Here is a 49021-nt window from a genome sequence, read left to right on the forward strand (position 1 = left end):
TTCTCAAGCCAGCTCATTGTTGCCTCTTAATTTATTTCCTGCGAGATTGTACCTTCTGACCGGGGATACACCAAAAAAGGACATCCGCTCGCCTCTGGTCAGGCCGGCGCGTCGAGTGCGGCGCGAATCCCTGCCATGAAGTTGCGTGCAACATCGACCGCCTGGTCATGCGGTGTGGTTTCCAGCTCCTGGATGATACGACTACCGATCACAACGGCATCAGCGACTTGCGCAATGGCCCGCGCGGTGGCACCGTCACGGATACCGAAACCGACTGCAATCGGCAATTTGACATGCTGACGAATTGCGCCGATGCGCTCTTCGACCTCGCTGATATCGATGTTGGCTGCGCCAGTGACGCCTTTGAGCGAAACGTAGTAACAGAAGCCACGACCGACGGCAGCAACCTGGCGAATCCGCTGATCCGTCGAGGTCGGCGCCAGCAAAAAAATCGAATCGAGATCGCTGGCCTGCATGCCTGCAGCGAACTCTTCGCATTCCTCTGGCGGATAGTCGACCACGATGGTGCCATCGATACCGGCTTCAACAGCGGCCTTGATAAACGCCTGTTGCCCCATCCGTTCGATCGGATTGGCGTAGCCCATCAGTACGACGGGGGTATGTGAATTGGTCTCGCGAAACTCGCGAACAAATTCGAGGACATCACGCAAACCGACCCCATATTTGAGTGCGCGTTCACAGGCGCGCTGGATGACCGGGCCTTCCGCCATCGGATCGGAGAACGGCACCCCGAGCTCAAGAATATCGGCACCTCCGGCAACGAGTGCATGCATCAGTGGCACTGTCAGTTGTGGCGACGGATCGCCGGCGGTGAAGAACGGGATCAATCCGGTTTTGTGATGTGCTGCGAGGGCAGCAAATGTTGCTTGAATTCTGGACATGGCTTCTATTGTGGTGATTGGTGTCAACGACGAGGACCTGCTCAACGCAGGCCGGCGCCGTTATCCGGTCCGGCCTGCGGCATTGCCAGCCTATTTATGCAAGGTCACGACCTGGGTTGCACCAGCAGCAGCGGCAACAGCGGCAGCACCGACGGCACAGGATTCACGGCAATAGAAGTTCATGCCCATGCGCTCGGCGACGGTATGCATATCCTTGTCGCCACGACCAGAAAGGTTGGCCAGGATGATTTTGTCTTTCGGCAGCGTGGCGGCCAGCTTTGCTGCATAGGCCAGTGCATGGGCTGACTCCAGCGCAGGAATGATGCCCTCGATCAGGCAACAGTCGTGGAATGCCTGCAACGCTTCGTCATCGGTAACACCGACATACTGGGCGCGGCCGATATCCTTCAACCAGGCATGCTCGGGACCGACACCCGGATAATCGAGCCCTGCCGAGACCGAATGCGTTTCGGCGATCTGGCCATTGTCGTCTTGCAGCAAGTAGGTACGATTGCCATGCAGGACGCCTGGTGTGCCAAGTTGCAGTGACGCGGAATGCTTGCCACTGTTCATGCCTTCACCTGCGGCTTCGACGCCGATCAACTGAACGTCCGGATAGTCGATGTACGGATAAAAAATGCCCATGGCATTTGATCCGCCACCGACACAGGCAACCACGTAATCGGGTTGACGGCCGGTCATCACCGGCATTTGCTGCAGGCATTCTTCGCCGATCACCGACTGGAAGTCACGCACCATCATCGGATACGGATGCGGTCCGGCAACGGTGCCGATGATGTAGAACGTGTTTTCGATATTCGTGACCCAGTCACGCATGGCCTCGTTCAAGGCGTCTTTCAGCGTCTTCGAACCAGATTCGACGGGGACGACAGTCGCGCCCAGCAATTTCATGCGATAGACATTTTGTGCCTGGCGCTTGATGTCTTCACTGCCCATGTAGACCACGCACTCAAGTCCGAAACGCGCGCAGATCGTGGCGGTGGCAACACCATGCTGGCCGGCGCCGGTCTCGGCAATCACACGCGGCTTGCCCATACGCTTGGCCAGCAAGGCCTGACCGATGACGTTATTGATCTTGTGCGCGCCGGTGTGGTTGAGGTCTTCGCGCTTGAAGTAGATTTGTGCTCCGCCCATTTTTTCGGACCAGCGTTTTGCATGGTAGACCGGACTCGGACGACCAACGAAGTGGGTCAGGTCGTCCCGGAATTCGGCAAGGAATTCGGGGTCCTGGTTGTACCGCGCATAGGCTTCTTTGAGCTCATCGAGCGCATGGGTCAGGGTTTCCGATACGAAGCTGCCGCCATACGGACCAAAGTGGCCGCGGGCGTCCGGCAGGTTATAGGCTTCGGCTTGGGCAACTTGTCGCTCGATGGCGTTGTCGAGTACGTTCAATGTATTCATGGATGATTTCTCTTCAGGTCGTTGATCAGCGCGGGAGCGTGTCGGCTAGGCGCACGGCTCCGATGAAATTCCGTATTGCAGCGGCGTCCTTGATGCCTTTTGCGGATTCGACGCCACTACTGACATCGACGGCAAACGGACGCACCTGCGTCACGGCGTCAGTCGCGTTGAGTACGTTCAAGCCACCACTTAAAACGACCTGAGGCGCGAGTTCTTCTGGAATGAGAGACCAATCGAATACCTTTCCGCCACCACCATAACTGTCGACCAGAGTGTCGAGCAGCAACCCGGCAAACAAGGTGCCGGTAGTGCCATAAGCGCTGCCGTATTCTAGCAAATCTTCGCGAGTTGTTTGCGCGCCGACCCGAACGGCACGAATATAGGGCCGATTGACGGCCGCGGCAATCGCGGCACACTGCTGCGGCGTTTCGTCGCCGTGAAACTGCAGTAGCGATACCGGTGCGACTGCGACCACGCGTGCGACCTCGTCGGGTGTCGCATTGACAAACAAACCAACGGTGGTGACAAAGGCCGGTACGCGCTGCAGCAAGGTTGCCGCGGACTGCGCACTCACGGAACGCGGGCTGGGTGCATAGAACACGAAACCGATCGCATCTGCACCTGCGGCAACCACCTCATCGACATCCGCCGGGCGGGTCAGACCACAAATTTTGATGCGTGTTCGGTGCGTTGGGTTTACTGGGTGAGTCATGAAGAATGCCATCTGGAGTGAAGATCGGCCCGGCAAGTCACTTGCCAGGGCTCATGTTGTCGGTCGGCTCAAGCGCGACCACAGCCAGCCAGAACCAGAATACCCCGGCAATCAGAAGCCGGCGAAAGCGTCCGCTGGTGCTTGCGGCAATTGCCACTTTGGATCGTAATCGATTTTTGCGAGGTACAAGCCATGCGGGCTGAAGGTCGGTGCTGCGAGGTGCCGATTTTTCTGAACCAGCAATTCGGACAACCACGTCACCGATTGACTGCCATTGCCAACATAAATCAGCGAACCGACCAGATTGCGCACCATGTGATGCAAGAAGGCGTTCGCATGCAGCTTGATGACTATCAAATCGCCACGGCGTACGAAGGCGATGTCATGCATCATCTTTACGGGTGATTTGGCCTGGCAATCGGCAGAACGGAACGCCGTAAAGTCATGCGTACCGATCAATCCTTGCGCTGCTTCCTGCATGCGATCCACGTCTAGCGGACGAAACACCCAACCGGCCTTTCCCTCCCATAGCGGCGATCGAACAGGATGGTTGTACAGCAAATAGTGATACACCCGCGAACGTGCACTGAAGCGTGCATGGAATTCATGCTCGAAGTCAGTGCACGCCACTGTCACCCACCGCACCGCAATCGACGGCGGCAAGTGCGTGTTGAGGCCTCTCACCCAGGATGCGGTTGGGCGGTCGATGATGGTATCAAAATGCACCACCTGCTCGATGGCATGGACACCCGTATCGGTACGACCCGCACAGCTAGTCTTGATGTCCGTCTGCGTGAATTTTTTGAGTGCCAGTTCAAGCTGATCCTGCACCGTCAGACCGCTCAACTGGGTCTGCCATCCATGCCACGGCGTGCCGTCATACTGGATTCCAAGAATCAGTCGCTTCACATTAATTCCCAACATGCGCCGGTTCGGCAATGATTCCGTGTTCCAAACAAAACGGGCGCAACCACGAAGCGTTGCGCCCGCCATCAACCAGTCGGAGTAATCAGGCGAGTTTGTCCATCATGGTACGCGCCTGCGCTACCTGCTCGTTGGAGCCACCCTTAATCACTTCATCCAGCAACTCGCGTGCACCTTCTTTGTCACCGATTTCTTCGTAAGCAATCGCCAGATCGAGCTTGGTCGCCATTTCAGGTGCGTTTGACAGATCATCATCAAGCACCAGCGTATCGCCACCTTCCAGCGACAGCGAAAGATCATCACTTCGTCGATCTCGGGCAACCGCCTCCGGTTCGAGATCAAGACTGATACCGGACAAATCAAAGTCCAGTGGATCAGAGGTCGAAGCCGCAACTTTCTTGCCAGACGTCGCTTCAGGCGAAGCAGTCAGCTCTTCTGCTGAAGAATGCTCGGGAGGGCCATCAAGTGCGATATCACTGACATCACGGCCGGCGTGATTGCTCCCGACAGCCGAAGGCGTACCAAGATCACGTTGATCGATATCGAGTTCCGGCACCATTTCTGCCCCACTGTCGGTTGTCGCCAGCGGTGACTCGTCAAAATCAAGCGAGAACTCGTCATCGGTTTTCAGTTCCGGCAAGTCGGGCTCTCCGGGTGCGGCAAGAACGACTGCTTTGATTTCCTGCGCTCCCATTCCATCCAGATCGAAATCCAGACCATCGTCCTCGATGCTGTTGATGGTATCCATGACGGATTTACCTGTTGCCGTATTCGGCTCGGATGGCGTATCCAGTGCAGTCTTGACGGTCGGTAACTCCGGCTCACTACCGATTGCTTCCGGTGTCGTTTCGGGTTCGTACATCGCCGTCGGCTGGGTCATCGACAATAGGCCTTCCAGATCCAGATCGTCCATCGGTCGGGTCTGTGCCGTCAGACCGGTCGCAAGGAGTGCCGACACGTCGGGCGCCTTGCCTCCGGCATACAACGGATTGTTCGGATCCAGTGCAATCCCCATGGATGCCGCTTCTTCCCACTCCCGACCCTCGCCTTTGGTCATCCCGTAAAGCTCACTGGCCATCAGCTCAAATGCAGCGAGGTCCTTACGGCTGGCATAAATTTCGAGTAACTTCAAACGGACCGCATTGTGCTCTGGCTGGGTACGCAGTGCTTCCTTCAGAATTTCCTCGGCCTGTGCGTCGCGTCCGTAAGCAATATACACATCGGCCTCGGCGATCGGATCAACCTCGTTAGCATTGAGCTGGCTGGCCGACGGCGCAAAGTTGGAGTTGAACACGCTGTTATTCGTATCGACGCTTTGTCCGCCGGTCGACCCGAATAACGAATTTGCTTTCAGGTTGGAGTCAGTCAGGATGCTGTCTTCGAACTGCTGAGTTTTTTTCTTGCGGCGCGAACTGAATATGCTGAACGCGCCTAATCCGACCAGCACCAGGCCCAGACCGGGTAACAAAAGCGAACTATTGACCAGACTATCAATGAAACCGGGTTCGGCGGTAGCAGGCACAGCGGCGGGAGCTGGCGGTTTGATTGCAGGGCTACCTGGCGCCGGCACGGAAGGTACGACCTTCGCGGCCTCAGGAACAACAGCGGCAATGACCGGAGGTACGACGACCACTGGCGGCTCAACTTTTTTGGGTTCGCTGACCGGAGCGGCAGTCGCAGCGGGTACGGCAGGCAATGGTGCTTTCGCCGCACTGTCTGCTTTCCTCTGTTGTTCCGCCAGATCCTTGTTTTTCAACTCCAGCAGCTTCTGGAGATCGTTAACATTCTTCTCAAGTTCCTTGACTCGGCTGTTTGCCTCGGCAATTGCCTTGTCTTTGGCAATATTGTCCTCAGCCTGAGCAGCATTTGCAGTCATGGCAGCCGATGCCGTCGGCTCCGAGGCTTTTGACAATTTCAGCTTGTCTTTCGACTCGGTAGCAGCCGACTTCGGCTCTTCGACTTTAGAGGTAATCGCCCCGCCCGCATTGCGCTTTGCGTCGCTGGTTCTGGCCGCGGCTGTAGCAGCAACCTGACCAGCGAGCTTGTTGCGATAGCTGCTGAAATCCAGTGCCTGAGCCACCACGATACCCTTGGCTTCCGATGCGCTGATGCCGAGGGCGGCATCGGCTGTCGGAATAGTCAAAATCTGGCCGGCACGCATGCGGTTCATGTTGTCATCAGTGAATGCTGACGGATTCGCCCGGTACAGCGCGACCAGCATCTGATCAAGAGACACACCTGCCGGACGCACCTGATTGGCAATCCTGGCGAGTGAGTCACCCGACTTGACCAGGTAGGATTTATCACTGGCTGGCGATGCGGTACCGGATGATTTGTCTTTTGGTGCCCGCCCTGCGGCCTGGACAGGTGTAGCGATCGACGGCTTGGGCTCCTGCTCAACGCGTACGGGCGCCGGGCTTGTGACCGGCTTTGCAACTTGTGCAGCATTGGCCGACGCTGCTGCCGCCGCCGCCGCTGCCACCTGTGCATTGCGGACTTCTACAGGATCAAGCAAAAATGTGTACTCACGGACCAGCCGACCATTGCTGCTACCCAGTTCCAGCAACATGTCGACATAGGGTTCGTTGATCGGCTGTGCCGAAGTGACGCGAATGAATTGCCTGCCTCCACGTTGCTCGATGCCGAAACGGACATTGAACAATGCGGGATTGAAGTCGATGTTGGCCTGTTTGAATGCGTCGGCGGGAGCCAGCTTGGCAACCAGTGAATCGGCTTCGTCCTTGGTGACCGATGTCAGTTCGATCTCAGCGTTGAGTGGTTGACCGAGTGACGAAAAAATCGTCAACCGCCCTAATCCTGCTCCCCAGGAACTTGACACCAGAGTGGTCGCAAGCACCGCAGCACTAAGTGCTTTCAAGCTGAACGTGGTCAACTGCGAAGAAGTACGTGGACGCATTTTAAGTGGCATAAGTTAACATTCCGTTGGCGCAATCCGTGCAGTGCACAAACCGTCACTATTTATCATTGTCCTGAGGAACTTTTAACATAGCATCAGGTAGTTGCCCGTGCAAGAACAACTACCTGATGCACTCCTGTAAAAGCCTCGCCCCAATCAACATCTCCGCAGCAACTGCCAAATGCTGCCAAAAGGCAACAAACAGCCAACCGAACCGGGTAGCCCTCAGCGATCCAGAATGATCCGCAACATTCTCCGAAGCGGCTCCGCTGCACCCCACAACAATTGGTCGCCAACAGTAAATGCCGACAGATATTCAGGCCCCATTTCCAGCTTGCGCAAGCGTCCGACCGGAATTGTCATGCTGCCGGTCACGGCCGCCGGAGTCAGATCCTGCATGGATGCTTCGCGCGTGTTGGGAACCACTTTCACCCACTGGTTACTACTCGCGATGATCTGGCTAATCTCATCCAGTGGCACATCTTTCTTGAGTTTGATCGTCAGCGCCTGAGAATGACAACGCATCGCACCCACCCGGACGCACAACCCGTCCATAGGGATGACCGGTTGGGCATCGCTGCCAAACCCTGGTCCGCGACCGAGTATCTTGTTGGTCTCCGCGCCGGCTTTCCATTCTTCTTTCGACATGCCGTTGCCAAGATCCTTATCGATCCAGGGAATCAGGTTGCCTGCCAGCGGCACGCCGAATTGTTTCGTTTCATCCGCATTCATCGCATGCTGTCTTGCCAGTACCTTGCGGTCGATTTCCAGAATTGCCGATGCAGGGTCATCGAGCAAGGCCTTGACGTCGGCATTGATCGATCCGAACTGGGTCAGCAACTCACGCATGTGCTGCGCCCCGCCACCCGATGCTGCCTGGTACGTCATCGAGCTGACCCAGTCAATCAGGTTATGCTCGAACAGGCCACCCAGCCCCATCAACATGCATGACACAGTGCAGTTTCCACCAATGTAGTTCTTAATCCCACGTTGCAAGCTGTCCTTGATCACATTCAGGTTGACTGGATCAAGCACGATGATGGCATCGTCATTCATGCGCAAGGTCGACGCAGCGTCGATCCAGTAGCCGTTCCATCCGGCTGCGCGCAACTTCGGGAATACGTCACTGGTGTAGTCGCCACCCTGGCAAGTAATGATGATGTCGCATTTTTTTAATGCCGCGATATCGGTGGCGTCTTTCAGCGTTGTCTCGTTACGTGCGAGCGCAGGCGCGGCGCCACCGGAATTGGACGTCGAAAAGAATACCGGCTCGATATGGTCAAAGTCACCCTCCTGCTGCATGCGTTGCATCAGTACGGAACCCACCATGCCACGCCATCCCACCAAGCCTACAAGTTTCATCATCATTTCCTAAACGTAAGGCGGAACATCCCCGCGATATTTGACATAAATCAATTAAGTGCTTCAACGACAGCGTCGCCCATCGCTCGCGTGCCTACTAAGGTAGTGCCAGCCTCGTAAATGTCGGCTGTACGCAACCCTCGGGCAAGGACTGACTTGACTGCGGCATCGATGCGATCGGCTTGCTCGGGCTTGTTCAGCGAGAACCGCAGCATCATTGCTGCCGACAGAATAGTGGCTAGCGGATTGGCAATGCCCTTGCCGGCAATGTCGGGAGCGGAGCCGTGTGACGGTTCGTACAAGCCCTTGTTATTGGCATCCAATGAAGCCGATGGCAGCATGCCGATCGATCCGGTCAGCATTGCGGCTGCGTCGGACAAGATGTCACCGAACATGTTTCCGGTAACGATGACATCGAATTTTTTGGGAGCACGCACCAGTTGCATCGCCGCGTTGTCGACGTACATGTGATCAAGTGCGACATCCGGATATTCCTGATGGACCTCGGTGACGATGTCTTTCCAGAACTGGAACGTTTCCAGCACATTGGCCTTGTCGACACTGGTGAGTCGCTTGCTGCGTTTCCGCGCGGCCTGGAATGCAACATGGGCAATCCGGCGGATTTCGGTTTCGGCGTAGCGCATGGTGTCGAACCCTTCGCGCTCGCCCTTGAACGGTCCGTCCGGCGCCAGTCGCACGCCGCGTGGATGGCCGAAATAAATATCCCCGGTCAGTTCACGGATGATCAGGATATCCAGCCCGGACACCACTTCCGGCTTCAGCGTCGAGGCACCAGCCAATTCCGGGTACAGGATCGCCGGACGGAAATTGGCAAACAGGTTCAGGTTCTTGCGCAAGCCGAGTATGGCCTGCTCGGGACGCAGCGGGCGCTCCAGCGTATCGTATTTCCAGTCGCCGACGGCACCGAACAGGATGGCATCGGCATCTTTGGCCAACTGCAGTGTCGCGTCCGGCAACGGGTGACCGGATGCCTCGTAACCGGCGCCGCCGACCGGCGCGGTTTCCATCTCGAACTGTTCGCCCAATGCTTGCAGAACGCGAACGGCTTCGGCGACGATTTCCGGGCCAATGCCATCACCGGGGAGAATTGCGATTTTCATAATATCCTGGAAAAAATTGCGACCGGGCTCAAGCCGGTCGCAGGAAAAAACACATCAAATCCCGTTGGCAAGCCACGGATTGTTCGCCAGATGACGCTCTTCAAAGGCGTGAATCTTGTCTGCTTGCTGCAACGTCAGGCCAATGTCATCAAGACCGTTGAGCAAACAATACTTGCGGAAAGTGTCGACCTCGAACGGGTAGGACGCGCTGCCGTTGATCGTACTGACCAGTTGCTTGTCGAGGTCGATCACCAGACGAAATCCGGGAAAGGCACGCACTTCATCGAACAGATGGTCGATCTGCGACTCGGTCAGCACGATCGGCAACAAGCCGTTCTTGAAGCAGTTATTGAAAAAAATATCCGCAAAACTGGGCGCAATGATCGCTCTGAATCCATATTGATCCAGCGCCCAGGGGGCATGCTCGCGCGACGAGCCACAACCAAAGTTTTTCCGGGTTAGGAGAATGGATGCGCCCTTGTACCGCGGCTGGTTCAGGACGAATTCCGGATTCAGGGGCCGATGGCTATTGTCGCGGCCAGGTTCGCCGTGATCGAGATAGCGCCATTCGTCGAACAGATTCGGGCCAAAGCCGGTACGCTGTATCGATTTCAGGAATTGCTTGGGAATGATCGCGTCGGTATCGACGTTGGCCCGGTCCAGTGGTGCAACCAGTCCGTCATGCAGGTTAAATTTATTCATGCGAAGTCAACTTGAAATCACGTTCGTTGATAGTCAGGAACGTGGCTGCTGCCGGCGCTGCGATGAACGGCAGCGATCGGTAGCCGGTGAAAGAACATCCGGAGATTAGCGGGAGGCACCTTGAACTTTTTCGCCAACGCGCTCGACATCCTTGCCGATACCGTTGATGGTATTGCAACCAGTGAGCAGAAAACCTGCGATAACCAGCAACAGCGCGACAGTTTTTTTCATTGAAGTTTCCCTGTTTTCAAAGTCGATTTATAAAGTACGGACGTCAACGAAGTGTCCTGCAATGCCTGCTGCTGCGGCCATCGCAGGGCTGACAAGATGGGTACGTCCACCCGCGCCTTGTCGTCCTTCAAAATTACGGTTCGAGGTCGACGCACAACGCTCGCCCGGCTCCAGCCGGTCGGCATTCATGGCCAGGCACATCGAACAGCCCGGTTCGCGCCATTCGAAACCGGCGTCACGGAAAATCTTGTCGAGGCCTTCGCGTTCCGCCTGTTCCTTGACCAGCCCCGAACCGGGAACCACCATCGCCAATCGCACATTCGAGGCGCGGAACTTGCCACGCACCACCGACGCCGCCGCACGCAAATCTTCGATGCGGGAATTGGTGCATGAACCAATGAAGACCTTGTCAATCCGGATGTCAGCGATTGCGGTATTGGGTGTGAGCGCCATGTAGGCCAGCGCCTTCTCCATCGAGTCGCGCTTGGTCGGGTCCTTTTCCTTGTCGGGGTCCGGTACCCGGTCATCGATGGCCACGACCATTTCCGGTGAAGTACCCCAGGTGACTTGCGGCTTGACCTGACTGGCATCAAGTGTGACCACCAGATCGAAACGCGCACCGGCATCCGAATGCAGCGCACGCCAGGACGTCACGGCACGATCCCAATGGGGACCGGCTGGCGAGTAAGGCCGGCCTTTGACGTAGTCGATGGTGGTGTCGTCGACGGCAATCATGCCGGCGCGAGCCCCCGCTTCGATGGCCATATTGCACACGGTCATCCGGCCTTCCATCGACAGCGAGCGTATGGTACTGCCGGCAAATTCAATCGCGTAGCCATTGCCGCCAGCAGTACCGATCTTGCCGATCACGGCCAGCACGATGTCCTTGGCGGTGACACCTTTTGGCAAGGCACCGTCGATCTGCACCAGCATCGCCTTGGATTTTTTGGTCAGCAGGGTCTGGGTCGCGAGCACATGTTCGACTTCCGATGTACCGATACCATGAGCGAGGCAACCAAAGGCGCCATGAGTAGAGGTATGAGAGTCACCACACACCACGGTCATGCCGGGCAGCGTGGCACCTTGTTCGGGACCGATCACGTGGACGATGCCCTGGCGCCGATCGCTCATGCCGAAATAGGTCAGGCCATAGGTTTTTGCATTCGCATCGAGCGTCTCGACCTGCAGTCGCGAGGTCGGATCAGCGATGCCGTTGGCGCGATCGGTGGTCGGCACATTGTGGTCGGCGACAGCCAGGTTGGCCGATAGGCGCCAAGGCTGGCGTCCGGCCAGCTTCAGACCTTCGAACGCCTGCGGACTGGTGACTTCGTGGACCAGATGGCGGTCGATATACAGGATGGTCGTGCCGTCGCTGGCGGTATCGACCACATGCGATTCCCAGAGTTTGTCGTAGAGTGTTTGAGCCATGGCCAGCGCGAACCGTTTTTCGGTGCCGCGTCGTCTAAAAAATCGGACTTCGATTATGCCATAGTTGCGTAGTGCAACCCGGGCAAAACCGGCCCCGGCTGCGCCCGCTCAGGGACGCTGGCGCGCTTGCTGATATAGCGGTGCCACCCGTTGCGCGTAATCACCGAGATCGCGCATCCGGTCGCTGCGCGAGGGATGGGTCGACAGGAATTTAGGCGGCTCGCCTGCACCGACCTGCCCCATTTTTTGCCAGAGACTGATGGCAGCTTCCGGGTTGTAACCGGCACGCGCTGCCAACTCGACGCCCATGCGGTCGGCTTCGGTTTCATGCGCGCGCGAATTGGGCAAGCCGAGCAAGCCCATGTAGGCGTATTCCATCCCTTTCTGGCCGAGGTCGCCCGCACCCAGCGCCGCTGACAGGACTGAAATCCCGAGCCCTGCGACGGCCTGTTCCGATGCCCGCTCGCGCGCATGTTCGCGCAGGGCATGGGCAATTTCATGACCCATCACGGCAGCCAGTTCATCGTCGGTAACCTGCAGCTTCTCGATCAAGCCGGTATAGACGGCAATCTTCCCACCCGGCATGCACCAGGCGTTGACTTCGGGCGAACTGATGACATTGACCTCCCATTTCCAGGAGCGTGCATCCGGCCGGAATACCGACGTCTGTGCCACCAGCCGGTCGGCGATCGTCCGGACGCGCGCGGTCTGTGTGGCCTGACGGTTGAGCGTGCCCTTTTGCCGTTCGGCGGCCATCAATTCCGCGTACTGGGTTTGTGCCGATTGATTCATTGCAGCCGAAGAAACCGCCATGCGCTGTTCGCGCTGAATGCCGACCACTCCACCCTGCGTGGTCTGCACGGTTTCACATCCTCCCAGTGCAACTACCAGCGACAGCAGAAAAAGTTTTCGATGAAACGTTTGCAAAATCATGACGTACTCTTCCCTGGAATTGCCTGAAAAACGACGGTCCGCACGCACTGGACAGCGCGCACTCAAATGATCCCAAACTGGCGGCAGCGCAAAGGCACCATTAACTCCGGACCAAATACTGGCATGCGAAGCGAGCCCCGAACATCACAAAAGCTAACGTTGCAACTTCACAAGACCACTCAGTCCGTTGTTGCCGCACGATCGATAACCGCAGGAATGGCTGGCAGCGAGACGCGCACATCACCACACTGGGCTCGGTGGCGCAACGCATGGTCCATCAGCACCAGCGCCAGCATGGCTTCCGCGATCGGCGTCGCGCGGATGCCGACGCACGGATCGTGCCGACCGAAGGTCTCCACCTTGATCGGCTGTCCCGCTTTATCGATCGAATCACGGGGGGTACGAATCGACGAGGTGGGCTTGATGGCGATCGATGCGGTGATTGCCTGCCCGGTCGAGATACCGCCGAGCACACCGCCGGCATTGTTGCTGCGAAATCCCTGCGGCGTCAGCTCGTCGCCATGCTCGGTGCCCTTCTGCGCCACCGACTTGAAGCCGGCGCCAATCTCGATACCCTTGACCGCATTGATACCCATCAAGGCATAGGCGATTTCGGCATCGAGCTTGTCGTAAATTGGCTCGCCCAGTCCCACCGGGACATTTTCGGCCACGACCTCGATGCGGGCGCCGCACGAATCCCCTGCCTTGCGCAACGCGTCCATATAGGCTTCCAGCGTCGGCAGCATCGTCGTGTTAGCAGCAAAAAACGGATTGTGTGCGACATGATCCCAGGACTCGAACGGAATCACGATGTCGCCCAACTGGCTCATGCACCCGCGAAAAACCGTACCGTATTGCTCGAACAGCCACTTTTTTGCGATGGCTGCCGCACCCACCACGGGCGCAGTCAGGCGCGCCGAGGAACGGCCACCGCCACGCGGATCGCGGATGCCGTATTTCTGGAAATAGGTGTAGTCGGCGTGCCCGGGACGAAAGGTCTCGGTAATGTTGCCGTAGTCCTTGCTGCGCTGGTCTTCATTGCGAATAAGGAGGGCGATCGGCGTTCCCGTGGTGCGGCCCTCATAAACACCGGACAGGATTTCAACGGTGTCTGATTCCATGCGCTGCGTGACATGGCGCGACGTGCCCGGCTTGCGCCGGTCGAGCTCCGGCTGGATGTCGGCCTCCGACAGCAGCAGACCTGGCGGGCAGCCGTCGATGACGCAGCCAATTGCCGGACCGTGTGACTCCCCGAACGTGGTGACTGTGAATAGCGTACCAAATGTATTGCCGGACATAAACGATAGCGGTGGAGTGAATGAAAGCAGATTTTAGCAGCCAGTACAGGCAACGCCCAAAAATCTACTAAAAAGTAATAGACCATTGATTACAAAGTATTAATTGGTCACAGATTCGCTTCTCAACGACCTGAAAATATTTCGGTCGGCATAGTAAGTTCGATAGGTAACGCCCGTTAAATCGGTTAAATTCTCGACAGATCACAAAAAACACGACATATAGCGTGCCACATGCGATTAAAGTAGATAAATTGTCAACATCTTTACGGTTAGCTGAATGCCCGACTAACAGAACGACATTCTCACTTGAAAAATCCTCTGAATTTTCGGAACTATCACTATGACCGAACCAATCTCGCCAATTGAAGATGTGATCGTCTTCATGGATGAGGATGTCGCTTCGGATGACCACGGCGTGGCAGCGCCCACCCGTCCCGTCTGGCGCATCCTGATCATCGACGATGATCACGACGTGCACACCGCCACCACCTTCGCACTCGGCAACATCGTTATGCAAGGGCGACCGCTCGAATTCATGCATGCGTATTCCGCGACGCAAGCCCGCGCGCTGTTGACGAAGCAATCCAACATCGCAGACGACATCGCCGTGATCCTGCTCGATGTGGTGATGGAACAGGAAGACGCCGGCTTGCAGCTGGTGCAGTTCATCCGCGATGACTGTGGCATGCAGGACGTGCGCATTATTTTGCGCACCGGGCAACCGGGATATGCACCTGAAATGCATGCCATCAGCGATTACGACATCAACGACTACAAGACCAAATCCGAACTCACCCGCGTCAAGCTGTTCACCACCATGACAGCAGCGTTGCGCTCCTACGCCCAGATACGCGCCATCAGCGCCGGGACTCGCGGGCTCGACCAGATCATCAGTGCCAGTGCCCATCTGATGGCAGCGAAAGGCATGCGCAATTTTTCGGATCGCGTGATGCTGCAGATCGGATTGCTGATCGACCAGCCGTCGACGGGGTTTGCCTGCCTGCGCGAACATCGCACCGAACGCCAGCAGGATTTCGTGCTGGTGGCAGGAGATGCCGGTTATCACTCCCTGATCGGCCGGACTGCTGCAGACTTGCCCGACGCAACGCAGCGCGACACCGTCATGCTCGCTGCAAACAGCCGTCGTAACGTGACTGCAGACACCTTCTGTGCACTGTATTCGGGTACGACGAGTTGTGATTTCGTGGTGCACGTCGATTTACAGGTGCCGCTGACCAGTCAGCAATGCCAGCTGCTGGCGGTGTTTTCCTGCAGCCTGGCAGTGTGTGTCGACAACATGCTGCTGACCGAGCGCCTGCATGACGTGGCGTTTTACGATCCGCTGTGCAAGCTGCCCAATCGGGCACGACTGGTCAATCTGCTGGACGACACGCTCTCCGCCAGCACCAACGAGGACATCACCCTGGCCCTGATCGACATCGATCACTTTGCCGAAACCAACGATGCCTTTGGTCACCAGTTCGGCGACTTGCTCTTGCTGGCCGTTGCAACACGACTGCGCTCTTCGCTGGACCAGCAACTGGTCGTGGCACGCGTCGGTGGTGACACGTTTTGCCTGATCGGTACTGACGAACAAGTCAATCCTGCACTGATTCTTGATCTCTTCGCCACGCCATTCAGTGTTGACGGGGAAGCTGTACCGTTGACGGCGACCGTTGGTCTGGTAAGTCTTACAGAGTATTCAGGCACAGGCACCGATGCGCTCAAGGATGCCGACATCGCCCTCAAGCGGGCCAAGACCCGTCAGCGTTCGGGCCACTGCTATTTCTCGCGCAACATGGGCGTCGATATTCGTGGGCGCGTACGCATGATGCATGCGCTGCGTACCGCGTTCGAACAACGCAAACTGACATTGGTCTACCAGCCGCAAATCAATCTATCGACCCGCAAGGTCGTCGGTGCCGAAGCGCTGCTGCGCTGGTGTGGCGATGACGGACAATTCATCCGTCCTGACGTCTTTATTCCGATTGCCGAAAATTCCGGTCTGATCATCGAACTGGGTGCCTGGGTATTACGTACCGCTTGTGAGCAGCTGGTCGAGCTGCGGGCCCGGGGGTTTGTTGACTTCATGATGTCAGTGAACGTCTCGCAAGTGCAGTTCCGGCATCCGCAATTCCTGACCATGCTGCGGCTGGCGCTGGAACAGACCGGTGCGCCAGCGGAATTCGTCGAACTCGAAATCACCGAGTCGGTGGCGATGGATGATCCCGCGCTATTGATCACGACGCTAGACCAGATCAAACTGATCGGCATGAGCATCGCCATCGACGACTTCGGCACCGGCTTTTCGTCACTCAGTTATCTGCAGCAATTGAAGGTGGACCGCCTGAAAATCGACCGTGCTTTCGTCAACGAAATTACCGATGCCAAACGCGGCAGCAGCATCGCCGAAATGATCATCCAGCTGGGTCATAACCTGGATCTGACCGTCATCGCCGAAGGGGTCGAAGACGAACGCCAGGCGGACATCCTGACCCGCCTCGGCTGTCCGCTGGCGCAGGGATACCTGTTTGCCCGACCGATGGCGCCGGAGTTGCTGCCTGGCTGGCTGCAGCAGCATGACAGAAACTGACGACGCCCTGCCGGGCAAGCCGCGCTTTCTGACCCTGCAGCGCGCCATCGTCCTGACGATCGTTATTGGCCTGCTCGTTCCTGCGCTGCTGATCAACGGATTGTCGTGGTTGCGGCGGTCCGATGTCCAAATCAAATCGCGCACCAACACCATGCTGCGACAGAACGCGGACCTGCTGTCGCATGGCATGCAGGTGCCACTGCGCAACGGCGACCGCGACGGCGCCACCGACCTGCTTAACGTCATGCTGCGAGACGACGACATCATCAGCATCAGCGTCCTCGACAGCACATCGACGCCGTTCGTGTCCGGTGCCCACACGGAACGCCGGGTCGGTTATTCCGCGTCACTGAGTCAGCCGATCAGCTATCGCGATACCATGATTGGCACGCTGCGCGTCGAAGTCTCCAGCAGCCGCCTGCAAAAAACTCTCACCGCCGACATGATGCAGTCGCTATTCGCCCTGCTGGCACAGCTGGGCCTGTCGGTACTGATGATCCTGCTGCTGCTGGAAAGCCGCCTGTTACGACCGCTGCGTCAGCTCGGGCTGGATACCTCACGTTTGGCGCGCGGCAAGCTCGATGTACCGTTCCACTGGCAACGACTGGATGAAATCGGACAGTTCAGCAAGCGGCTGGAGCACACCCGTATCGGGTTGCGCAGCCTGTTTGATGAACTGGCGCGCAAGAATCTCGAACTGGAAAGTGACATCGAAAAACGCCGTAGCATCGAAGATGAACTGTACGAACGCGAAGCACGTTTTCGGGTGCTGGTCGAATACAGCCCGATCGCCATCATCGAATGGGACCTGAATTTTTGCGTGATCGAATGGAACACGGCAGCCGAGCAGATTTTTGGCTACACCCGGCAACAGGCTCTGGGTCAGCATGCCAGCTTCATCATCCCGACATTGTCGCGTTCCGAAGTCAACGCCATCTTCGACCGCCTGATGACTGGCAGTGGTGGCGACCGCAGCATCAGTCGCAATATCCGGGCGGATGGCCAACGCATCATTTGCCAATGGCGCAATGCCCACATTACAACGCAGTCAAACCAGGGTGCCCGCCTGCTCTCGATGGCAGAGGACGTCACCGAAAAACAGCGCGCAAAAGAAGCACAGGACTTTTCGGAAGCGAAGTTTATCGGCGCCTTCGAAGGCAACCCGGACTCGACCTCGATTGCCCGGCTCAGCGACGGCATGATGAGCGACGTCAATTCGACCTTCGAGCGACTTACCGGATATAGCCGCGCGGAAGCGGTGGGCAAAACCACGCTGGACCTCGGCATCTGGCACAAGCCCGAAGAACGCTACGCACTACTGAAGCAGCTGGCCGAAGACTCCGCCAATACCGTACGGGATTACTCTTGGGACCTGCACACCCGGGATGGCTCGATACGCACTTGCCTGCTCAATGCCAACCTGTTCTCGGTCAGTGGCGAAACCTACATGATGGCGGTGATTCGCGATGTCACCGACCAGCGTCTCATGGAGGCACAAAAAGCCGAGGTAGATCGGGCACTGTTGCGCCTGGCGCAGGGCACGCAGGAATTTGCCGGCGCCGCCTTTTTCGACTTGCTTGTGGCCGATCTGGCAGCAGCGCTGCGCACGGATCATGCCTTCATCGCGTTACGGGCACCGGACGATCCCGACAGCATCACCACGCTGGCCTACCAGGCGCATGGGCAGGCGGTTCCAAAGTGCGTTTTTGCGATCTCCGACACGCCTTGCGAGCAAGTCTTGCGAGGCAATATCATGCTGTTTCCGCAGGCGCTACAGGCGCAGTTTCCGACCGATGTGCTTTTAGTGTCAATGAACTGTGAAAGTTACGCCGGTGCCCCTATCCGCGATGCCGATGGCACGATTATCGGCGTTCTGTCGGTGGCCGATTCGCAGTCGTTTGGCAATCCCGATCTGGTCAGGTCGCTGCTGCAAATTTTCAGTGAGCGAGCATCCGCCGAACTACAGCGCAGACAGACAGAACTGGCCTTGCGCAACAGCGAGCAGCGCTTCGCCGCGATCTTCCATTCGTCACCGGTGTCGATAGCGCTGTCGCGCTTCGGCGGCGATTATCGACTGCTGGATGTCAATGAGGCCTTTGAACGTCTATACCGGCGCAGCCGCCTGGACGTTCTTGATGAACCGGTTGACTCTCTGGCGATGCATGTCGATATCGCGGATCGCAATCGTATCGTTGACAGCCTTGCGCAACATGGGCGGATCGAACGCTTCCAGTCATGGATGATCCGTGGCGATGGCAGCAAAACGCTGGTGCAGACATCCGGTAGCGTGTTTGATCTGGCGGGGCAGCAGCTACTCATTCTGACAGCAGAAGACGTGACAGAGATTGATGAAATAAAAACCCGGCTGCTTGATCTCAACAGTACGCTGGAAGTGCGGGTCATCGAACGCACCGAGGCGCTGCGCACCGCCAATCTGGAACTGGCCTCGGCACTTCAGACCCTGCACCAGGCCCAGGACGAACTGGTGCGTAGCGAAAAACTGGCCGCGCTCGGTGCACTGGTGGCCGGCATTGCCCATGAACTGAATACGCCGATAGGCAATTGCGTCATGGTGGCCAGTACTCTGGCCGATCGGACCCGCGAATTCGGCCCCGAAAGCCGCAGCGGCCTGACCCATTCGGCCCTCGCCAGCTTCCTCAGCGACACCCAGAAAGCCAGCGACATCCTGGTGCGCAACCTGGAGCGCGCGGCAGATCTGGTAACCAGTTTCAAACAGGTTGCGATGGACCAGACCAGCTCGCAGCGCCGCCGCTTCTCACTGGCCGAAACAACCGCTGAAATGATCGTGTCGCTATCACCAACGATTCGTAAAACCGCCATCCGGATACAGCAGCACATTCCGGCAACGCTACAGATGGATAGCTATCCGGGTCCGCTGGGACAAGTGTTGAGCAACCTGATCAACAATGCATTGCTACACGGCTTCGATGGACATAGCGACGGCGTGGTGGACATTACTGCGCTGTGCGTCAACGAGAACTGGATTGAATTGATGGTGTCCGATGACGGCGCGGGCATTCCCGCAGCCAATCTGGATCGCATCTTCGATCCCTTCTTCACCACCAAACTTGGCGCTGGCGGTTCCGGACTGGGCTTGCACATCACGCACAATCTCGTGACAGGGATACTCGGTGGTCGTATTCAGGTACGGAGCCAGTGCGGTGCGGTTGGCAGCGGCACGACCTTCATACTGACGCTTCCCATGACAGCACCGCACACAGAGCGCGATAACGTCACCGGACCCGCGACCGACATCACCGGACAAGCTGCTCCCGACTGACCAGCACACCATCGGCATCGGCATAGATCCAGTCACCGGGTCGCACCATGACGCCGGCGATCACGACGTTCAGCCCGGTCTCGCCGGCGCCTTTGCGGTGACTGCGTTGCGGATGGGCAGCCAGAGCACGAATACCGACAGCACAGGCGTTCAATTCATCGACGTCACGGATGCAGCCATGCACCAGGATGCCACTCCAGCCATTTTTTTCGGCCAGCTTGCCGAGATTTCCACCGACCAGCGCGCAACGCAGACTGCCGCCGCCATCGACCACCAGAACCCGGCCCAGTCCGGGCGTCTCCAGAAGGGTGCGAACGAGGACATTGTCTTCAAATAGTTTGAGCGTGGCCGCAGGTCCGCTGAACTGGCGATGCAGTCCATAGCTCTGGAACAGGGGTGGCAGTACCGTCAGGTCGCCAACGCCAAGCTTGTCTTCGTTGGCATCGCATACATCACAGGTAGAAAAAAGCATGTCATTCCTTTTTTTTGGTGGCGTCACTCTGCGCACATACGGAGTGGGTACACGGACACTAACCCGTGCGCCAGGTGCGCAGGCTTGCTACTTCGTGTGCAAATCCGATGGGCACCGGAAATGATCGGGCAACTATCGGTAATCTGACGCCGAGATCGACAAATTACTCCAAGTCAACGCCATTCTTGAACTATTATATCCACGCGTTTTACGTGGTTCAGATCGGCGAATCGTACCGTCTCGGTAAGTGCCGAATAAAAACTTACTAGCAACACCCCTCAGACAGGAGCCGCAGCAGTGGGCGACAACGAGCAACTGGATATCGCAGAGATCGATCGATTGAACCGCAAGGCGTTGTCCTGCCTTGCGTCGAATCGTGCCGAGACAAATCGCCTTGCGACCCTGTCGATGAACGCTGCCTCAAGGATCAGTTACCAGCGCGGCATCGCTCACGCACAATTGAATTTGCTCTCCGTGTTGTTCCACTCGGGCGAATATGACAAGTCCGAAGCCATGTGCACGCCACTGCCGGCGATGTTCAAGAGCTTGAACGATCCGGAAGGCGGCATGACTGCGGCAGTTTGCCTGGGGGCGATTGCCACACGGCGCGGCGACTTTGCCAGTTCAGCCAGCCACCTTGAAAGTGCGCGACAGCTGGCCAGCCAGATCCCGGATTCACTGAACAAATTTTCGCTCTACAACCGACTTGGGATCGACGCGCTGAGCCGAGGCGATATCAGCGCTGGACCGCGCAACTTCCTGCTGGCGCTGGATATCGCCGAACGCTTTGGCACCGCCTCGCACCGGGTCAACATGCTGTCGAACCTGGCCTCTTGCCAGCATGACCTGAGCAATGATGAAGATGCCATTCCGCTGCTGGTCGAAGCCCTAGAAATCATTCACAACGAGCACCTTTTTGCACAGCAACCACTGGTCTCGGGCAACCTGGCCATGTGCCTGCTGGCCACCGGCAAGGTCGCAGAAGCACTGCAGGTCATCACACCATTCTTCAATGTCGCCGATATGGATATCGACGACAAGGCATTCATCTACAGCATCGGAGCGCATGCCTCGATCTTGCTGAAAAATCTGGACCGCGCAAAAAGTCTGCTCGACCAGGCCCATGAGTTTGCCCTGATCGGCGACAACTACGAAGAGCAAATGCACGCCTGGCTGGTACGCGGCATGCTGGACATGGCAGCCGGCCGGGTGCGCGTTGCACTGGTGTCGCTGAACCACGCACGCGCGCTGCTCAGCTACACCCGCAATCCGTTTTATCAGCAGCAGATTTTCAAGGGACTGGCGACGATCCATGCGCGACTCGGCAAATGGAAAAATGCCTACACCTATCTTGAGCAGTACCAGGGACATGTCGAGGTCAGCAACAAGTCCGCGCACGACTCCCGGCTGCTGATGCGCCATCTCGAATCGGAGATGAAAACCTTGAAAGAAGAACGTGACATCGCGCTTGAAAAGCACGCCGCGCGCGAAGCGGAGAACCAGAAACTGGAAGTGCTCAACAAGGAATTAACCCACCAGATCGACCACGTCAATGCGCTGCAAAGTTCGCTGCAGGAACAAGCTATTCGTGATCACTTGACCGGCCTGTACAACCGGCGCCATTTTGAAACCTGTCTGAACGCTGTACTGGAAGAATCGGGCGGAAAGTTTCCGGTTGCGGTGGTCATCCTCGATCTGGATTTTTTCAAGCGGGTCAATGATACGTATGGCCATCCGTTTGGTGATGACGTGCTGATTCGCTTCGCACGACTGATGGAAAGCAACCTGCGCGGCTCCGACATGTTATGCCGCTATGGCGGTGAAGAATTCTGCATGTTGTTGCGCGACATGAACAGCGACATGGCGACAAACAAAATGACGGCCATTGCCGAGAGCTACCGTGAACTGGTGGTTGAACGAGGCGGGCAGACGCTCACTGGCTTCACGTTTTCGGCAGGCATCGCCGAATATCCGCAGCACGGTCTGACCCGCAATGAGCTGTTGATGCGCGCTGACACGGCGCTGTATTGCGCCAAGCTGGCGGGCCGCAACCGGTCGATGGTGGCAACCGGGGACTGAATCAATCCATCCGGATAACCGTGCTATCCGCCACCGCATAGACAAGCTCGACCAGCATTCTGGCCGCCACCGGATGTCCTTCCAGTAGCGCCGGATCAAACGTGATGGTGCCCAGCGCACCGAGTGCCGAATCGGCAAATCCCGGCGTGGCATCCAGAGCGCGCAATGCGTCGATACAACCGTTCGCACCGATCAGCACTTCCACCACCACGCGACCACCGGCACGGCGCGCAAACGCTTCCTGCGGATACACCGGCACCAGTTCCTGGCGCGCGCGAGGGCGTCTTTCAACCAGCACTGCATCAAGGTATCCTGCCGGCGCTACCGTCCCGGGGACGACTGCCTGCGCAAGAGGCGCCTGGTCGAGGCCGATCTGATCAGCAAATATTTCGCGCATGTCGATCACTGGCGTGGCCGTCGGCGGGCTGGTTACCGTCACCGCCGGAGATCGGTGATGCGATGCAGGCTGGTGCGGAGCGGTGGCCGAACGTTGCGACAGTGGCACCGCTGGCGGGGCTGCTGAAAACTCCGGCGTCGTTGCAGGCAATACCGCAAATGCAGGCGAACTTGCCGCAATGACCACGACCGCTGGCGTCACTGGCGCCGGCACGGTGTTCAACATCAACCACGGCACCGCGTGCACTGCGATCGCACCAAGCGAGGATAACCAGTAGCGTGCAAAACAAGGTCGCATCACATCAGGCATCCCGCACCAGTACTACCAGCAATCGGCCACGGTACCGGTACCCGAAAACCCTTTTGTACCCAGATGGTCATACGTCAGATTCGCGCATTTGGCATCCGTGATGAATGGTGTCGCCGTGATCAGGAAGGTGTCTGCCACCGGGATTGTAATGACGATGGTGTACTTGGTACTGGGGGCAGCCAGCGTTGTGACATAGGCGTTGTTCATCGTGTAGTAGCGCTCCAGCTGCGCAGAGGTTTGCAGGATGGCCGATCGGCCCTCGGCACGCCTGGACTTGGCGACTTGCTCGACATAGGAGGGGTAGGCGATCGCTGAAAGAATTGCCACGATCGCCACCGTCACCATCAGTTCGATCAGCGTAAAGCCACCCTCGGATCGTCTTGTCATCACTGCGCTCCCACCATGAAATCAATATACAAAACGTGCACCATCACGGCGAATTGCCCGCACACACCAGACAGGACGTTCACAGTGCCCGGCACGTCGAGCGGAGGTGCAAGAGACCATCGCTCACGATCAGATTGAAAAAAATCAACGCATGATCTCGCGCCAAGACAGGCGACCGCTTGAGCTGGCAGCGTTCTCCAGCACGCTCTCGGTGCCACCTTTGGATCCGGACAGGATCTTGTACTCACGCTTTGGTTCGCCTTTGATGATGGTCGGAGCGGAAGGAATACCGATACTGGAACGCCGTCCACTGACCGGGATTTTTGCGCTGGTGTCATTCACGGCCAGAAAATCACCGACCGTGAATTCCTTGTTGTTGTCGACATCGAATGGTGTTACCGAGAGCCGGCTACCACTGACTGCATCGAGCTCCATCAGCCAGCCGCCACCGCCGTAATCACAAGGCGTGGTTGACGGAATCAGCGTTGAGAAGATCACCCGACCGGCCCGGATGGCCGGATTGAAAATGACCCGTTCACCTTGCGGCAGCGTCGACGACGGCGTCTGCAGATCCAGATACCAGCCTTTCTGGGTCGTGTAGTTCACCAGGTTGTTCGAGGTCAGGCGATAGCTGATCTTGGAGGCGGCAGTAACCTCGGCCAGCATGGTCTGCTGCTGGAGGACAGAACGGGTGATCGCCGGTGATGGCGCAGCACTGCCATCCTGGTCCCAAATGCCGTAGAAGGTTTGCGTCGCGAGGTCGCTGGTGTCGCTCACCTGCAGATAGCGGCCCGTGCCGAATGTCACGACATAGCCACCAACCGGATTACGGATGAGGTCGGGTGCCGACGTGATGGGCTGAACCACACCATTGGCCGAGGTGGCCGTAAACAGTCGCTCGGCACGCCCCCAGCTAGCGGGATCGGCGCCACCCAATTTGAATTTCCAGACATTCCCGGCCAGGTCACCCGCATAGACGGCGTCGACCATGCCGTTACCATCGACATCGACCGGCAGCGGCTCCGACAAGCCATTCGGCGTGCCGGGAGTGCCGACCATGCCGTCGGCGGTGTCTGCTGACAGTTTCAGGTAATCGACGCCAATCTCCCAGGTTTGTTTCCCGACGGCGCGGTCCAGAAAGACAATGTACAAAAATGCCTTGCCACTCGACTGGTTGTTATAGCCATTGCCGAACACCGCCGCCCAGCGGCCGTTGGCCATTTTCACGATCGATGGCTGACCGAAGGTATAGCCAAGATCGGCATCGACCGCATCCGTAAATTCCCACTGGACGATGTTGGCAGCCTGTGCATCGGTTGCGCTGAAACTGGACGGATCAGTCACGTCCAGCGCAAACACGCTTTGCCCACCGCCTGCCAGCGTACCAACCAGGAAGGTTTTCCATGTGCCATTGACTTTCGCGTCACGCACCATCGGCGATCCGTCGACCATGTAGCGATGGGACGTGCCCTGCTCTGTCAACCCTGACAGAGTCGCCATCAGACGGGATGGAATGAATCCGAGTTTTTCACTGCCATCCGTCGCAGAAAAGCCATGCAGCATGCCATCGTTGCTGCCGACGTAGATCATCGGGATGCGATCGGCCTTTTCTTTGATAAACGCCGGGTAATCCGCATCCGGAAATCCACCATTGGGCGTGCCGACGTATTGGGGATTCGAATTGATGATGTCGCCCAGGATCGAGGTTTCGCGCGCACGGAACTGCCCGACTTCCGTACCCTCCTTGCTCTTGTCCCCGCGCAGCCAATTGACTCGCTGCTCGCCGAGGTTATCGTTGACCGACGTGAAATCGGTGTTCAGGGCGAGCTGGTACGACGGTGGCAATTTATCCCAGACGAAGGGGATACCCGCTTTGGTGAACTTGTTATAGGTCAGGATCACCCGCGAGGCTGGCGCTTTCGCGTTGAGCACCTGACCAGCGTCCCACTGCGCATCGGCGCTGATCATACCGGCCTGGTCAATGGCGAACGCCAGTAACTGACCGGACCAGTCAGAGGCATTGAAACGTGCCTGGTACACGTACGAGCTGGTGTTGAGCGACGCCGAATTGCTGGCAACGGAGGCCGACGACGCATTGGTCAAAATCGACCGGAATGCCTGCTGCAGAGAATTTTCCAGTGCCGCCGGGTTGGTGACAAAAAAGTAGTTATCGGGAATCCCGTCAGCACCGGATGTGCCGTTGGTGTTTTTCTTGTCCCACTCCCTTTTAAGGTCAGGCCTGCCGTTGTTATTCAGGTCAGTAAAGCCACCCCACTTCGCCGCGTAATACAGAGGATCGCGCAATTGCGATGCGCCATTGCCAGTGACCTGATAAGACGCGGTAGTTTTCGCTTGTCCGTTCTGACAGTTGTTACAGCCACCCGATGCATTTGTATTCGGACCCAATGGCGTCACGGACAAATTGGACGCATCGTTAAAATTGAACCCGTAGGCACCCGAGTGAAAATGCGGTCCGTCCTTGTCTGTTCCCGAAATGACATAGCCAAACCCTTGCTGGTTTAGTGACGATGCACCAACAACCGCTGTAGATACCTTCACTGTACTGCCCGAGACCGTATAACTGAGGATGCCCCACACATCCTGATCGAAGTCTCCTCCCTGGCTGGAATCTTCCCAATTGACATAAAACGACCCGGCATCGGCGGTTTGCGAAATGATTTTGAAATCAACGATGGTGCCAGAACTGTAGACGCCCCTGCCGCCAGCGTTAAGCCAATAGGCAGGCAAGAGCGTGACCTGCTTGCCATCAACGGTGATGTTGATCTTCGGTGTGCTGGTCGCCAGCTGAATACCGTAGGTCGCCACTTTCAATGATGTCTTGTCGCTTGCCGGAACCACGGCAGCGACAGGATTGGAAGCCGGACGTATCCGGTTGGTATGGGCGTACCAGGCAGCGCCGGCCATCTGGAAGGTGCCTTTCTGGGCGGGTCCTTCCGGACACAGACCGGTTGCGTCGCCGAGTGCTTGTATGGTCTTTGCGGTACACATGCCGTCACTGCTCGACCCGCTGTTTCCAACAAACCATTTATTCCCGTTGATCCCCTCTGCCTCGCCGATTTGGGTGGTCAGGTTTGCAGCGCTCAGCGTGCTGCCAAGATCGCTGAGCTTGTCCATCTGATCTCCGTCATAGGTCGACACACTGGGATTAAAGACCAGCGTGTTGAGTGACGAGCAGTAATTGGTCGGTGTGAGCGGATCGGTCCAGGTCGTGATGACTTCCAGTCCAAGGGCTGCGTCCTTGCTGCCTGACGAATAGACATAGCTGCTTGTTGGTTGTTTACCCGCAAAATAGCGCAGTGATTCAAGATAAATTTCCGACATCGGATTGCCCCAGCTGGAACATTTTCCTTCATTCGCAAAGTCTCCCTGATTACTGCCACCACCCGTTAGCACCAAGCCTGGCATTTGAAAAGTACAACCGTCGTTGTTGATGTACGTGCCTTCACCGTAGTCGTAGCCATAAATCCGCAGCTTGTTCATGGTGTAGACAATGCCTTTTTCTGCAGTGAATTTGCCGTTCGACGACGGCAGCGCTGCGTCAACTTCACTGGCAAAATCCTTCACGTCCTTGCGCAGGACGCCGCCAGAAATATTCTTTGAATAGCTGCCGGTCATCAGACCGAACTGGATCAGGTTGCTGTCACTATCACCGTAGGATTGCAGCAGGCCAACTGGTTTGAAGGTGCCATCGGGATACTGCTTGCACTTCTCACCCGTTTTTAGTCCATCCACGCAGACCTGTACCCGTGCAATGTATTCGCCGGTGGTGGCCGGGGCAGACAGCGCATTGAGGCCGCGTTCTGCGCGCCTGGGATTGTCCGCAGAAGCATCCAGCCCCGATATCAGCGGCACGTTGCCGTTCGAGGAACCAGCCGCGCCCTGAGTACCAGCCTTTTCTTCCGCCCAATTGCACTGCCAGCGTTCATTGGATGCCCACAATGCATAGTTGCCGCGCGCAACGCGAATCTGCGGCGCGGCCTTGTTCGATTGCGAATATCTGTTTGTCGCGCTAGTGTCATCCGGTGTGACGTTGCATAAAGTCAGCCCCGTGCGCGTCAGGTTTGTTACCTTCCAGTTGGAAAATGTTCCCGAGGCCTCTGCAGGAATGCCATTCTGCGCTACCTGGATTTTAAGTTCACCCGGTGTCTGGGATACCCATCCAATCATGTACATGCCGGCACTACCAGCGCCCGTCGCATCGAGACGAATCTGATCACCGAGCCGGAAATCGCTCCACGCCGTGGTTGTCGTGATTGTCTTCTCGCCGGGATTGATCGTCAGCGAGGAAAGGCTCGTCAGCGGCGTGCCGACGGTTTGCGCCACCGTGAAGGGCGTCAGTTTGTCCAGGTCGGCGCCGTTGTAATACTTGGCCCAGGCATGTGCATCCATCGGCTGGTAGGAGCGCTCCAGGACTGTTTCGGAGGTATCGGTAGAACGCATGCCACCGTACAGCAACTTGCGCACGGCATCCATGCGCGACATCGTCGCCCAGTTCAGGAAGTTACCGCTCCACTTGCCGGAGCAATAGTGGTTCCCGTCGGCTACCTTGGCTGGCTCGAAGCGTCCTTTGGTTCCCGAATAGTCATAGCAAATACCTGAATTGAAATAACCGTAGTACTCGACCGTGTTGGTGTACGTCGTCTGGACGACGCCATTGCCAAGCAGATCGGAATAGTCGTTGTAGGCCTTGAAGTAGAGTTGCTGATCCTTGGACATGTTAATCATGACCTGTGGCTTGACCGCCGTATTGGTGTACAGCGGCGCATTGGCGAGATTCAGCGGTGCGGCCCATGAAGGCAAGCACGCCGCCAATGCAATCGACACCAGCACCTGCGGGATGCAGCAACGAACATGGCACGGCGGGCAGGCAAGACGGGCAATTCGCGTAAAAATGGACATATGCGCTCCGGGACCGGATGGTCGAATTGAATGAATCATGGACGTATGGTTTCTTGCACCAGCACGCGTGTTCCTGCGTTCGCGCCGTACCCAATCGCGGTAATTCTGTACAGCCATTTTTGCGGAAGCCGTGCGCTCAGGCTGACACCGTTCAAATCGGGAAGAACCTCAATGAGGTAGCGCGGCTGTGCTGTCACCCCACCAGGAGTGGGTGCCATCTGCAGCTTCTGCGCATTCGACAGCAGAGTGAACTGGCCGTACTCGACCGAGCTATCGGGGTTTTCCAGATACACCTCCCAGACCTGCTTCTCCCCGGCTGCAGCAGGCAGGCACAAACCGCGCACCGTCTTGCAATCGGCAGTCGCACCGGTAGCGCCCTGGATGCGACTTGCCACGCTGACTGCCGGAGGAACCGCAATGTCCGGAGTGATGTCGCGACGGGCATCACGCAAGGCCGATTCGGCGGCAAAAAAAGCGATATTGCGATCCCGGCTGTTCCTGGCCATGCGCTCGTCGGTCCGGTTGATGACGGCCGCGCTCAGCCCCATCAATGTCAGGATCACCAGAAAAAGCAAGCCCATCAGCAAGGTCGAACCCTGTTCGCGCCGGCGCACATCGTGTGTCGTCGGGCGACGCGCGAGCGGCAACATCGACGACTGAAAAGAATGTTTTCTCATCATCAATCCAGTCGATTCCGCAGCGAGACAGAAAACGTGATGTGCTTCCGGATACGACCATCGTTGGCAGGCTTGAATACGCTGCCCGGATCGGACGCAGGCGCAACATTGCCCGAGGCATAGGTGTCGCCAAAATGATTGAAGACCGGCGCCGTCAGCCCTTTTGCTTCGTTGCCAGTGGTGCTGCGCAACACCACCGAGATGAGCAAGCTGGTGGCCTTGCTGCTGTCCGCCACGCCCTCGGGCTGGTAACTGAATCGCGCACCATCGCTATTGATGTCGACGGCGTACAGGAATTGCAGACTTTCTATGCCGCTGACGAGTGCAACCGCGCCGGCAGCCCCGCCGTTGTCACAAAACAAAGCCGGCTCATTCGTTGTCGCATCCAGTTGCACGGTATAGATTTGCGTGACCAGGGTATCGCGCCCGATGGCAGTTCCCCTGCAATCCGTGATGCTGCCGTCAGCGTTGCCGGAGGTGTCGGAGGCACCAAAAAACTGCAGGGTCAGTTCGTCACTGCCATTGAGTCCGGTATCGTTTCGCCCGGTAATGAACAGCTTGCTACCGGCTGCATTGGTGACAAATGACGCGGTCGCATTGATGTCGCGGTAGCCAGACAGCCGCACGTCACGGGTCAACACCTGCATCAGATAGCGTGCGTTTTCCTGGATACGCGATAGCGCGCCTTGCGTGTTGTAGGTCGCCCTTTGCGACAGGTAGAGACCGCTGATGGCAAGAATCACGACCAGCGAAATTGCAATCGAAATCATCACTTCGATCAACCCGAAGCCGTGCCTGCGGTGCCATGGTGTGCGTGTCTTCATGGCTGCAAACTCGTCACGAACTGACCCACGGCGCCGGAGCGCTCGTCCTTCCACCATATTTTGATCACATAGGGCGCACCGGCGACGTTGTCGCAGGCGGGCGCGGCGAGTGTGCCGTCGTTGGGGGTCGAATCAATGCAGATCGTTCCGCCTGCATTCTGGCCGAGTAATTCGGCAACGCTCTGGTTCCACATGTACACGCCCATGCTTGCGAGGTCCGCGCTGCTGCAGCCAGCGGTGGTCATACAGGCAGTCTTGGCTGTCGCCACTGGAAGATTGTAGCTATTGGCGGCCAGACCGGCCCGGTTCGACAGGACATGATCCGCCAGCGATGCCGCCTCGGCCGTGGCGATGGTACGCAGCGTGGCGCTCTGCGAGAAACGCAGCATCTGCAATTGCAGCCCCGCCAGCGCAAGCAGGCCGAATGCCAGAACCAGGATGGCAACCAGGACTTCGATCAGCGTAAATCCACGCTGCCGCGGTCGTTGCACGCAGTGGTTGCCATATCTTGAGGAATGAGATGTGTGCATGGTCATGGACAAGTGGCGATGGCCATGTTGGGACGACCGGTTGCTTCCACCGTAATCAGGCGACCGACATTGCCGGACCGCGAGTCACAGAGCTTGAAAGTGGCAACACCATTTGTCTGACCGGATGAATAGAACTGCAGCCATCCTGCAGCCGGTCCGGTGATGGTGATCAACGCGGCAGATGGGTCCGCTGAAAAAACAAGCGGCTCTGCATTGGATCGGACTCTGTTGGCATCGACATCGGCAAATACGATCTTGTTTTTGGTCCAGTCATTACCGCAGGCAGCCTTGTCTGCACTGGCACACAGCAGTGCCGTGGCATTGATGCGCGATGCTTCGCTACGGGCGGTCTGTATCGCTGCAAGGAATTTCTGGGCTTCGGCGGTCAGCCTGGAATCCTGGATGAATGACTGCAGCGAAGGTGCGGCCATTCCCATCAAAATGGCAACGATGGACATCGTCACGAGCATCTCCACCAGAGTGAATCCGGTGGCAATTGAGCGCGCAGAAGGAGTGGTGTCGACCATGGCGTAAAAATTACTCTATAGAAATATCTCTTGAGAGCAGCTTATTACGCGCGCACTTCTTTTGTAAATATGGTTTTTAAATTAAATCGACTTTAAGTAACAGTGGCGTTGTTGTTTGACAGGTGCTGTGCAGCAGCTCCGGGACCGTATCGGCCGCATCGTCGGGAATGCAGGTATCTGCACGAATTCGCCTTGACATCCGCCCGCTTCATGCATTACTTTCAGGGCATGCCTGCCCCCTATATCCTGCATCACCTTCCCCTGCTGACGATGTCATCGTCACTGCTGCTGCGCGTCAAGCGCACATAAAAATACCCCCTTCCTGTTCAATGTTGCATCTTCCGGCCTGGCACCGGAGGGCAGCTTTGGTCGCGCCTCTTTTTGCCTCCCTTTTTCGGAGAACGCTGATGACACACCCGATGACACCCTATTTACGATGTGCGCCAAGCACATCACGACTAAGCAACGGTTGCCGGGCCTCGACTTCGTGGCAGCCCGTCAGCCATCCTGCATCGAGAGCCACCAGCCATTTCTGTCATCGCATCTCATGGAGTACCGCATCATGTTGAAGAACCCTGCAAGTCGCTATCGCCCGTTCGCCCCCGTCGCCCTCACTGACCGTACCTGGCCCTCGAAGACCATCACCACGCCACCGATCTGGATGTCGACCGACCTGCGCGACGGCAATCAGGCGCTGTTCGAGCCGATGAATGTCGAACGCAAATTGCGCATGTTCCAGACGCTGGTCGAGATCGGTTTCAAGGAAATCGAAGTCGCTTTTCCGGCCGCCTCCGAAACCGATTTCGGCTTTGTGCGGACACTGATCGAACAAGATCTGATTCCGCACGATGTCACCATCGAAGTGCTCACACCCGCGCGCGACGAACTCATCGAACGCTCGATGGAAGCGCTGCGCGGTGCACGTCGCGCCATCGTTCATCTGTATAACGCGACCTCGCCGAACTTTCGCCAGATCGTCTTTGGACTCGACCGGGCCGGCGTCAAGGACATCGCCATCAAAGGCGCGCGCACCATCAAGCGCCTGGCCGCCCTGCAGCCCGACACAGACTGGGTGTTCCAGTACAGCCCCGAAACCTTCACCGGCACCGAACTGGACTTCGCCAAGGAAGTCTGCGATGCGGTAACCGAGGTCTGGGACGCCACACCCGAGCGTAAAGTCATCATCAATTTGCCCGCCACCGTGGAACTGGCATCGCCGAACATCTATGCCGACCAGGTTGAATGGATGAGCCGCAACCTCGCGCGCCGCGATGCGATCATTCTCAGTTTGCATCCGCACAACGACCGTGGCACCGCGGTTGCCGCCGCCGAACTGGGCGTGATGGCCGGTGCCGATCGGGTTGAAGGCTGCCTGTTTGGCAATGGTGAGCGTACCGGCAACGTGGATCTGGTCACGCTGGCGCTGAATCTGTATTCGCAGGGCGTGCATCCCGGGCTGGATTTCTCGAACATCAATGAGGTTGCCCGCACCGTCGAACATTGCACCCAGTTGCCGATCCATCCGCGCCATCCGTATGTGGGTGATCTGGTCTTCACCGCGTTCTCCGGCTCGCATCAGGATGCGATCAAAAAAGGCATGGCCGTGCAGGCTGCGGACACACTCTGGGAAGTGCCGTATCTCCCACTCGATCCGGCCGACCTGGGCCGTACCTACGACTCGATCATCCGCGTCAACAGCCAGTCCGGCAAAGGCGGTATCGCGTTCCTGCTGGAAACCGAATACGGCATGGTGATGCCACGCCGCTTGCAGGTCGAGTTCAGCACAGCGGTGCAATCGCTGACCGATGCGACCGGTGGCGAAGTCGTCGCAGCCGATATCTGGTCCTTGTTTTCGACAGAATATTTCGCCACAAAAGAACCGGTGACGTATATCGGCCATCGCCTGTTCGAGCACGGCCAGTTGCAAGGCATGCATCTCAGCGTCAGCCTGTTCGGACGTCAGGTCACTTTGAGTGGCGAGGGCAATGGCCCGATCGATGCCCTGCTGCATGCGCTGCGCGTGCAGGCAAAGTTGCACAGCTATGAAGAGCGGGCGATGGGTCAGGGCGCCGATGCGACGGCGGTAACGTTTGCGGAAGTGGTCACCGACAATGTGCCGGGCACCGTGTTCGGCGTCGGCATGCATGCCAATATCGTGACCGCATCAGTGCTGGCCGTCATCAGCGGGCTCAACCGGATTTATGCGAAGTTGCCCGCGGATGACAAGGCAGCATTCTTCCGGCAGGAGGAACAGGTCAGCGTGTAACCACCAGCGGTGCACCCATAAAAAATGGGCACGATGCAGATCGCGCCCATTTTTTTATCGCTGACAAGAACGGCAGCAACCATCTCCGGCAGTGCGTATTACACCTCGGCCACGCCTTTCCCGAACGTCAAATCCCCATGATCCACATCAATCAGGATCAAATCCTTCGGCCCGTATTTGCCTTCCAGAATTTGCTTCGACAGCGGATTTTCGATCTGCTGCTGGATTGCCCGTTTCAGTGGACGAGCGCCATAGACCGGATCGAAACCGGCTTCGGCAATCTTCTGCAATGCCGCTTCGGTGATCTCCAGACGCATGTCCATCTTGCCCAGGCGCTGTTCCAGGATCTTGAGCTGGATGCGTGCGATTGCGCCGATATGCTTTTCATCGAGGGCATGGAAGACCACGATTTCATCGATCCGATTGATGAACTCTGGCCGGAAATGCTGTCGCACTTCTGCCATCACGGCCATCTTGACCAAGGCCGGCTCGCTCTCTTCCATTGCCTGGATCTTGTGCGAGCCAAGGTTCGAGGTCATCACGATGACGGTGTTCTTGAAGTCGACGGTGCGCCCTTGGCCGTCGGTCATGCGGCCATCGTCGAGCACCTGCAGGAGCACATTGAAGACATCCGGATGGGCCTTTTCGATTTCATCGAGCAGGATCACGCTGTATGGCCGGCGCCGCACGGCCTCGGTCAGATAACCACCTTCGTCGTATCCGACATAGCCTGGCGGCGCACCGATCAGGCGGGCCACCGAATGCTTTTCCATGAATTCTGACATGTCGATGCGGATCATGGATTCTTCGGTATCGAACAAAAAGCCGGCCAACGCCTTGCACAACTCCGTCTTGCCGACACCGGTGGGCCCGAGAAACATGAATGAGCCGTACGGCCGGTTCGGATCCGACAGTCCGGCCCGCGAACGGCGGATCGCGTCCGACACGGCCACGATCGCTTCATGCTGGCCGATCACGCGCTGGTGCAGAAACTCTTCCATGTGCACCAGCTTGTCACGCTCCCCCTGCATCATTTTCGAGACCGGGATGCCGGTGGCGCGCGAGACGATTTCAGCGATTTCCTCGGCACCGACCTGGGTGCGCAACAGCTTTGGTTTGCCGCTACCGCTGGTGTTGCTGGTTTGTTCATCCTGGCGCGACTGCGCTTCCAGCGCTTTTTCGAGTTCGGGCAGTTTGCCGTATTGCAGCTCGGAGACGGTTTGCCAGTCGCTCTTGCGCGTGGCTTCTTCCATCTGCAGACGGACCTGTTCGATCTCTTCCTTGATGTGCTGACTGCCTTGCACGGCCGCTTTTTCGGCGCGCCAGATTTCTTCGAGGTCGGCGTACTCGCGCTCGCCCCGCAGGATTTCTTCTTCGATCAGCGACAACCGACGTTGCGATGCTTCGTCTTTTTCTTTTCTGATCGCTTCGCGTTCGATTTTTAATTGAATCGTGCGGCGATCCAGTTTGTCCATCACTTCAGGGCGCGAATCGATTTCGATCTTGATCTTGGCGGCGGCTTCATCGATCAGGTCGATCGCCTTGTCGGGCAGGAAGCGGTCGGTAATGTAGCGATGCGACAGTTCGGCTGCCGCGACGATGGCCGGGTCGGTGATGTCGACACCATGATGGACTTCGTAGCGTTCCTGCAAGCCGCGCAGGATGGCGATGGTGGCTTCGACGGTCGGCTCGGCGACCAGAATTTTCTGGAAACGACGCTCCAGTGCGGCGTCTTTTTCGATGTACTTGCGATACTCGTCCAGCGTGGTCGCACCGACGCAATGCAATTCGCCGCGTGCCAGCGCCGGCTTGAGCATGTTGCCTGCATCCATGGCGCCATCGGCCTTGCCGGCACCAACCATGGTGTGCAATTCATCGATAAAGACGATGGTCTGGCCTTCATCCTTGGCCAGGTCTTTGAGCACGGCTTTCAGACGCTCTTCGAATTCGCCGCGGTATTTGGCACCAGCGACCAGCGCGGCCATGTCGAGTGACAGGACGCGTTTGGATTTCAGGCTGTCCGGGACTTCACCATTGACAATGCGCTGCGCCAATCCTTCGACGATGGCGGTCTTGCCGACCCCCGGTTCGCCAATCAGGACCGGATTGTTCTTGGTGCGACGTTGCAAAACTTGAATGGCGCGACGGATTTCATCGTCACGGCCAATGACCGGATCGAGCTTGCCGAGGCGTGCCCGTTCGGTCAGGTCAATCGTGTATTTGGCCAGCGCTTCCCGTTGCCCTTCCGAGTCGGCGGAGTTGACTTGCGCTCCGCCACTGACGGCGTCGATGGCCGCTTCCAGCGCTTTGCGGGTCAAGCCATTTTCACGTGCTGCCTTGCCGGCTTCGGACTTGTCATCGGTCAAACCGAGCAGGATCATTTCGCTGGCGATGAACTGGTCGCCGCGCTTCTGGGCTTCCTTGTCGGCCACATTGAGCAAGGCGCCGAGTTCGCGCCCGACCTGTACTTCGCCACCGGTACCGGAGACTTTGGGCAAGCGCTCCATCGCTGATTTGAGTGCTGCGGTCAGGCCGCCCAGATTGGCGCCAGCACGCTGCAACAGCGAACGCGCACCGCCGTCATCCTGGTTGAGCAGTGCCACCAGCAAGTGGGCCGGTTCGATGTAGGGATTGTCGTTACCAACGGCCAGGCTTTGCGCATCGGACAGCGCTTCCTGCAGTTTGGTGGTGAGTTTGTCGAGACGCATTGTGGACTCCGCAGAAGATTCGATCTTCCACATATTGGGCGTGGCCGTGACTTTTCAAGCCATTGCTGGCTATTCCTACCACGAGTCGCGGTTTCTTGCTTACGCCGTCAGTGCGCGCCAACTTGCATAGCCCGCGATGCAGCAACCGATCGAACCGACCAGATGCACTGCCGAATGAGTGAAGACCCACAGGTACTGTCCGCGCTGCAGCAGCAGCATGGCCTCGGCTGAAAAGGTCGAGAACGTCGTCAGCCCGCCGAGAAATCCGGTGATCAGAAACAAGCGCCATTCGATCGGCAACGAAGTGTTGGCCTGGAAAAACGCCACCGCCATGCCGATCAGGAAACCGCCGCCAAGGTTGGCCGCCAGAGTGCCGAATTGCACCGGATTTTGTGCAGCGTTGAGCCAGATCCCGAGTCCCCAGCGTAGCCAGGCACCCAGCGCGGCGCCCAGGCCGACGGCCAGCCAGGTCATGGCCTGGCGGCCCATTTGTCGAGTGCCATGTCGTCGACCACGCGTGCATCGACCCAGCGCGCGCCGTCCGGCGTCTGTTCCTTTTTCCAGAACGGCGCCTGGGTCTTCAGATAATCCATGATGAATTCGCAGGCGGCAAAGGCTTCGCCGCGATGGGCTGCGGCCACGGCCACCAGCACGATCTGGTCGGTCGGCAACAGCGGGCCGATCCGGTGGATCACCAGCGCGTCCGCAATCGGCCAGCGTGCCTGCGCCTGCACGAGGATGGCGTCGATCGATTTTTCGGTCATGCCGGGGTAATGTTCCAGCTCCATCTGACTCACCGGTGAACCGTCATTGATATCGCGCACGGTGCCGACGAAGCTGACAATCGCACCGACTTGCGGACTGCCGGCGCGCAGCTGTGCGAGCTCGGTCGTCATGTCGAAATCATGTTGCTGGATACGGATCATCATACTGTGTCAGCTCCGGTTGACGGTGGCAAGCAACGCACCAGCGCCGATGAATGCCGCGCCAGTGACCCGATTGAACCGACGCGCCCGGCCTGGTGCACGCAACCAAGGTGCGATCCGTGCGGCGCAATGGGCATACGTCATCAGGCCGAATAATTCGCAGCAGACGAAGGTGGCACCGAGGATCAGGAATTGCGGGAGTCGCGGCAAATCAGGATTCAGGAATTGCGGGAAAAATGCCGTGAAAAACAGCAGCGCCTTGGGGTTGCTGGCACCGACCAGAAAGCCCTGGAGATACAGGCCGAGTGACGATTTTGTCGCCGGCTGACCGGTGCCGGTGGTGAACTCGAAACTCGATTGGCGCGAGCGAAATGTCTTCAGGCCGAGCCAGATCAGGTACACCACGCCGAACCATTTGATGGCAGTGAATACGGATTCGGATGTCGCCAGTGCCGCGCCCAGCCCGACCGCCGAGATCGTCATCACGATGCACACCGCCGTGAGACTGCCGAGTGCACTGATGAGGGCACGCCGTACGCCAAACTGAACGGCATTCGTCACGCACATCAGCACGGCGGGTCCGGGTGTTGCGACCAGCACGCAGACCGCCGCAAAATAGAGCAACCAGGCCTGGATCGTCATCGCATTACTCGTATCAGGAACATCATCACCCCCCCGTTACCGGTGGAAAAAAAGCGACCTCACAGCCATCCGACAGTGCGGTTGTGGCATCCGACATGGTCTGGTCGACCGCCATGCGCAACGCACGCTGTTCGGCCAGCGCCTCGGCCCACACGCTGCCACGTTCACGCAGGAATTGCCGCAGATCGCCTACGGTGCGCACCTGTTCCGGCACCTCCAGCGATTCGCGCCCGGTCCCCAGCAGCTCACGCACACTGGCAAAAAAACGTAGTTCGATCTGCATGCGTGCCGCCATCAATTCAACAATTCGGTAAAGGGGATGAAGCGCACGATGTCGCCCGGCGCGATGGCTTGTCCGGCCGGATTATCGATCAGGCCATCGCCCCAGACGGTCGAGGTCAGCACGCCAGAACCCTGGTTCGGAAACAGGGCGACGGAGCCATCCGCGTTTATCCGCGCGCGCAGGAATTCGTTGCGCCGGTCCGGCTTGGGCCAGGTGAAACCGGCACGCAGTGCATACGCCTGCGGTGTCACGCTGTTGACGCCCTGCAGCCGCAAGATGAACGGCCGCACAAACAACAGGAAGGTGACAAAGCTCGATACCGGGTTGCCCGGCAAGCCAAGGAAAAACGCTTTGCCCTGGTTTTGTGCAGCCCGATCGACCTCGCCGAAAGCCAGCGGCTTGCCCGGCTTGACGGCGATCTGCCACATCGTGAGCCGGCCTTCGGATTCGACCGCCGGCTTGATGTGGTCTTCTTCGCCGACCGACACGCCGCCGGATGTGATGATCAGGTCATGTTCCTGTGCGGCGCGACGCAAGGTGTCGCGGGTGGCGACGAGCGTGTCGGGCACGATGCCGTAGTCGGTGATCTCGCAACCGAGGTTTTCCAGCAGGCCGCGCAGGGTGAAGCGGTTCGAGTTGTAGATCGCGCCGGGTTTGAGCACCTCGCCCGGCATGGCCAGTTCATCGCCGGTAAAAAATACCGCGACCTTGACCTTGCGCACGACTGGCAATGTGGCCAGCCCCACCGAGGCGGCCAGTCCGAGTTCCTGGGCGCGCAACCGGGTGCCGGCCGGCAGGATGTCGTCGCCGGCACGGATGTCTTCACCACGCCGGCGTATCCATTCACCCGACGCAGGCGCATGCGCGACGATGACGTCGTCGCCATCGGCAGTGCATTGTTCCTGCATGACGACTGCATCGGCACCGTCCGGGATCAACGCACCGGTAAAAATGCGCGCTGCGGTTCCCGGCAATAAAGGCTGACCGACGTGACCGGCAGGAATGCGCTGTGCCACGCGCAACCGCGCCGCGCCGTCGCTGCAATCCGCCGAGCGCACGGCATAGCCATCCATTTGCGTGTTATCCATCGGCGGCACATCGAGTTGCGATGATTGCGCCAGCGCCAGCACACGTCCGTTGGCCGACAGCGTCGGTACGATTTCGTGTTCGGTCAGAGGCTGTGCCGCCGCCAGCAGCAAGGCGAGCGCATCGGCAACCGGCAGCATCGGCGGTCGAGGCGCTGTCATAAACCGGTCTGCGCCACGATGAACGCTTTGACCTGACTGACGTCGGCATCCATGATGTCAAACCGCTGCGGCAGGTTTTCGATGCCGTCGAAACCTGCCGGGCGCACGGCATCGGCGCCGAGTGCTTCGCGGATGGTTTCGTTGAATTTGGCGGGCAAGGCGGTTTCCAGCACGATCATGGGTACTCCTGGTTTGGCATATTCGCGCGCGACTTTTATCCCATCAGCGGTGTGGGTATCGATGGTCAGGCCGTAGCGGGCATGCAGGTCGCGGATCGTGGCCAGGCGATCTTCGTGACGTGAACAGCCCGATGCAAAACCGAACTGCGCGATTTTCCGGAATTCATCACCGTCGCTTCCCGGTGCGCCGGACAGGTCGAACCCGCCATCGGTCTCGACCTTGGCAAACAGCGCTTTGACGCGCGGGGCATCCCTGTCCAGCAAATCAAAAACGAAGCGCTCGAAGTTCGACGCCTTGCTGATGTCCATGCTGGGGCTGGTGGTGTGATAGGTCTCGGCTGATTTGCGGACACGGTAGATGCCGGTACGAAAAAATTCGTCGAGCACGTTGTTTTCATTGGTGGCGGCGATCAGCTGGTCGATCGGCAAGCCCATCATGCGGGCAATGTGGCCGGCGCAGATATTGCCGAAATTGCCGGAAGGAACAGTGAACGAGACCTTCTGATCATTGCTGGTGGTGGCATCCAGATAGCCACGGAAGTAGTAGACGACCTGCGCTACCACGCGTGCCCAGTTGATCGAATTGACGGTACCGATCTTGTAGCGAGACTTGAAATCGAGATCGTTCGAGACCGCCTTGACCATGTCCTGGCAATCGTCGAACACACCCTTGATCGCGATATTGAAAATATTCTCGTCTTGCAGGCTGAACATTTGCGCGGTCTGGAATGCACTCATTTTCAGGTGCGGCGACAGCATGAAGACGCGAATGCCACGCTTGCCGCGCATGGCGTATTCGGCAGCACTACCGGTGTCGCCGGAGGTCGCACCAAAAATATTCAGTTCGGCATGCTGCTTGTCGAGCGTGTATTCGAACAGGTTGCCGAGCATCTGCATCGCCATGTCCTTGAAGGCCAGCGTCGGGCCATTCGACAGCGCCTGCAGCAACAGCGTCTTGTCGCCGTCCTGTTCGATGACGTGCAGCGGGGTGATGCGTTCAGCCGATTCGCCGGCGCGGGTGTTGCGGTAGACCTCGGCCCGGTAGGTCTTGTCGGTCAGTGCTTTCAGGTCGATTGCCGGAATATCCGTGGCGAATTTTTTCAGAATTTCCAGTGCCAGGTCGGCGTAGGACAGACCGCGCCAGAGGTCGAGTTCGGCACCGGATACTTGCGGATACTCTGCCGGCAAATACAGCCCGCCATCGGGCGCCAGGCCACCCAGCAGAATGTCGGAAAAAGTTGGTTGCGCGGCGTGGCCGCGGGTCGAGACATAGCGCATAGAAGTGAAGGAGCAGGCGTCGTTGAATTGGCTGCCATTATAGCCGCCGCGCCTGCTGCCCTGCCCGCTTTGTCAGGCGGCGTGACTGAGTTCGCGCGGCGTGACTTTTACGTTATGCAACATGTCGTCGACCATGTGCTCCAGACCGATGCGTGGTTGCCAGCCCCAGTCGGCCCTGGCCTGCGCATCATCGAGACTGTGCGGCCAGGTGTCGGCAATGCCTTGACGCGCGTCGGGAGCGTACTCGATACGAAATGCAGGCCGCTGTGTGCGAATGGCTGCCGCCAGTTGCGCCGGATTGAAACTCAGACCGGCGACGTTGTACGAAGAACGCACCTTGACTTGCCCGGCTGGTGCATCCATCAGGGCGATGGTGGCGCGAATGGCATCGGACATGTAAATCATCGGCAGTGTGGTGTCCGGACCGAGGTAGCACGGATAGGCTTCGCCGCGCAACGCGGCATGAAAAATCGCAATCGCGTAATCGGTCGTACCACCACCCGGGGGCGACTTGTAGCTGATGATGCCCGGATAGCGGATGCTGCGGACATCGACGCCATACTTGCTGAAGTAGTACTCGCACAAACGCTCGCCAGCCAGCTTGCTGATGCCATAGATCGTGGTTGGATCCATCACTGTGAATTGGGGGGTGTTGACTTGCGGCGTGTGCGGGCCAAATGCGGCGATCGAGGATGGCCAGAAGACCCGCAATGGCTTTCCGGCCTGCGTGCGCTCACGGGCTATTTCAAGGATGTTCAGCAAGCCATCCATGTTCAGCGTCCAGGCCTTCAGTGGCGCCTGCTCGCCGGTGACCGATAGCAGGGCGGCCAGTTGGTAGACCTGCGTGACGTTGTAATGATCGATCAAGGTCGCCACCAGCTTGCGGTCGAGTACGTCAATGGCTTCGTAACGGTCCGCGCCGAACAGGTTGCGCGGACCGAGGTCAGCGGCAATCACATTGTCAGAACCATGCTGTTGCGCGAGTGCCGCGACCAGTTCGCTACCGATCTGGCCATTCGCGCCAATTACCAGGATGCGTTCCATCATGCGACTCCGGTGGTGTCGAGCAAACCCAGTTCGCGACCAGCCTGAGCAAATGCCGCAAGTGCCTGATCGAGCTGTGCCGTCGTGTGTGCCGCCGATAACTGCACCCGTACCCGCGCCTGCCCCATCGGCACCACCGGATAAAAGAAACCGGTCACCAGCACGCCCAGCTCGTACAGCCGCGCCGCAAAACGTTGCGCCACGGGTGCGTCGAACAGCATCACCGGAACGACAGGATGGGTGCCCGGCTTGATCGTAAAACCCAGCGCAGCAATCGCGCTGCGGAAGTACGCCGTGTTCGCATGCAGGCGGTCACGCAGTGCGGTGGACGATGCAAGTTGCTCCAGCACGGCCAGCGATGCGCCTGCAATCGCAGGTGCCAGGCTGTTCGAAAACAGGTACGGACGGGATTTCTGGCGCAACGTGTCGATGACTTCCTTGCGTGCGGCAGTGAATCCACCCATTGCACCGCCGAGCGCTTTGCCCAGCGTGCCGGTGATGATATCGACGCGTCCCATGACGTGATGATGTTCGTGCGTACCGCGTCCGGTAGCCCCCATGAAACCGGAGGCGTGGCATTCATCGATCATGACCAGCGCGCCATACTTGTCAGCGAGGTCGCAAATTTTATCGAGCCGGGCGATCGTGCCATCCATAGAAAACACGCCATCGGTGGCGATGATTACGTGGCGCTTGCCCGCTGCGGCCTGCAACTGCGCTTCGAGATCGGCCATGTCGTTATGCTGGTAGCGCAGGCGTGCCGCCTTGCACAGGCGGATGCCGTCGATGATCGAGGCGTGGTTGAGAGCATCGGAAATGATGGCGTCGTTCTCGTCGAACAGCGGTTCGAACAAGCCACCGTTAGCGTCGAACGCCGCCGCGTAGAGAATGGTGTCATCCATGCCGAGGAAGTCAGACAGGGCTTTTTCGAGTTGTTTGTGGACGGTCTGCGTGCCGCAAATGAACCTGACCGACGACAGGCCATAGCCATATCGCTCGGTGGCGTCGATCGCTGCGCGAACCATGGATTCCTCGCCGGACAAACCAAGATAATTGTTAGCGCAAAGATTGATCAGGGTGCGACCATCGTCGCAAACGACTTCGGCGCCCTGGCGCGAAGCGAGTACACGTTCGTTCTTGTACAAGCCTGCGGTTTTGAGCCGCTCCAGCTCCCGGTCCAGTCCAACAAAAAAATTCTGCTTGCTATTGATATCCATGGCGCCCTCGACAGTTGGTAGAATCGGAGTCGATCAGATGACATCGAACCGGTTCATCAGTTTTCTTAAATTCCATTATGTAGAACTTAATTTCAATATAGTGGATAGTAGACACCCTTCCCCCAATTTGCAAGCGCGCTTATGAAAATTCCTGTCGTCCCCGCAACCCCACCTGAAGTTGGGGCCACCTTGCAGCGCATGCGGCTTGAACGTGGACTGACTCTGGAAGACCTGTCGCGTGCGGCTGGCGTATCAAAATCCATGCTGTCGCAGATCGAACGTGAAAAGGCAAATCCCACGATTGCCGTTGCCTGGCGTCTGGCGAATGCGCTGGGTGTCACTATCGCCGAACTGCTGTCGTCGGAGACGCGTCCGGTCGAACAAATCAGTATTCTGGAACCACATGAAACGCCGACACTGTCGGGCGACCATGCAGGTTATGTCCTGCGCATCCTTGGTCCGATGTCGCTCGCCGGCAAATATGAATGGTATGAATTGACGCTGGTAGCTGGTGGTGCGTTAGTGTCAAATCCGCATGATCCAGGAACCACCGAACACCTGACCATGCTGCATGGAACTGTCGACATCGAAGTTGACGGCCTGAAAAAGAAACTGAAGATGGGCGGTACTGCGCGCTATGACGCGGACAAACCGCATGCCATACGCAATTCCGGCAAGACCGAGGCGAAGGCGTTGCTGGTGGTGATACATCGCTAATACAGGCAACGTCATCACCAGTCACCAGCGATTTTTTCAGCGGCGTTTCGAGAACATCACTCACACTTTTTTGCATCTTGGCTGGAACTGAATTAGTGCTCCCGGTACAGAAGTATCTCAATCCTCTTCTTGAACGGACCATGCCATGCAACATCGTACTTCGCCATCAGTCTCACCGCGCCACGCAGCAAGAACGTCACCTGACTTCGCTAGCACGCCACAACGAACCAATTTGGCTAGTGTCGAATTACTAAGCCCGAGCAGGGGGACGGGCGAATCTACACCGCCTGGTTCACCGCAAAGGGGCAGAATTCCACAAAATCTACAACACGCATACGGTCAGGCTACCCCTTTGCAGACACCCGTTGCATCGGCGCAAGCTGGAACATCAAGAGCGATCATCAGACCCCATCGTGATTTTCTTGAAAACACAATGGGGCGATCAGATCTCGCGGATCTGGCAGACCTCTTTGCTGCAGAGACTCAACAATGGGCGTTCATCGGTAGCGTGGCAATGCAGATCCACGGTCACGATTTGAATTCGGAAACGGCGAAAAATTGGCAGCCAGGTGATGCCGATGTCCTTACCAATGAAAACGGCCTGCTCAGTATTTGTGAGAAGCCAGTTGCCTCAGCGAATCCTGACGAACCGGCGAAGTCTCGCGGTACTACATTTAAATTTACTGAGACATTGAACGTTGATGTCGTCGCCGCATCCAGAACCGACAACAGGTTTCGCGGCCTCGAAACCGATACGGTGTACATAAAATCAACACCTGTGTTGTCGATTGCAGCGTTAATCCGCTTAAAAGAATCAGCGTTACGGTTTGCGCAATCAAATAATGCCTCGGACGCAGTCAAAAGAGGCGAGGATAATCTCAAGGTTTTGAATAAACTTAAAGAACTTTCCGATGCGCGTACGTCGAAAGCATCACCCGGAAATGTGCAGGCGCAATCAGAAACGCCGTCTGGTTCGGATGCCGCGTTATTGTCATCGCCCACCACAGATAATTTGTCTGCTGACCGACCTTCCGCCAGGAAAGGCCGCCGACTGAACTTTTCCTGTTTTTCCGCCCAAAAATCTCCTGGCAGCGACTAATGCTGATGAGGTCGAGTTGGGCCAATTAATTAGCATCTCTCGGGTGGGTTAGCCGGATAAAATTACTTCCAATCAAGACACTAACCTGCATTGAAAAAATCCGGCCGACAGCCCCACGACAGTAGCAACGTGAGCGCAGACAACGAACAATCGATGCAAGGAAAAAAAGCCTTGCAATCCGTGCTAAGTCGATCGATACTCCAAATGCGATAAGTTCTCATTTGAAAAGGGAGTACATCATGGATCTTCAAAAAACCCAGTCTGATCAGGACGCACCGGTTACAGCAACCGCACAAAGTCTTGCACCAACTCGTTATCAAAGCAACGACCTCTTCCAGCAAGAGCGTGAAATTGAAATTGAGCATCACGGACGTATTTACAGGATGCGCGTCACTCACTTGAACAAGTTAATTCTGACTGCCTGAAGCAATCAGACGCGGTGCTTCCAATAAAGCCCGTTAGCGACGTCAACACGACTTGTTTGTCGACGTTCTGCCAATGAGACTGTTCTCATTACTAAAAACGACGCGCTAGAGGGAATCTATAGCGCGCCGTAAAAATGTAGTCATAAAACAATCTGTCAAATCGGGTTGGCAGAGAAACTGAGTGTTTTACCACCGCTGGCAACCACCAACCAGCTATCACCGCCATCAGATACCGTTGCTGTACCAGCGGTGACCAATGGTTTCGCGAATCCGGTCTTGGGAAAAATCCAGCTCATCCTCGCCAGATTTGTCGGATGAGTCGCCGTGTATTGCCGAACACCGGTAGCAGAGACCGTTTCGTTCCAGCCGACCTTGCTGCGCGCATTCATGAAATTATCAATGTCAGCAATGGTGTACCAGGCGAACTTGCCAGCCTGCTTTTGTGTCTTGGCATACGCCAGCATGTTCAAGACAACATCTGACCATTCCGCAGCGCCATTCGGATGCATGTAAATCAACCGGTTTGTCCGATTTTGAACGCTGAAATCGATCATTTGCTTGTACCAATCGATTACATTTTGTTTTGGTATGTTGTATTCAATAAATTCTTCAAACGTTGCATACAATCCGAGCGGCATCACAGGATTGATCCACAATTTCGGATTCTTGAACACACCGTCGCTATAGTTGCGCGTTGGCCCCATGCCGGTATGACCAAGGTAATACGTACCAACGACGCCATTCTGCTCAAGCCAGTTCATGGCCCATGATGGCGTATTTCCCTGCGGCGCTGCATACTCGATCGTAGGGCGTCCTATCGCAGCTTCGACGGCGTTCTTGTTCAAGTCGAGATACTGCTGGAATGTGGCTTGATTGCTTTCGGAGGCGTTTTCGCCGAAGTAATCATGAATCCAGCCACCGTGGTTGCCGATCCGATGTCCCTGTGACTGGAGATTACGCAACATCGTTTGCGCTGCAGTATTGAGAGGCAAATTCCATCCCAGACGATCGCCGAAAGCAATTGTGTCAGGACCAGCAGTGATGTGGATTGAAAATGGACCATTGGTAAAAACACCTTGCCGGGTCAACTGCGCCATATCCGTTGTGAAGTTGGAGCAGAGATGCCAGTTCAGTGTCAGACCGGCACGGGCATTCGGCATTGTCGACAATCGCGGTAATTTCAACATGTCGTTAGCAAAGTAATGCAGAAATCCATGCATCAGCATCCCGTCTGCGCCACCTTTCAAATAGGTCAACGGCGCATTGACGAATAGTACTTTGCCGCTACCTACCGGATTTATGCCTGCAACCAGGCCGAATTGCGGTGAGTTTGCGAGTTGTGTTCCGGCGAACGTTCCACGCGTGACAAAAGTAGGATAAGTCAGCGCTCCGTAAACATACCCGCTGACGGCATGCACACTGTCTGTTGCAGCAGTAGTTACTGCCGCAAATGACAAGGGTCTGGCTACACCAATTCCAGAAGTGGTTGTAGTGAGCGGTGTCGTGTCGTTAACCACCGGTAATTTCTTTGCGGTATTAAACTTAAGTGGCGGTGCCACTGCTGTCTTGGTGGGAGCGGGACCATTCAGTGATCTCAGCGCCGTAGACGGCACTGTTGGCGTGGTGGTTTTTGAAGCAACCGGACCCGTTGCCGTACGTACAAGGGTATGCTTGTCGATCGGATCTGCCTTGAACTGCTGTGCATGATCGTAACCGAGTACACCACCAGGATTGCTTGGCCCAACAGGCAGGTACAGTGCTTCATTGGGAGCAAGGTTCGCACTTTTAAGCGAACCTGTTTCGGTGGCGATGACCTTGGCGGAGGTCGTACTAATTTGCGGCGCAACTGCCGCCTTGGCGGCACTAATCGCAGGGCTGGTAGCGCTGCTGGCAAACAGCATCGACTTTCCAGGTGGAACCTGAATCTGCCTGAGGTTGCTTTCCAAACCAGTAATTGGCCCGAGACCGGTAGTTCGGTCACGCAATTCGTCGTAGAGCAAGTAGTCGACACCTGCCAGAGTACTAAACCGGGATTTAGGTATTGCATACGCTCCATCAGAAGTCAGCGCTCCAAAATCATAGACCAGCATCGCCTGACCGCCACCCGTTACATAATTTTGTATTGCCGTGACGAGTGTCTCTGGCGCTGTGACATGAAATCCATCTGGCAAAATCAAACCCCGGTAGGCATTTGCACCGGATCCGAGCGCAAGAAACTGTGTATCGGTTAACGTTTCTATTCGAAGGCCCTCTTCCCGGGCAGCATCCAGCCAGGCAGTCACACCGGGATTTGTTATCGCCAACCCATCCGGCAATAACAACGCAATCGTACCGGGGCTAGGTATTCCAGACATCAGGGCCAAGCTAGTAATGTTTGTGACAGGCGCCACGGTAGTTTGTGCGTTGACGAGCACGAGCGGCATGAAGGTCGCCGCTATCAGTACACCACCGCTAAAGAACTTTTTTTTATTCGACTTAAGCTTGGTCTGTCCCAACTTTTTTACATTATCGGGAACGTTGACGAGCCATTCACTTATCCGGCTTATCAACATGCAGCATCTTCCTGATGCCACTTTTGATGAAATATCGTCCATGCTTTCCCCCAAAAAAATAGATGAGCGGTTTTACTACCCGCTCATCTAATTTAATGAGGCCATTTACAAGGAGTTTGCGATTCCACATAACACTCTTGAATGCAGAAAAAAGAGTAATAATTTTAATGACAACGGAGACATTTTTTACCTGGCGATCATATTTTCATCACTACTTTTTGTATCGAAGCGTGTTCGGATGCGCTGAAAAAACCACAGCGAACGCCCGCATGCTGCTGAAGTGAGGGGGAAGCGAAAGATTGCGACTGACAATGCCCGCCGACCACGGATGCAGGTGTGTACCACAGACTGGAAATTGACTGATTCCTGCCAATCCGTTCTATTTATGTCATAGCCTCGGTCATATAGAGAGCGATAAGCGCAGGATCAGATTTCCGGTGTCGCACCTCACCATAGATATCCAGATTCAAAAGAAAGAATTTGCGCAAGCGGTATGACGGCATTCAGCAAGGAACCCGGCACCCGGCGATAACAGTAGCTCGGGCGAAAAACGAAACGACGGCGTGTGGAGTTGATGCAGCACAAATATCGTCCCAGATACAATAGTTAAGCACGTAGAGACGCTCATAAAATTTGTTGAACATGAATGTTAGCGTTACGGCATCCGGCGCGAATGTCTCCAAGTTTTAAATCGTTGGCTTCGACCAAGTAAATTGCCTTGCCATAGTTCAAACTTAATCGTCGTTGGAGAAAGCAAGCAATGCATCCAGTATTTACAGAGACATTCGGAGGTCTGTCGAAGTCCTACTACTTCCGGCAGTTTTTTTCGGGTTACTACTTCTAGCCGTTGTCATGTTTATATCATCCAGGGGTTCGCAGGGCGTGTCACCATGGATGGTTTTTTTGCGACGATCAACACCTTGCTATACCCATATTCCCGTACGTGTACGAAAGCATCGTCGACTTTATAACGGGAAACAATATGTTCTTCGTCAATGTGGTTCTACTGATGACCGTGAAATTGATGACGATGATACTTTGCTGGGTCGGTGCCGTCTTCATTGCGCCAATCGGTTTGGTATTCCTATATTTTCAACAAAGCAAAAACAGTGGGTAGAACATGTTGCAGTGCTAAAGAGCTCCTTCGTTACACAGACACAAGGTTAGTGGCGAGAAAAAATTGATGACATGCCGGATTAGATTGCGACGTCCACTGCAAAGATGCGATTCAACTCCGGTTTGCAACGCCATCGATTTGCACAGACGCCAAGTCACAGATTGAACCATCTTGATCGACGCCGGGTTTGTGGTGCTTAATTCAGGAAGTTAACGTTTAACGCGCGTAAACGCAAACCGCCCCGACAGCGAACTGTCGGGGCGGATTGGTTGCTACATATAACTGAGCCTGACGATGACCTACTTTCACACGTGTTGACGCACTATCATCGGCGCAACGTCGTTTCACGGTCC

38 protein-coding genes (1 of these 38 only partly in view) are annotated in these 49021 nt (G+C 57.0%); 7 read left to right on the plus strand and 31 right to left on the minus strand.

The window, feature by feature from the left end; genetic code table 11:
• From accD to aroC, 13 genes are all read right to left on the minus strand, one after another.
• Positions 1-17, minus strand: partial view of an acetyl-CoA carboxylase, carboxyltransferase subunit beta gene (gene accD, locus ABD720_RS07610; RefSeq protein ID WP_344762662.1) — the beginning only. It extends 856 nt beyond the left edge of the window; 17 of the gene's 873 nt are visible here — the first part of the coding sequence; the start codon lies at positions 15-17; the stop codon falls past the left edge of the window.
• Between the two features lie 81 nt (positions 18-98).
• The gene (trpA, locus tag ABD720_RS07615; RefSeq protein ID WP_344762663.1) at positions 99-902 is read right to left on the minus strand and encodes a tryptophan synthase subunit alpha; all 804 of its coding nucleotides are present in this window, start codon (positions 900-902) and stop codon (positions 99-101) included.
• 90 nt (positions 903-992) lie between these two features.
• Positions 993-2324: a tryptophan synthase subunit beta gene (trpB, locus tag ABD720_RS07620; RefSeq protein WP_344762664.1), complete on the minus strand. Its 1332-nt coding sequence runs from the start codon at positions 2322-2324 to the stop codon at positions 993-995.
• A gap of 25 nt (positions 2325-2349) precedes the next feature.
• Complete coding sequence (locus ABD720_RS07625) at positions 2350-3036, minus strand: phosphoribosylanthranilate isomerase (RefSeq protein ID WP_344762665.1); 687 nt, start codon at positions 3034-3036, stop codon at positions 2350-2352.
• A gap of 111 nt (positions 3037-3147) precedes the next feature.
• Entirely contained in the window at positions 3148-3960 is an 813-nt protein-coding gene (gene truA / locus ABD720_RS07630) for a tRNA pseudouridine(38-40) synthase TruA (RefSeq protein ID WP_344762666.1), read from the minus strand.
• A gap of 85 nt (positions 3961-4045) precedes the next feature.
• Positions 4046-6889, minus strand: coding sequence for a motility hub landmark protein FimV (locus ABD720_RS07635; RefSeq protein ID WP_486303573.1), 2844 nt, complete (start codon positions 6887-6889; stop codon positions 4046-4048).
• A gap of 213 nt (positions 6890-7102) precedes the next feature.
• Complete coding sequence (asd, locus tag ABD720_RS07640; protein ID WP_344762707.1) at positions 7103-8239, minus strand: aspartate-semialdehyde dehydrogenase; 1137 nt, start codon at positions 8237-8239, stop codon at positions 7103-7105.
• 50 nt (positions 8240-8289) lie between these two features.
• Complete coding sequence (gene leuB, locus ABD720_RS07645) at positions 8290-9360, minus strand: 3-isopropylmalate dehydrogenase (protein ID WP_344762668.1); 1071 nt, start codon at positions 9358-9360, stop codon at positions 8290-8292.
• Between the two features lie 54 nt (positions 9361-9414).
• A complete protein-coding gene (gene leuD, locus ABD720_RS07650; protein WP_344762669.1) occupies positions 9415-10062 on the minus strand; it encodes a 3-isopropylmalate dehydratase small subunit in 648 nt (215 codons plus the stop codon).
• A gap of 105 nt (positions 10063-10167) precedes the next feature.
• Entirely contained in the window at positions 10168-10293 is a 126-nt protein-coding gene (locus tag ABD720_RS07655; RefSeq protein ID WP_344762670.1) for an entericidin A/B family lipoprotein, read from the minus strand.
• Positions 10294-10320: 27 nt separating this feature from the next.
• Positions 10321-11721 (minus strand): 3-isopropylmalate dehydratase large subunit, encoded by a 1401-nt coding sequence (leuC, locus tag ABD720_RS07660; protein WP_344762671.1) that lies wholly within the window; start codon positions 11719-11721, stop codon positions 10321-10323.
• Between the two features lie 108 nt (positions 11722-11829).
• A complete protein-coding gene (locus ABD720_RS07665; RefSeq protein WP_344762672.1) occupies positions 11830-12654 on the minus strand; it encodes a M48 family metallopeptidase in 825 nt (274 codons plus the stop codon).
• A gap of 179 nt (positions 12655-12833) precedes the next feature.
• Positions 12834-13952 carry a chorismate synthase gene (gene aroC / locus ABD720_RS07670; RefSeq protein ID WP_344762673.1) on the minus strand — a complete coding sequence of 373 codons (1119 nt, stop codon included), beginning with the start codon at positions 13950-13952 and terminating at the stop codon, positions 12834-12836.
• A gap of 340 nt (positions 13953-14292) precedes the next feature.
• On the opposite strand from aroC, the gene ABD720_RS07675 reads away from it, so the two are divergent.
• Positions 14293-16545, plus strand: a complete 2253-nt coding sequence (locus ABD720_RS07675) for a putative bifunctional diguanylate cyclase/phosphodiesterase (RefSeq protein ID WP_344762674.1) — start codon at positions 14293-14295, stop codon at positions 16543-16545.
• On the plus strand, positions 16532-19846 hold the full coding sequence (locus ABD720_RS07680) for a PAS domain S-box protein (RefSeq protein ID WP_344762675.1): 3315 nt from the start codon (positions 16532-16534) through the stop codon (positions 19844-19846). Before ABD720_RS07675 ends, ABD720_RS07680 begins: the two co-directional genes overlap by 14 nt.
• On the opposite strand, the gene rraA is transcribed toward ABD720_RS07680, so the two are convergent.
• Complete coding sequence (gene rraA / locus ABD720_RS07685; protein WP_344762676.1) at positions 19821-20318, minus strand: ribonuclease E activity regulator RraA; 498 nt, start codon at positions 20316-20318, stop codon at positions 19821-19823. The two genes, ABD720_RS07680 and rraA, sit on opposite strands and share 26 nt — an antisense overlap.
• Before the next feature lie 297 nt (positions 20319-20615).
• On the opposite strand from rraA, the gene ABD720_RS07690 reads away from it, so the two are divergent.
• Positions 20616-22397 carry a GGDEF domain-containing protein gene (locus ABD720_RS07690; RefSeq protein ID WP_344762677.1) on the plus strand — a complete coding sequence of 594 codons (1782 nt, stop codon included), beginning with the start codon at positions 20616-20618 and terminating at the stop codon, positions 22395-22397.
• Position 22398: 1 nt separating this feature from the next.
• Here the strand turns inward: ABD720_RS07690 and ABD720_RS07695 are convergent, their stop codons facing one another.
• The 7 genes from ABD720_RS07695 to ABD720_RS07725 form a co-directional block, all read right to left on the minus strand.
• Positions 22399-23091: an energy transducer TonB gene (locus tag ABD720_RS07695; protein WP_344762678.1), complete on the minus strand. Its 693-nt coding sequence runs from the start codon at positions 23089-23091 to the stop codon at positions 22399-22401.
• Positions 23092-23115: 24 nt separating this feature from the next.
• Positions 23116-23490, minus strand: a complete 375-nt coding sequence (locus ABD720_RS07700; protein WP_344762679.1) for a type IV pilin protein — start codon at positions 23488-23490, stop codon at positions 23116-23118.
• Positions 23491-23634: 144 nt separating this feature from the next.
• Positions 23635-28410, minus strand: a complete 4776-nt coding sequence (locus ABD720_RS07705; RefSeq protein ID WP_344762680.1) for a pilus assembly protein — start codon at positions 28408-28410, stop codon at positions 23635-23637.
• Between the two features lie 35 nt (positions 28411-28445).
• A complete protein-coding gene (locus ABD720_RS07710) occupies positions 28446-29087 on the minus strand; it encodes a pilus assembly PilX family protein (protein ID WP_344762681.1) in 642 nt (213 codons plus the stop codon).
• Between the two features lie 2 nt (positions 29088-29089).
• A complete protein-coding gene (locus tag ABD720_RS07715; RefSeq protein WP_344762682.1) occupies positions 29090-29911 on the minus strand; it encodes a PilW family protein in 822 nt (273 codons plus the stop codon).
• The gene (gene pilV / locus ABD720_RS07720) at positions 29908-30402 is read right to left on the minus strand and encodes a type IV pilus modification protein PilV (RefSeq protein WP_344762683.1); all 495 of its coding nucleotides are present in this window, start codon (positions 30400-30402) and stop codon (positions 29908-29910) included. Before pilV ends, ABD720_RS07715 begins: the two co-directional genes overlap by 4 nt.
• A 41-nt stretch (positions 30403-30443) precedes the next feature.
• A complete protein-coding gene (locus ABD720_RS07725) occupies positions 30444-30968 on the minus strand; it encodes a GspH/FimT family pseudopilin (protein WP_344762684.1) in 525 nt (174 codons plus the stop codon).
• 562 nt (positions 30969-31530) lie between these two features.
• On the opposite strand from ABD720_RS07725, the gene leuA reads away from it, so the two are divergent.
• Positions 31531-33234, plus strand: a complete 1704-nt coding sequence (leuA, locus tag ABD720_RS07730) for a 2-isopropylmalate synthase (protein ID WP_344762686.1) — start codon at positions 31531-31533, stop codon at positions 33232-33234.
• Between the two features lie 98 nt (positions 33235-33332).
• Here the strand turns inward: leuA and clpB are convergent, their stop codons facing one another.
• From clpB to kbl, 9 genes are all read right to left on the minus strand, one after another.
• Positions 33333-35942 carry an ATP-dependent chaperone ClpB gene (gene clpB / locus ABD720_RS07735; protein WP_344762687.1) on the minus strand — a complete coding sequence of 870 codons (2610 nt, stop codon included), beginning with the start codon at positions 35940-35942 and terminating at the stop codon, positions 33333-33335.
• Between the two features lie 99 nt (positions 35943-36041).
• Positions 36042-36416: a fluoride efflux transporter CrcB gene (crcB, locus tag ABD720_RS07740; RefSeq protein WP_344762708.1), complete on the minus strand. Its 375-nt coding sequence runs from the start codon at positions 36414-36416 to the stop codon at positions 36042-36044.
• A complete protein-coding gene (locus ABD720_RS07745) occupies positions 36413-36871 on the minus strand; it encodes a molybdenum cofactor biosynthesis protein MoaE (RefSeq protein WP_344762688.1) in 459 nt (152 codons plus the stop codon). The genes crcB and ABD720_RS07745 overlap by 4 nt, the downstream gene beginning before the upstream one ends.
• 6 nt (positions 36872-36877) lie before the next feature.
• Positions 36878-37510 (minus strand): LysE family translocator, encoded by a 633-nt coding sequence (locus ABD720_RS07750; RefSeq protein WP_344762689.1) that lies wholly within the window; start codon positions 37508-37510, stop codon positions 36878-36880.
• 25 nt (positions 37511-37535) lie between these two features.
• Entirely contained in the window at positions 37536-37793 is a 258-nt protein-coding gene (moaD, locus tag ABD720_RS07755) for a molybdopterin converting factor subunit 1 (protein ID WP_344762690.1), read from the minus strand.
• 11 nt (positions 37794-37804) lie between these two features.
• Positions 37805-39040, minus strand: coding sequence for a molybdopterin molybdotransferase MoeA (locus ABD720_RS07760; RefSeq protein ID WP_344762691.1), 1236 nt, complete (start codon positions 39038-39040; stop codon positions 37805-37807).
• Positions 39037-40497, minus strand: coding sequence for a threonine synthase (thrC, locus tag ABD720_RS07765; RefSeq protein WP_344762692.1), 1461 nt, complete (start codon positions 40495-40497; stop codon positions 39037-39039). The genes ABD720_RS07760 and thrC overlap by 4 nt, the downstream gene beginning before the upstream one ends.
• A gap of 72 nt (positions 40498-40569) precedes the next feature.
• A complete protein-coding gene (locus ABD720_RS07770) occupies positions 40570-41541 on the minus strand; it encodes an NAD-dependent epimerase/dehydratase family protein (protein ID WP_344762693.1) in 972 nt (323 codons plus the stop codon).
• Positions 41541-42758, minus strand: coding sequence for a glycine C-acetyltransferase (gene kbl / locus ABD720_RS07775; protein WP_344762694.1), 1218 nt, complete (start codon positions 42756-42758; stop codon positions 41541-41543). The genes ABD720_RS07770 and kbl overlap by 1 nt, the downstream gene beginning before the upstream one ends.
• 141 nt (positions 42759-42899) lie before the next feature.
• Here kbl and ABD720_RS07780 point away from each other — a divergent pair, with 141 nt between their 5' ends.
• From ABD720_RS07780 to hemP, 3 genes are all read left to right on the plus strand, one after another.
• The gene (locus ABD720_RS07780; protein WP_344762695.1) at positions 42900-43475 is read left to right on the plus strand and encodes a helix-turn-helix domain-containing protein; all 576 of its coding nucleotides are present in this window, start codon (positions 42900-42902) and stop codon (positions 43473-43475) included.
• A 352-nt stretch (positions 43476-43827) separates the two neighbouring features.
• Positions 43828-44574 carry a hypothetical protein gene (locus ABD720_RS07785; protein ID WP_344762696.1) on the plus strand — a complete coding sequence of 249 codons (747 nt, stop codon included), beginning with the start codon at positions 43828-43830 and terminating at the stop codon, positions 44572-44574.
• A 239-nt stretch (positions 44575-44813) separates the two neighbouring features.
• Positions 44814-44999 carry a hemin uptake protein HemP gene (gene hemP, locus ABD720_RS07790; RefSeq protein WP_344762697.1) on the plus strand — a complete coding sequence of 62 codons (186 nt, stop codon included), beginning with the start codon at positions 44814-44816 and terminating at the stop codon, positions 44997-44999.
• 155 nt (positions 45000-45154) lie between these two features.
• Here hemP and ABD720_RS07795 read toward each other — a convergent pair whose 3' ends face one another.
• On the minus strand, positions 45155-47593 hold the full coding sequence (locus tag ABD720_RS07795; protein ID WP_344762698.1) for a polysaccharide deacetylase family protein: 2439 nt from the start codon (positions 47591-47593) through the stop codon (positions 45155-45157).
• Positions 47594-49021 lie beyond the last annotated feature (1428 nt).

It is taken from the genome of Actimicrobium antarcticum, assembly GCF_039536745.1.
GTDB classification, from domain to species: domain Bacteria; phylum Pseudomonadota; class Gammaproteobacteria; order Burkholderiales; family Burkholderiaceae_D; genus Actimicrobium; species Actimicrobium antarcticum.

Bases quoted from the DNA above. Each gene is read 5' to 3' on its own strand.
- trpA (WP_344762663.1), bottom strand. From the start codon at position 902: ATGTCCAGAATTCAAGCAACATTTGCTGCCCTCGCAGCACATCACAAA.
- trpB (WP_344762664.1), bottom strand. From the start codon at position 2,324: ATGAATACATTGAACGTACTCGACAACGCCATCGAGCGACAAGTTGCC.
- ABD720_RS07625 (WP_344762665.1), bottom strand. From the start codon at position 3,036: ATGACTCACCCAGTAAACCCAACGCACCGAACACGCATCAAAATTTGT.
- truA (WP_344762666.1), bottom strand. From the start codon at position 3,960: ATGTTGGGAATTAATGTGAAGCGACTGATTCTTGGAATCCAGTATGAC.
- ABD720_RS07635 (WP_486303573.1), bottom strand. From the start codon at position 6,889: ATGCCACTTAAAATGCGTCCACGTACTTCTTCGCAGTTGACCACGTTC.
- asd (WP_344762707.1), bottom strand. From the start codon at position 8,239: ATGAAACTTGTAGGCTTGGTGGGATGGCGTGGCATGGTGGGTTCCGTA.
- leuB (WP_344762668.1), bottom strand. From the start codon at position 9,360: ATGAAAATCGCAATTCTCCCCGGTGATGGCATTGGCCCGGAAATCGTC.
- leuD (WP_344762669.1), bottom strand. From the start codon at position 10,062: ATGAATAAATTTAACCTGCATGACGGACTGGTTGCACCACTGGACCGG.
- ABD720_RS07655 (WP_344762670.1), bottom strand. From the start codon at position 10,293: ATGAAAAAAACTGTCGCGCTGTTGCTGGTTATCGCAGGTTTTCTGCTC.
- leuC (WP_344762671.1), bottom strand. From the start codon at position 11,721: ATGGCTCAAACACTCTACGACAAACTCTGGGAATCGCATGTGGTCGAT.
- ABD720_RS07665 (WP_344762672.1), bottom strand. From the start codon at position 12,654: ATGATTTTGCAAACGTTTCATCGAAAACTTTTTCTGCTGTCGCTGGTA.
- aroC (WP_344762673.1), bottom strand. From the start codon at position 13,952: ATGTCCGGCAATACATTTGGTACGCTATTCACAGTCACCACGTTCGGG.
- ABD720_RS07675 (WP_344762674.1), top strand. From the start codon at position 14,293: ATGACCGAACCAATCTCGCCAATTGAAGATGTGATCGTCTTCATGGAT.
- ABD720_RS07680 (WP_344762675.1), top strand. From the start codon at position 16,532: ATGACAGAAACTGACGACGCCCTGCCGGGCAAGCCGCGCTTTCTGACC.
- rraA (WP_344762676.1), bottom strand. From the start codon at position 20,318: ATGCTTTTTTCTACCTGTGATGTATGCGATGCCAACGAAGACAAGCTT.
- ABD720_RS07695 (WP_344762678.1), bottom strand. From the start codon at position 23,091: ATGCGACCTTGTTTTGCACGCTACTGGTTATCCTCGCTTGGTGCGATC.
- ABD720_RS07700 (WP_344762679.1), bottom strand. From the start codon at position 23,490: ATGACAAGACGATCCGAGGGTGGCTTTACGCTGATCGAACTGATGGTG.
- ABD720_RS07705 (WP_344762680.1), bottom strand. From the start codon at position 28,410: ATGTCCATTTTTACGCGAATTGCCCGTCTTGCCTGCCCGCCGTGCCAT.
- ABD720_RS07710 (WP_344762681.1), bottom strand. From the start codon at position 29,087: ATGAGAAAACATTCTTTTCAGTCGTCGATGTTGCCGCTCGCGCGTCGC.
- ABD720_RS07715 (WP_344762682.1), bottom strand. From the start codon at position 29,911: ATGAAGACACGCACACCATGGCACCGCAGGCACGGCTTCGGGTTGATC.
- ABD720_RS07725 (WP_344762684.1), bottom strand. From the start codon at position 30,968: ATGGTCGACACCACTCCTTCTGCGCGCTCAATTGCCACCGGATTCACT.
- leuA (WP_344762686.1), top strand. From the start codon at position 31,531: ATGTTGAAGAACCCTGCAAGTCGCTATCGCCCGTTCGCCCCCGTCGCC.
- clpB (WP_344762687.1), bottom strand. From the start codon at position 35,942: ATGCGTCTCGACAAACTCACCACCAAACTGCAGGAAGCGCTGTCCGAT.
- crcB (WP_344762708.1), bottom strand. From the start codon at position 36,416: ATGACCTGGCTGGCCGTCGGCCTGGGCGCCGCGCTGGGTGCCTGGCTA.
- ABD720_RS07745 (WP_344762688.1), bottom strand. From the start codon at position 36,871: ATGATGATCCGTATCCAGCAACATGATTTCGACATGACGACCGAGCTC.
- ABD720_RS07750 (WP_344762689.1), bottom strand. From the start codon at position 37,510: ATGACGATCCAGGCCTGGTTGCTCTATTTTGCGGCGGTCTGCGTGCTG.
- moaD (WP_344762690.1), bottom strand. From the start codon at position 37,793: ATGCAGATCGAACTACGTTTTTTTGCCAGTGTGCGTGAGCTGCTGGGG.
- ABD720_RS07760 (WP_344762691.1), bottom strand. From the start codon at position 39,040: ATGACAGCGCCTCGACCGCCGATGCTGCCGGTTGCCGATGCGCTCGCC.
- thrC (WP_344762692.1), bottom strand. From the start codon at position 40,497: ATGCGCTATGTCTCGACCCGCGGCCACGCCGCGCAACCAACTTTTTCC.
- ABD720_RS07770 (WP_344762693.1), bottom strand. From the start codon at position 41,541: ATGGAACGCATCCTGGTAATTGGCGCGAATGGCCAGATCGGTAGCGAA.
- kbl (WP_344762694.1), bottom strand. From the start codon at position 42,758: ATGGATATCAATAGCAAGCAGAATTTTTTTGTTGGACTGGACCGGGAG.
- ABD720_RS07780 (WP_344762695.1), top strand. From the start codon at position 42,900: ATGAAAATTCCTGTCGTCCCCGCAACCCCACCTGAAGTTGGGGCCACC.
- hemP (WP_344762697.1), top strand. From the start codon at position 44,814: ATGGATCTTCAAAAAACCCAGTCTGATCAGGACGCACCGGTTACAGCA.
- ABD720_RS07795 (WP_344762698.1), bottom strand. From the start codon at position 47,593: ATGGACGATATTTCATCAAAAGTGGCATCAGGAAGATGCTGCATGTTG.